This is a genomic window from Mycobacterium sp. 1482292.6 (assembly GCF_001672995.1).
Lineage (GTDB): Bacteria > Actinomycetota > Actinomycetes > Mycobacteriales > Mycobacteriaceae > Mycobacterium > Mycobacterium europaeum_A.
In genome coordinates this window covers 1-57,671 of record NZ_LZKV01000021.1, presented here as the reverse complement: position 1 = coordinate 57,671, position 57,671 = coordinate 1, and the positions used below count along the sequence as shown (strand labels likewise).

Annotated in this window: 47 protein-coding genes, 3 tRNA genes and 2 pseudogenes (1 of these 52 running past the window's edge); 38 read left to right on the top strand and 14 right to left on the bottom strand. The window is 67.4% G+C overall.

The window, feature by feature from the left end; all coding sequences use genetic code 11:
- A protein-coding gene (locus A5624_RS01375; protein ID WP_066860329.1) for an MFS transporter crosses the window boundary here: on the top strand, window positions 1-360 show its 3' portion. Its footprint begins 993 nt before the window's first position; only the last 360 of its 1,353 coding nucleotides appear in the window; the start codon falls outside the window, past its left edge; it ends in the stop codon at window positions 358-360.
- A 13-nt stretch (window positions 361-373) separates the two neighbouring features.
- Here A5624_RS01375 and A5624_RS01370 read toward each other — a convergent pair whose 3' ends face one another.
- Together A5624_RS01370 and A5624_RS01365 are read right to left on the bottom strand one after the other, a co-directional pair.
- Entirely contained in the window at window positions 374-1,153 is a 780-nt protein-coding gene (locus tag A5624_RS01370) for an MmpS family transport accessory protein (RefSeq protein ID WP_082972523.1), read from the bottom strand.
- A 64-nt stretch (window positions 1,154-1,217) separates the two neighbouring features.
- Window positions 1,218-1,874, bottom strand: coding sequence for a TetR/AcrR family transcriptional regulator (locus A5624_RS01365; protein WP_082990462.1), 657 nt, complete (start codon window positions 1,872-1,874; stop codon window positions 1,218-1,220).
- A 195-nt stretch (window positions 1,875-2,069) separates the two neighbouring features.
- On the opposite strand from A5624_RS01365, the gene A5624_RS01360 reads away from it, so the two are divergent.
- The 8 genes from A5624_RS01360 to A5624_RS01325 all read left to right on the top strand — a co-directional run bounded on the left by A5624_RS01360 (window position 2,070) and on the right by A5624_RS01325 (window position 11,652).
- Complete coding sequence (locus A5624_RS01360; RefSeq protein ID WP_066860377.1) at window positions 2,070-3,656, top strand: carboxyl transferase domain-containing protein; 1,587 nt, start codon at window positions 2,070-2,072, stop codon at window positions 3,654-3,656.
- 5 nt (window positions 3,657-3,661) lie between these two features.
- Complete coding sequence (locus A5624_RS01355; RefSeq protein WP_066860324.1) at window positions 3,662-5,677, top strand: acetyl/propionyl/methylcrotonyl-CoA carboxylase subunit alpha; 2,016 nt, start codon at window positions 3,662-3,664, stop codon at window positions 5,675-5,677.
- Entirely contained in the window at window positions 5,674-6,840 is a 1,167-nt protein-coding gene (locus A5624_RS01350; protein ID WP_066860320.1) for an acyl-CoA dehydrogenase family protein, read from the top strand. The genes A5624_RS01355 and A5624_RS01350 overlap by 4 nt, the downstream gene beginning before the upstream one ends.
- Complete coding sequence (locus A5624_RS01345) at window positions 6,837-7,337, top strand: MaoC family dehydratase (protein ID WP_066860317.1); 501 nt, start codon at window positions 6,837-6,839, stop codon at window positions 7,335-7,337. The genes A5624_RS01350 and A5624_RS01345 overlap by 4 nt, the downstream gene beginning before the upstream one ends.
- Window positions 7,334-8,155 (top strand): CoA ester lyase, encoded by an 822-nt coding sequence (locus tag A5624_RS01340; RefSeq protein WP_066860314.1) that lies wholly within the window; start codon window positions 7,334-7,336, stop codon window positions 8,153-8,155. The genes A5624_RS01345 and A5624_RS01340 overlap by 4 nt, the downstream gene beginning before the upstream one ends.
- A gap of 183 nt (window positions 8,156-8,338) precedes the next feature.
- Window positions 8,339-9,421, top strand: a complete 1,083-nt coding sequence (gene pdhA, locus A5624_RS01335; RefSeq protein WP_197497860.1) for a pyruvate dehydrogenase (acetyl-transferring) E1 component subunit alpha — start codon at window positions 8,339-8,341, stop codon at window positions 9,419-9,421.
- Between the two features lie 9 nt (window positions 9,422-9,430).
- Window positions 9,431-10,486, top strand: a complete 1,056-nt coding sequence (gene bkdB / locus A5624_RS01330) for a 3-methyl-2-oxobutanoate dehydrogenase subunit beta (protein WP_066860308.1) — start codon at window positions 9,431-9,433, stop codon at window positions 10,484-10,486.
- Window positions 10,483-11,652 carry a dihydrolipoamide acetyltransferase family protein gene (locus tag A5624_RS01325; RefSeq protein ID WP_066860303.1) on the top strand — a complete coding sequence of 390 codons (1,170 nt, stop codon included), beginning with the start codon at window positions 10,483-10,485 and terminating at the stop codon, window positions 11,650-11,652. Before bkdB ends, A5624_RS01325 begins: the two co-directional genes overlap by 4 nt.
- An 8-nt stretch (window positions 11,653-11,660) precedes the next feature.
- Here the strand turns inward: A5624_RS01325 and A5624_RS27925 are convergent, their stop codons facing one another.
- The 3 genes from A5624_RS27925 to A5624_RS01315 form a co-directional block, all read right to left on the bottom strand.
- Window positions 11,661-11,951, bottom strand: coding sequence for a hypothetical protein (locus A5624_RS27925; protein ID WP_156748724.1), 291 nt, complete (start codon window positions 11,949-11,951; stop codon window positions 11,661-11,663).
- Between the two features lie 103 nt (window positions 11,952-12,054).
- Window positions 12,055-12,825, bottom strand: coding sequence for an enoyl-CoA hydratase (locus A5624_RS01320; protein WP_066860300.1), 771 nt, complete (start codon window positions 12,823-12,825; stop codon window positions 12,055-12,057).
- A gap of 379 nt (window positions 12,826-13,204) precedes the next feature.
- The gene (locus tag A5624_RS01315) at window positions 13,205-13,615 is read right to left on the bottom strand and encodes a hypothetical protein (RefSeq protein ID WP_066860297.1); all 411 of its coding nucleotides are present in this window, start codon (window positions 13,613-13,615) and stop codon (window positions 13,205-13,207) included.
- 561 nt (window positions 13,616-14,176) lie between these two features.
- Between A5624_RS01315 and A5624_RS01310 the strand changes: the two genes are divergently transcribed.
- Entirely contained in the window at window positions 14,177-14,467 is a 291-nt protein-coding gene (locus A5624_RS01310; protein ID WP_156748723.1) for a hypothetical protein, read from the top strand.
- 168 nt (window positions 14,468-14,635) lie between these two features.
- Here A5624_RS01310 and A5624_RS01305 read toward each other — a convergent pair whose 3' ends face one another.
- Entirely contained in the window at window positions 14,636-15,319 is a 684-nt protein-coding gene (locus A5624_RS01305) for a cutinase family protein (protein WP_066860291.1), read from the bottom strand.
- A 710-nt stretch (window positions 15,320-16,029) separates the two neighbouring features.
- On the opposite strand from A5624_RS01305, the gene A5624_RS01300 reads away from it, so the two are divergent.
- On the top strand, window positions 16,030-16,338 hold the full coding sequence (locus A5624_RS01300) for a hypothetical protein (protein ID WP_066860288.1): 309 nt from the start codon (window positions 16,030-16,032) through the stop codon (window positions 16,336-16,338).
- A gap of 234 nt (window positions 16,339-16,572) precedes the next feature.
- Here A5624_RS01300 and A5624_RS01295 read toward each other — a convergent pair.
- A tRNA-Arg gene (locus tag A5624_RS01295) sits at window positions 16,573-16,646 on the bottom strand.
- 187 nt (window positions 16,647-16,833) lie between these two features.
- Here A5624_RS01295 and A5624_RS01290 point away from each other — a divergent pair.
- From A5624_RS01290 to A5624_RS01245, 10 genes are all read left to right on the top strand, one after another.
- Window positions 16,834-18,081 (top strand): alpha/beta hydrolase, encoded by a 1,248-nt coding sequence (locus tag A5624_RS01290; RefSeq protein ID WP_066860283.1) that lies wholly within the window; start codon window positions 16,834-16,836, stop codon window positions 18,079-18,081.
- Between the two features lie 159 nt (window positions 18,082-18,240).
- On the top strand, window positions 18,241-19,710 hold the full coding sequence (locus tag A5624_RS01285) for a wax ester/triacylglycerol synthase family O-acyltransferase (protein WP_156748721.1): 1,470 nt from the start codon (window positions 18,241-18,243) through the stop codon (window positions 19,708-19,710).
- Window positions 19,707-21,551, top strand: a complete 1,845-nt coding sequence (locus tag A5624_RS01280) for an HAD-IB family hydrolase/lysophospholipid acyltransferase family protein (RefSeq protein ID WP_066860275.1) — start codon at window positions 19,707-19,709, stop codon at window positions 21,549-21,551. Before A5624_RS01285 ends, A5624_RS01280 begins: the two co-directional genes overlap by 4 nt.
- Window positions 21,548-23,902, top strand: coding sequence for a glycerol-3-phosphate 1-O-acyltransferase (locus A5624_RS01275; RefSeq protein ID WP_066860272.1), 2,355 nt, complete (start codon window positions 21,548-21,550; stop codon window positions 23,900-23,902). Before A5624_RS01280 ends, A5624_RS01275 begins: the two co-directional genes overlap by 4 nt.
- A gap of 30 nt (window positions 23,903-23,932) precedes the next feature.
- Window positions 23,933-25,987: a cytochrome c oxidase assembly protein gene (locus tag A5624_RS01270; protein WP_066860269.1), complete on the top strand. Its 2,055-nt coding sequence runs from the start codon at window positions 23,933-23,935 to the stop codon at window positions 25,985-25,987.
- Window positions 25,988-26,106: 119 nt separating this feature from the next.
- Window positions 26,107-26,586, top strand: a complete 480-nt coding sequence (locus A5624_RS01265; protein ID WP_066860266.1) for a single-stranded DNA-binding protein — start codon at window positions 26,107-26,109, stop codon at window positions 26,584-26,586.
- 78 nt (window positions 26,587-26,664) lie between these two features.
- On the top strand, window positions 26,665-28,341 hold the full coding sequence (ettA, locus tag A5624_RS01260; protein WP_066860374.1) for an energy-dependent translational throttle protein EttA: 1,677 nt from the start codon (window positions 26,665-26,667) through the stop codon (window positions 28,339-28,341).
- A 78-nt stretch (window positions 28,342-28,419) separates the two neighbouring features.
- Complete coding sequence (locus A5624_RS01255) at window positions 28,420-33,270, top strand: NAD-glutamate dehydrogenase (RefSeq protein ID WP_066860262.1); 4,851 nt, start codon at window positions 28,420-28,422, stop codon at window positions 33,268-33,270.
- Window positions 33,267-33,680, top strand: coding sequence for a thioesterase family protein (locus tag A5624_RS01250; protein ID WP_066860259.1), 414 nt, complete (start codon window positions 33,267-33,269; stop codon window positions 33,678-33,680). The genes A5624_RS01255 and A5624_RS01250 overlap by 4 nt, the downstream gene beginning before the upstream one ends.
- Window positions 33,668-34,339 (top strand): hypothetical protein, encoded by a 672-nt coding sequence (locus A5624_RS01245; RefSeq protein ID WP_066860256.1) that lies wholly within the window; start codon window positions 33,668-33,670, stop codon window positions 34,337-34,339. Before A5624_RS01250 ends, A5624_RS01245 begins: the two co-directional genes overlap by 13 nt.
- Before the next feature lie 78 nt (window positions 34,340-34,417).
- On the opposite strand, the gene A5624_RS01240 is transcribed toward A5624_RS01245, so the two are convergent.
- From A5624_RS01240 to A5624_RS01230, 3 genes are all read right to left on the bottom strand, one after another.
- A complete protein-coding gene (locus A5624_RS01240; RefSeq protein ID WP_066860371.1) occupies window positions 34,418-35,434 on the bottom strand; it encodes a pyridine nucleotide-disulfide oxidoreductase in 1,017 nt (338 codons plus the stop codon).
- Between the two features lie 86 nt (window positions 35,435-35,520).
- Complete coding sequence (locus A5624_RS01235) at window positions 35,521-37,086, bottom strand: glycoside hydrolase family 13 protein (RefSeq protein ID WP_066860253.1); 1,566 nt, start codon at window positions 37,084-37,086, stop codon at window positions 35,521-35,523.
- A 38-nt stretch (window positions 37,087-37,124) separates the two neighbouring features.
- Window positions 37,125-37,514, bottom strand: coding sequence for a globin (locus A5624_RS01230; protein WP_066860250.1), 390 nt, complete (start codon window positions 37,512-37,514; stop codon window positions 37,125-37,127).
- Window positions 37,515-37,658: 144 nt separating this feature from the next.
- On the opposite strand from A5624_RS01230, the gene A5624_RS01225 reads away from it, so the two are divergent.
- The 3 genes from A5624_RS01225 (at window position 37,659) to A5624_RS01215 (ending at window position 39,064) form a co-directional block, all read left to right on the top strand.
- Window positions 37,659-38,306, top strand: coding sequence for an HNH endonuclease (locus A5624_RS01225; RefSeq protein ID WP_066860247.1), 648 nt, complete (start codon window positions 37,659-37,661; stop codon window positions 38,304-38,306).
- 67 nt (window positions 38,307-38,373) lie between these two features.
- Window positions 38,374-38,610 (top strand): hypothetical protein, encoded by a 237-nt coding sequence (locus A5624_RS01220; RefSeq protein ID WP_066860244.1) that lies wholly within the window; start codon window positions 38,374-38,376, stop codon window positions 38,608-38,610.
- Window positions 38,597-39,064: a DUF5130 domain-containing protein gene (locus A5624_RS01215; RefSeq protein ID WP_066860241.1), complete on the top strand. Its 468-nt coding sequence runs from the start codon at window positions 38,597-38,599 to the stop codon at window positions 39,062-39,064. The genes A5624_RS01220 and A5624_RS01215 overlap by 14 nt, the downstream gene beginning before the upstream one ends.
- Here the strand turns inward: A5624_RS01215 and pepN are convergent.
- Window positions 39,061-41,685 carry an aminopeptidase N gene (gene pepN, locus A5624_RS01210; protein ID WP_066860238.1) on the bottom strand — a complete coding sequence of 875 codons (2,625 nt, stop codon included), beginning with the start codon at window positions 41,683-41,685 and terminating at the stop codon, window positions 39,061-39,063. The two genes, A5624_RS01215 and pepN, sit on opposite strands and share 4 nt — an antisense overlap.
- 91 nt (window positions 41,686-41,776) lie before the next feature.
- Between pepN and A5624_RS01205 the strand changes: the two genes are divergently transcribed.
- The 4 genes from A5624_RS01205 (at window position 41,777) to A5624_RS27920 (ending at window position 44,154) form a co-directional block, all read left to right on the top strand.
- Window positions 41,777-42,400, top strand: a complete 624-nt coding sequence (locus tag A5624_RS01205; protein WP_066860235.1) for a DsbA family protein — start codon at window positions 41,777-41,779, stop codon at window positions 42,398-42,400.
- 71 nt (window positions 42,401-42,471) lie between these two features.
- Entirely contained in the window at window positions 42,472-42,951 is a 480-nt protein-coding gene (locus A5624_RS01200; RefSeq protein WP_066860232.1) for a ribose-5-phosphate isomerase, read from the top strand.
- A gap of 18 nt (window positions 42,952-42,969) precedes the next feature.
- Window positions 42,970-43,776, top strand: coding sequence for an Fpg/Nei family DNA glycosylase (locus A5624_RS01195; protein WP_066860229.1), 807 nt, complete (start codon window positions 42,970-42,972; stop codon window positions 43,774-43,776).
- Between the two features lie 99 nt (window positions 43,777-43,875).
- Entirely contained in the window at window positions 43,876-44,154 is a 279-nt protein-coding gene (locus A5624_RS27920; protein ID WP_156748715.1) for a hypothetical protein, read from the top strand.
- A 62-nt stretch (window positions 44,155-44,216) separates the two neighbouring features.
- Here A5624_RS27920 and A5624_RS01190 read toward each other — a convergent pair whose 3' ends face one another.
- Together A5624_RS01190 and A5624_RS01185 are read right to left on the bottom strand one after the other, a co-directional pair.
- Window positions 44,217-45,407 (bottom strand): serine hydrolase domain-containing protein, encoded by a 1,191-nt coding sequence (locus A5624_RS01190; RefSeq protein ID WP_066860226.1) that lies wholly within the window; start codon window positions 45,405-45,407, stop codon window positions 44,217-44,219.
- Window positions 45,408-45,439: 32 nt separating this feature from the next.
- Window positions 45,440-45,510 (bottom strand) — tRNA-Gly (locus A5624_RS01185).
- A gap of 148 nt (window positions 45,511-45,658) precedes the next feature.
- Between A5624_RS01185 and A5624_RS01180 the strand changes: the two genes are divergently transcribed.
- The 4 genes from A5624_RS01180 to clpP2 all read left to right on the top strand — a co-directional run bounded on the left by A5624_RS01180 (window position 45,659) and on the right by clpP2 (window position 48,569).
- A tRNA-Pro gene (locus A5624_RS01180) sits at window positions 45,659-45,735 on the top strand.
- A gap of 77 nt (window positions 45,736-45,812) precedes the next feature.
- Window positions 45,813-47,231, top strand: a complete 1,419-nt coding sequence (tig, locus tag A5624_RS01175; RefSeq protein WP_066860223.1) for a trigger factor — start codon at window positions 45,813-45,815, stop codon at window positions 47,229-47,231.
- Window positions 47,232-47,346: 115 nt separating this feature from the next.
- Entirely contained in the window at window positions 47,347-47,937 is a 591-nt protein-coding gene (gene clpP1, locus A5624_RS01170) for an ATP-dependent CLP protease proteolytic subunit ClpP1 (protein WP_066860220.1), read from the top strand.
- Complete coding sequence (gene clpP2, locus A5624_RS01165; RefSeq protein ID WP_066860217.1) at window positions 47,934-48,569, top strand: ATP-dependent CLP protease proteolytic subunit ClpP2; 636 nt, start codon at window positions 47,934-47,936, stop codon at window positions 48,567-48,569. Before clpP1 ends, clpP2 begins: the two co-directional genes overlap by 4 nt.
- A gap of 28 nt (window positions 48,570-48,597) precedes the next feature.
- Here the strand turns inward: clpP2 and mmuM are convergent, their stop codons facing one another.
- On the bottom strand, window positions 48,598-49,509 hold the full coding sequence (mmuM, locus tag A5624_RS01160) for a homocysteine S-methyltransferase (RefSeq protein WP_232002178.1): 912 nt from the start codon (window positions 49,507-49,509) through the stop codon (window positions 48,598-48,600).
- A 340-nt stretch (window positions 49,510-49,849) separates the two neighbouring features.
- Between mmuM and clpX the strand changes: the two genes are divergently transcribed.
- The 6 genes and pseudogenes from clpX to A5624_RS28420 all read left to right on the top strand — a co-directional run.
- Window positions 49,850-51,130 carry an ATP-dependent Clp protease ATP-binding subunit ClpX gene (gene clpX, locus A5624_RS01155; RefSeq protein ID WP_064953001.1) on the top strand — a complete coding sequence of 427 codons (1,281 nt, stop codon included), beginning with the start codon at window positions 49,850-49,852 and terminating at the stop codon, window positions 51,128-51,130.
- A 22-nt stretch (window positions 51,131-51,152) separates the two neighbouring features.
- Window positions 51,153-52,419 (top strand): annotated as a pseudogene (locus A5624_RS01150) (MFS transporter).
- 243 nt (window positions 52,420-52,662) lie between these two features.
- Window positions 52,663-54,618, top strand: coding sequence for a 2-oxoacid:acceptor oxidoreductase subunit alpha (locus A5624_RS01145; RefSeq protein WP_156748727.1), 1,956 nt, complete (start codon window positions 52,663-52,665; stop codon window positions 54,616-54,618).
- 48 nt (window positions 54,619-54,666) lie between these two features.
- On the top strand, window positions 54,667-55,767 hold the full coding sequence (locus tag A5624_RS01140; protein WP_066860208.1) for a 2-oxoacid:ferredoxin oxidoreductase subunit beta: 1,101 nt from the start codon (window positions 54,667-54,669) through the stop codon (window positions 55,765-55,767).
- Window position 55,768: 1 nt separating this feature from the next.
- On the top strand, window positions 55,769-56,383 hold the full coding sequence (mobA, locus tag A5624_RS01135; protein WP_082990459.1) for a molybdenum cofactor guanylyltransferase: 615 nt from the start codon (window positions 55,769-55,771) through the stop codon (window positions 56,381-56,383).
- Between the two features lie 1,084 nt (window positions 56,384-57,467).
- A pseudogene (locus tag A5624_RS28420) lies at window positions 57,468-57,671 on the top strand (hypothetical protein); the annotation flags it as partial.

Sequence of the window (57,671 nt, the reverse complement as noted above, 5' to 3'; positions counted from 1 at the left end):
GCGATCATCGTCCTGGGCCTGACCCTGATGGTGCTGTCCGGCCCGGTGGCCTTCTGGGTGTGCGGGCTGCTGCTGTGCATGTTCATCGGCCCGTCGCAGTCGTCGTCGCGCGCCCTGCTGCTGCACATGGCCAAGCACGGCCGGGAAGGCGTCGCGTTCGGCCTCTACACCATGACCGGGCGGGCGGTGGCGTTCGTCGCGCCCTGGCTGTTCTCGGTGTTCGTCGACGTCTTCGGCGCCGTGCGGGCCGGCCTGGGTGGGATTTCGCTGGTGCTGGTCGCCGGACTGGTGGCGATGCTGGCGGTCCGGGTCCCGCTGCGCGCCTCCGCGGTCGCCCAACCCGCGGCCGAGCCGTCGTAGCGGGCGCGGCCGGCTAGCCGCGGGCGTCGCAGATCGTCAGACCGCCGCCGACGCGCTTGCTGACCTGCACCCCGTCGACGGTCAACGTGCAGGTGACGCTGTGGCCGATGTTGACGATGGTGACGTTGGCCGGGTGATTGGCCGACTTGGACAGGCTGACCTCTTTGCTCCAGGGCAGCGCCACGTTGAATTCGGTCTGGATGAGGCCGCCGGTGTCGATGTACATGATGCTGATCGCGCGGCCCTCGCCCGAGACGGTGTAGACGACATCCTGCATTGCCGCCGGCCCGGTCGTCTCGGGGGGCAGGGCGGGAACGCTGGTCGGTGGTATCGGTGCCGGAATGAGCGACGGGGTCCGGTGCGGCGACGTCGTCGTGGTCGGCGTGCTGGGCTCGGGCATCGCCGGCAACGGCGGGACCGCGGTCTGGGTCTTGATCGCGTCGTTCGCGAGCACCAACGCGATCACCAAGGCGACGGCCAGCAACACGGCCGCGCCGGCGCCGATCCACAACCACCGCGACGATTTCGGAGCGTCGGGCGGCGGGGGAGCCATGCCGGGCGGCAGCTCGCTCGCCGGGGGCAGGTCTTGCTGCCAGTAGGCCGGCAGCCGCTTGGTCGTGTTCGCCTCGTTCGGACTGGGCGCCCACGGTGATGACGTCGTCCCGCCATAGCTCGGCCCGTACGGCGTCTGGTCGGCGTACGCGGGATCGGCGGAGGGCGAATACCTCGGCTGCTGCGGCCCCGGCTGCGACGTGCTAAACCGCTCGGTGGGACGTGAATCGTTCATGTCCACCTCATGGCTTGCAGGGTACCTGTACTGAAGTGTTAAAGCCCTGAGTCACCTTACGACGGGGAACTCAGAGGCAGCGATTTCCGGCGGCGAGCGCGGCCACCGTCATCGCCCGCATGACGGTGCGCGACCGCGCCGTGCGGACCGGCTTGCTGCGCGAGGCGTCCGAGGACTTCATGCTGTGCGGGGTCGAATTCAGCAGACCGAACACGGCGTGCGCCGCCAGCCGAGCGTCGGCCTCGGCCAGCTCGGGATTGAGCTCCCGCAGCACCCCCACCCAGACCTCGACGTACTGACGCTGGGATTTGCGCACCTGCTTTTCGGCCGCCTCGGGCAGATGCGCGAGGTCGCGATCCTGGATGCGGATCAGGTCGGGTTCGTCGAACACGAAGTCCAGATGGAAGTCGATCAACCCGTCCAGCACGGCGGTGGCATCGGCGTTGTCGGCCCGCACCCGCCGCGCACCGGCGAGCAGCCTGGTGCTGATACCCACCAGCAATTCGACGAGCAGCGACTCCTTATTCGGGAAGTGCCGGTAGATCGCCGGACCGCTGACGCCGGCCGCGGCGCCGATGTCTTCCAGCCGCACCGCGAGGAACCCGCGCTCGGCGAACAACCGCTCGGCGGCGGACAGAAGTTGTAGGCGGCGGTCAGATTTCAACTGACTCCGGCGATTTGGAGCGTCGGGGGCACCCGCCTGACCGTCGGAGGCGGACGTTGTCATGACGAACCTCCGTTGATTAACTGGCCCTAACGTAGCACGAGTTATTCGCGATTAACTCACGTTTTCCGATTGGTGCGATCGTTTCTGGACCGGCAACGACGACGATGGTATTCTCCCCTTGAGTTAATGAGCATTAACTCAAGAATTGCCTGACCGCACGACGGCAAGGAGGCTGCTGCGGCGATGGACAACGTGGTGACCTCGCCCGCGAAGGCCGAGGCGTCGTTCGCCGACGAGCACCGCCGGCTGGTCGGCGAGCTGAACGACAAGCTGGCCGCGGCGGCGCTGGGCGGTAACGAGCGCGCGCGGGAACGCCACGTCAGCCGCGGCAAGCTGTTGCCTCGCGAACGGGTGGACCGCCTGCTCGACCCGGGTAGCCCCTTCTTGGAGCTCTCCCCGCTGGCCGCCCACGGCATGTACGGCGACGAATCTCCGGGCGCCGGAATCATCACCGGCATCGGCCGGGTGTCGGAGCGCGAGTGCGTGATCGTCGCCAACGACGCGACGGTCAAGGGCGGCACCTACTACCCGATGACGGTAAAAAAACATCTGCGCGCCCAAGAGGTGGCGCTGCAGAATCGGCTCCCGTGCATCTACCTGGTGGACTCCGGGGGTGCGTTCTTGCCACGGCAGGACGAGGTGTTCCCCGACCGCGAGCATTTCGGTCGCATCTTCTACAACCAGGCGACCATGAGCGCCAAGGAGATTCCACAGGTGGCCGCGGTGCTCGGTTCATGCACGGCCGGCGGCGCCTACGTGCCCGCGATGAGCGACGAGGCCGTCATCGTCCGCGAGCAGGGCACGATCTTCTTGGGGGGTCCACCCTTGGTCAAGGCGGCGACCGGCGAGATCGTGTCGGCCGAAGACCTCGGTGGTGGTGACCTGCATTCCCGCGTTTCCGGTGTCACCGACCACCTCGCCGACGACGACGAACACGCCCTGCGGATCGTGCGTGCGATCGCGGCCACCTTCGGTCCGCGCGGGTCCAGCCCGTGGGAGGTGCGATCCCCGGTCGCACCCAGGTGCGTGCAGACCGAGCTCTACGACGTGGTGCCGCCCGACCCGCGCGTGCCCTACGACGTGCACGAGGTCATCGTGCGGCTGGTCGACGGCGGCGAATTCAGCGAATTCAAGGCCAATTACGGCAAGACCCTGGTGACCGCGTTTGCCCACATCCACGGCCACCCGGTGGGCATCGTGGCCAACAACGGCGTGCTGTTCAGCGAATCCGCCTTGAAGGGCGCGCATTTCATCGAGCTGTGCGACAAGCGCAAGATCCCGCTGCTGTTCTTGCAGAACATCGCCGGCTTCATGGTCGGTCGCGATTACGAGGCCGGCGGCATCGCCAAGCACGGCGCCAAGATGGTCACCGCCGTCGCCTGCGCGCGGGTGCCCAAGCTGACCGTCGTGATCGGTGGTTCCTATGGGGCGGGCAACTATTCGATGTGCGGCCGGGCCTATTCGCCACGCTTCCTGTGGATGTGGCCCAACGCCCGGATCTCGGTGATGGGCGGCGAACAGGCCGCGTCGGTGCTGGCCACCGTGCGCGGCGAGCAGCTCGCCGGCGCGGGCAAGCCGTGGTCGACCGACGAGGAAGAGGCGTTCAAGGCGCCCATTCGCGAACAATACGAGAGTCAGGGCAACCCCTACTACTCCACGGCCCGGCTGTGGGACGACGGGATCATCGATCCCGCCGATACCAGAACCTTTGTCGGGCTGGCCCTTTCGGTGTGCGCGCAAGCGCCGCTGGAACCCGTCTCCTACGGCGTCTTCCGGATGTGAGTGCAGTGTTCGAAACCGTTTTGGTGGCCAACCGGGGCGAGATCGCGGTTCGGGTGATCCGCACCCTGCGCCGACTGGGCATCCGCTCGGTCGCCGTTTACAGCGATCCCGACGACGGCGCGCGCCACGTGCTCGAGGCCGACGAGGCGGTGCGACTGGGCCCCGCGGCGGCGCGCGAGAGCTATCTGAACATCGACAGGGTCGTCGAGGCGGCCGTGCGTACCGGATCTCAGGCGATCCATCCGGGTTACGGATTCCTTTCGGAGAACGCCGATTTCGCCGCCGCCTGCGAGCGGGCCGGGGTGGTCTTCCTGGGCCCGCCGGCCCGGGCGATCCAGGTGATGGGCGACAAGATCACCGCCAAGAACGCGGTCGCCGCCTTCGACGTCCCGGTGGTTCCCGGGGTCGCCAAATCCGGCCTGAGCGACGACGAGTTGGTCGCGGCCGCGGACGAGGTCGGATACCCGGTGCTGATCAAACCGTCGGCGGGCGGCGGGGGTAAGGGCATGCGCCTGGTGGAAGAACCGGGCAGGCTGCGCGAGGCGCTGGTGGGCGCGCGGCGCGAGGCCGCCTCGTCCTTCGGTGACGACACCCTCTTCCTCGAACGATTCGTGTTGCGCCCCAGGCACATCGAGGTCCAGGTGCTCGCCGACACGCACGGCAACATCGTGCACCTCGGCGAGCGCGAATGCAGCCTGCAGCGCCGCCACCAGAAGGTGATCGAGGAGGCGCCGTCGCCGTTGCTTGACGAGGCGACCCGGGCGCGCATCGGGGAGGCCGCCTGCAACACCGCGCGCAGCGTCGACTACGTCGGTGCGGGCACCGTCGAATTCATCGTCTCCGCGGCCCGGCCCGACGAGTTCTTCTTCATGGAGATGAACACCCGCCTGCAGGTCGAGCACCCGGTGACCGAGGCGGTCACCGGGCTGGACCTGGTCGAGTGGCAGCTACGGGTCGCCGCCGGGGAGAAGCTGGCGTTCGCCCAGGACGACGTCGAATTGCGCGGGCACGCGATCGAGGCCCGGGTGTATGCCGAAGATCCGGCACGGGGATTCCTGCCGACGGGCGGGCGGGTGCTGCAGGTCTTCGAGCCGTCCGGTGACGGTGTGCGGGTGGATTCTTCGCTGCGGGCGGGCACGCTGGTCGGCAGTGACTACGACCCGATGCTGAGCAAGGTGATCGCCCACGGGACCGATCGCGACGAGGCGCTGACGAAACTCGACCGGGCATTGAGCCGGACCGCGATCCTGGGCGTGCAGACCAACATCGAATTCCTGCGGTTTCTGCTGGCCGACGAACGCGTGCGTGCCGGTGACCTTGATACCGCGCTGCTCGATGAGCGGCTGGCCGACTTCGCTCCGGTGCCGGCCCCCGATGACGTGCTCGCGGCGGCGGGTCTTTACCGGCAATCGGCGCTGGCGTTGCGGGCTCGCCGCTTCGCGGGCAATCCGTGGGCGGCGCCGACGGGTTGGCGGGTCGGCGGCAGGCCCGCACCGGTTCGCACCGACATGCGCACCCCGCTACGCACCGAGACGGTGTCGGTGTGGGGGCCATCCGAGGCCGCCGGTGTTCGGGTGGGTGACGGTGAAACATATTCCGCCGCAGCGCAAGTCGAGCAATCGCGAATGAGCGTTACGCTGGACGGGCTGCGCCGGGAATACCACTGGGCCGAAGCCGACCGGCACTTGTGGATCGCCGACGAGCGTGGCACCTGGCACCTGCGTGAGGCCGAGGAGAACAAGATCCATCGCGCCGCGGGCGCGCAGCGGGCCGAGATCGTCAGCCCGATGCCCGGCAGCGTGATCGCGGTTCAGGCATCCTCGGGCACCGACGTTTCCGAAGGCGACGTGGTGGTCGTCGTCGAGGCGATGAAAATGGAACATTCGCTTGCCGCACCGGTTTCCGGACAGGTGGAGGTGCTGGTCTCCGTCGGCGATCAGGTGACGGTGGACCAGGTGCTGGCCCGGCTGGTGCCCGCTGAATCCGGCGCGGCAAGCGATTCGAGTGAGGACGCGTCATGACCACATCCATTACCGCGGGGACCCTACCCAAGGAATACCAGGACCTGCGCGACACGGTCGCGGAGTTCGCGCGCACCGTCGTCGCTCCGGTATCGGCCAAACACGATGAGGAGCACAGCTTCCCGTACGAGGTCGTCGCCAAGATGGGGGAGATGGGCCTGTTCGGGTTGCCGTTCCCCGAGGAGTACGGCGGCATGGGCGGCGACTACTTCGCGCTGTCGCTGGCGCTCGAGGAACTCGGCAAGGTCGACCAGTCGGTGGCGATCACCCTGGAGGCCGGCGCCAGCCTGGGCGCGATGCCCATCTACCGGTTCGGCACCGAAGAGCAGAAGCAGAAGTGGCTGCCGGACCTGACCGCCGGCCGGGCGCTGGCCGGCTTCGGGCTCACCGAACCCGGGGCGGGCTCGGACGCCGGCGGAACGCGCACCACCGCCCGGCTCGACAACGGCGAGTGGGTGATCAACGGCAGCAAGCAATTCATCACCAACTCCGGCACCGACATCACCTCGCTGGTCACCGTCACCGCCGTCACCGGCACCAATGCGAACGGCAAGAAAGAAATCTCCTCGATCATCGTGCCCAGCGGCACACCGGGATTCACGGTCGAACCGGTGTACAGCAAGGTCGGCTGGAACGCGTCGGACACCCATCCGTTGAGCTTCGACGACGCCCGCGTCCCACAGGAGAACCTGCTGGGTGCCCGGGGCACCGGCTACTCGGGCTTCCTGTCGATCCTGGACGAGGGCCGCATCGCGATCGCCGCGCTGGCAACCGGGGCGGCGCAGGGCTGCGTGGACGAAAGCGTCAAGTATGCCAAGGAACGCCAGGCGTTCGGCCAGCCGATCGGCGCCTACCAGGCGATCAGCTTCAAGATCGCCCGGATGGAGGCGCGTGCCCACGTGGCCCGCACGGCCTACTACGATGCTGCTGCAAAGATGTTGGCGGGCAAGCCCTTCAAGAAGGAGGCGGCAATCGCGAAGATGATCGCCTCGGAAGCAGCGATGGACAACGCCCGCGATGCCACGCAGATTCACGGCGGCTACGGCTTCATGAACGAATATCCGGTCGCCCGCCACTACCGCGACAGCAAGATCCTCGAAATCGGTGAAGGGACTACCGAAGTGCAGCTGATGCTCATCGCGCGATCACTGGGACTGTCATGAGCGAACCGGCCAAATCAGTTGTCCAGCGGGGCTTGTGGTTTGACGAGTTCGAGATCGGCACCACCTACCTGCACCGGCCCGGCCGCACGATCACCGAGGCCGACAACGTCTTGTTCACCACGCTCACCATGAACACCCAGTCGCTGCACCTGGACGCGGCCTGGGCGGCCGAGCAACCCGGCTTTCGCGGCGAGCGGCTGGTGAACTCCATGTTCACCCTGTCCACCCTGGTGGGGCTGTCGGTGTCGCAACTTACGCTTGGCACCATCGTGGCCAACCTCGGCTTCTCCGAGGTGTCCTTCCCCAAGCCCGTCTTCCACGGCGACACCCTCTACGCGGAAACCGTCTGCACGGCCAAGCGGGAATCCAAGAGCCGGCCCGGCGAAGGCATCGTCACCCTCGAGCACACCGGACGCAACCAGGACGGCGAGGTCGTCGCGCGGGCGGTGCGCACCACCTTGGTGCAGAAACGCCCTGCCGGCCAGGAGGTCAAGTGAACCTGCAAGCCGCCGGCCCCGGCTGGTTGTTCTGCCCGGCCGACCGTCCCGAGCGTTTCGCCAAGGCCGCCGCTGCCGCCGACGTGGTGATCCTCGACCTTGAGGACGGCGTGGCCGAAGCGGATAAACCCGCGGCGCGCAAGGCGTTGCAGGAGACGCCGCTGGATCCCGAGCGCACCGTCGTGCGGGTCAACGCCGCCGACACCCCGGAATACCCGCTGGATCTCGAAGCCCTGGCCGGCACCGCCTACACCACCGTGATGCTGTCCAAGACGGAATCGGCCGCGCAGGTGACGGCGCTGGCGCCCCGCGATGTGATCGCGCTGCTGGAGACGCCGCGCGGTGCGGTGTTCGCCACCGAAATCGCGGCGGCACCGGGCACCGTCGCGCTGATGTGGGGCGCCGAGGATCTGGTCGCCACGCTCGGCGGTAGCTCCAGCCGCAAGGCCGACGGCACCTACCGCGACGTCGCGCACCACGTGCGGTCGACGGCCCTGCTCACGGCGTCCACCTTCGGTCGGGTCGCGCTCGACGCCGTGCACCTGGACATCCGTGACCTCGATGGCCTGCGGGCCGAGGCCGAGGACGCCGTCGCGCTGGGTTTCGCCGGAACGGTGTGCATCCACCCGAGCCAGATTCCGGTGGTGCGCGAGGCGTACCGCCCCAGCGAGGAGCGGCTGGACTGGGCGCGGCGGGTGCTGACCGCGGCGCGGTCCGAACGCGGCGTCTTCGCGTTCGAGGGACAGATGGTCGACTCGCCGGTGCTCAAGCACGCGCACATGACGTTGCGCAGGGCGGGCGAGTCCGCCCCCGACTGACGGCTCCCCGAACGCGGCGTGGGCGAGGCGCGACACGTTGTGCCGTCGTCGCAATCAACGCGGTCTCTTCTCGTTCGAGCGCATAATGGTGGGTACGTCAGTGTCGCGGCGAGCGAAGCCTTTCGTGTAGCTGGCGATCGACTCCCGCTCGCGGCACCCGGCGAGGGAGGCGGTGTGGCGTAAATGTCTTCGGTGCCGATGGCTGTCGAGCTGGAACCGGTGCAACTCGTCGCTCCCGATGGCACACCGACGCCCGAACACCGCTATAGCCGTGAGCTTCCCGCGGAGACGCTGAGCTGGCTCTACGAGATGATGGTGGTCACCCGCGAGCTGGACGGCGAATTCGTCAACCTCAAGCGGCAGGGGGAGCTGGGGCTGTTCGCGTCCTGCCGCGGTCAGGAAGCCGCTCAGGTTGGCGCCACGGCGTGCCTGCGCAAGACGGATTGGTTGTTCCCCCAATATCGGGAGCTCGGCGCGTTTTTGGTGCGCGGCATCCCGCCGGGGCATGTCGGGGCGGCGTGGCGCGGAACGTGGCACGGCGGCCTCGAGTTCACCAAGAAATGCTGTGCCCCCCTGTCGATTCCGATCGGCACCCAGACCCTGCACGCCGTGGGCGCGGCCATGGCCGCCCAACGCCTCGGCGAGGATTCGGTGACGGTGGCCTTCCTCGGCGACGGCGCCACCAGCGTGGGAGACGTGCACGAGGCGTTGAACTTCGCGGCGGTGTTCGGCACGCCTTGCCTGTTCTTCGTGCAGAACAATCAGTGGGCGATCTCGATGCCGATATCCCGACAGACCGCCGCACCCTCGCTGGCGCACAAGGCGATTGGTTACGGAATGCCCGGAATACGGGTGGACGGCAACGACGTTTTGGCCTGCTACGCGGTGACGGCCGAGGCCGCCGCCCGAGCCCGGGCCGGCGGTGGGCCGACGTTGATCGAGGCGGTCACCTACCGCCTGGCCCCGCACACCACATCCGACGATCCGAGTCGATACCGGACGCAAGAGGAAGTGGATCGCTGGGCGGCGCTGGAACCGATCGCGCGGTACCGCAGCTACCTGCAGGGCCAAGGTCTGTGGTCGGACCGGTTGGAGGAACGCGTCGCGGCCCGAGCCAAGCGGATGCGGGCCGAATTGCGCGACGCGGTGTTCGACGCGCCCGACTTCGACATCGACGAGGTGTTCACCTCGGTGTACGCCGAGATCACACCGGGGCTAGAGGCACAGCGCCAGCAGCTGCGGGCCGAACTCGACCGAAGCGATTGAGAGGCATCCATGACTCAGCTCGCTGATCGCCCGGCCGGCCACGACGAGACGCTCGCCGCGGCAGTAGAACACGTCGTGCTGGGCGCGCAGTCGCTGACCATGGTGCAGGCGCTCAACCGGGCCCTGCACGACGCCATGGCCGCCGACGATCGGGTGCTGGTGTTCGGCGAAGACGTATCGGTCGAGGGCGGGGTGTTTCGGGTCACCGAGGGGCTGGCCGCGGCGTTCGGCGAAGCACGCTGCTTCGACACGCCCCTCGCCGAATCGGCCATCATCGGGATCGCGGTGGGGCTGGCGTTGCGCGGCTTCGTGCCGGTACCCGAGATCCAGTTCGACGGGTTCTCCTACCCGGCCTTCGATCAGGTGGTCAGCCACCTCGCCAAGTACCGCACCCGCACCCGCGGCGAAATCAACATGTCGGTGACGGTGCGCATCCCCTCGTTCGGGGGAATCGGTGCCGCCGAACATCATTCGGACTCGACCGAGTCGTATTGGGCCCATACCGCCGGCCTGAAGGTGGTAGTACCGTCCAGCCCCGCCGACGCCTATTGGCTACTGCGGCATGCGATCACCTGCCCGGACCCGGTCATGTACTTGGAGCCCAAGCGCCGCTACCAGCGTCGCGGGCTGGTTGACGTCACCCGGCCCGAACCACCGATCGGACGGGCGATGGTGCGCCGGCCGGGTACCGACGTGACCGTCGTGACGTACGGCAGCCTGGTCGGCACGGCCGTCGGAGCAGCCGAAGAGGCTCAGCGGCAACGCGGTTGGAGCCTGGATGTCATCGATCTGCGCTCGCTGGTGCCACTGGACTTCGATACCGTCGCCGCGTCGATCTACCGGACCGGACGCTGCGTGGTGATGCACGAGGGCCCCCGGAGCCTGGGGTACGGGGCCGGCCTGGCCGCCCGAATCCAGGAGGAGTTGTTCTACGAGCTGGAGGCCCCGGTGTTGCGCGCGTGCGGGTTTGACACCCCGTACCCGCCGGCGCGGCTGGAGAAGTGGTGGCTGCCCGGACCCGACCGGCTGCTTGATTGCGTCGAGCGCGTGCTGGGGCAGCCATGAACGACGAGCGGGTCAAGTCGTTTCGGGTCCCCGACCTCGGCGAGGGGTTGGAAGAAATCACCGTGACGCAGTGGCACGTGGCGGTGGGCGAGGACGTCGAGCTCAACCAGGTGCTGTGCACGGTGGAGACGGCCAAGGCCGAAGTGGAGATCCCCAGCCCGTACGCGGGTCGCATCGTCGAACGCAACGGCGCCGAAGGCGATGTCCTCAACGTCGGGGCGGTGCTGCTGCGGATCGACACAGCGCCGCTGGGCGGCGATTCGCCGGCCGCCGAGACGGCGCCACCGACGCTGGTCGGTTATGGCGCCGACTCCGGCATCGACATCAGCCGGCGCACCACCCGCCCGCTGGCCGCGCCTCCGGTGCGCAAGCTGGCCAAAGAGCTGATGGTGGATCTCAACTCGGTGCAGGGTGGCGCGGGCGCCATCATCACTCGGGAGGACGTGCTGGCGGCGGCCGGCGGGAACGGCCATGGCGCCGACGTGCGGCCGGTCCAGGGTGTGCAGGCCCGGATGGCGGAGAAAATGACGCTGTCGCACAAGGAGATTCCACCGGCGAAAGTCGGTGTCGAGGTCGACTGCGCGGAGCTGCTGCGGCTGTCCGACCGGTTCCGCGCGGAGCAGGAGACCATCACACCCTTCGTCCTGACGTTGCGCTTGCTGGTCATCGCGTTGCGCCACAACGAGATGTTGAATGCGACCTGGGTGGACTCGCCGCAGGGACCGCGGGTGCGCGTCGAGCACCGTGTGCACCTGGGCATCGCCGCGGCCACCGAGCGTGGATTGCTGGTCCCGGTGATCGCCGATGCCCACACGATGACGACCCGCGAACTGGCAAGCAGGGCAGCCCAATTGATTGCCGGCGCGCGTGCCGGCAGCCTGGGACCGGGGGAGCTGCGCGGCTCGACGTTCACCGTGACGAACTTCGGGGCGCTGGGTGTGGACGACGGGGTGCCGGTGATCAACCATCCCGAAGCCGCCATCCTCGGCATGGGAGCGATCAAGCCGCGGCCCGTCGTCCGGGGCGGCGAGATCGTGGTGCGCCCGACGATGTCGTTGACATGTGTGTTCGACCATCGCATCGCCGACGGGGCGCAAGCCGCCCAATGTGTCTGCGAACTAAGGGATCTGATCGAGGCACCGGAGACCGCGTTGCTCGACTTGTGAGCGCCGGGTCACGAGTGCGGCGGCACGGGGCACCAGAACAGGCCACAGTTGAAGTTCGGCTGATGAAACGGCGGCGGGGGCGGGTACGGCGGAGGGTTGTCGGTGTCCCAACATTGGTTCCAGTACTTGTTCTCGCCCCAGGCCGGGTTCCACGGCTGGTTCGGGCACCAATGCGCTTGCGGCGGCGGCGCCGGCCGGGCCTGCGCGGTACCCGCCGTCAGCGCGAGTCCCGCCGTGGCGAGCCCACTAGTTAGCAGGGCCCCGGCGACAAGCCGGGTGAAGGTGTGGTGGATGTGCACGCTGCATTCCTTTGCTCAGGCGCCACTTCGGTCGGCGTCGTCGCAGCAAGTGCAGCCGGTCCGCCGCGCTACCGATCCCAATCTGCGCGCGTGCGGGGGAGGCCTACCGGCGTTGCGCGGCGGCCAATCGCTTTGCGAATTCCGGTGATTGGATGGAATACGACTGCGGGCCGAGCTCGGCGCGCATGGCCAGCTGGTGTTGCTCGTTGTCCAGCGATCCCGGGCTGACGGTGGCGCGCATGGTGGCCTTGGTCGCCAGCACCACGTCGCGCGGTGCCGCCGCCGGGCCGGCGGCCAGCTCAAGCGCCGCGGCTACCGGATCGTCGGCGACGCTCAGCGCCAAGCCGTGCTGTACGGCGGCGTCGGCGTCGAAGCGCATGCCGAACAGCAGCGCGGCCCGCGCCACCTGGGGGCCGACGGCTCGCTGGAACATCCACGTCGCGCCCCCGCCCGGGTGTAGACCGAGCTTCTGGAATCGCGCGTCGAACACCGCGGCGGGTCCGGCGATGCGCACGTCGGCGGCCAGGGCCAGATTGAGACCCGCGCCCACCGCGGCGCCGTTGACGGCGGCAATGGTGGGCAGCCGGCAACCGCCGACGGCCATGAAGCCGTCGTAAAGCTGCTGCAGGCCCGCCTCGGCGGCGCCGCCGCCCGCCGCGCCCAGGGCGCTGAGGTCCGCGCCCGCGCAGAACGCCTTGCCGGCCCCGGTGACCACCACGGCATGCACCTCGGGATCGGCTTCGGCCCGCTCGACCGCCTCTCGCAGCAGGCCCGACGACTCGGCGGTGATCGCGTTGCGCCGATCGGGATCGTTGACGGTGATGAGCGCGACCCGGTTGGTGACGTTGAACAGGATCGGTTCGGACTGGGCCATCGGGCACCTCCGGCTTCGGGTCTTGGTGGCGGATCCGCCTGGGCACACCGGTTTAACGGCGGCAGCGTCTTGGGCGAGGTAAGACTACTTCGCGCCCCGCACCCCGAGTCGGCCGGTGCGAGCGTGAATATCGAGAACCGGTAGGAAAAGGCGGGCATTCGACCGCTGGCGCAAAGGCGGAAACGTTTGCGGGGCCCGCAACGGATATCGGAATCTACAAGCAATGCTGTGTTTATCAAAACATTATCTGCTGCTTTTCGCCCGCGCCGGTCGAACGCCCGGGTCGACCTGGTGAAACAAGGGGTGGGCGCCCGCTCACGGGCCGGATGTCGGAGCTGGGCGCCGCCCTTGCCGCGCCACGGACGTTGCTCGGGCCGCGTTACAGCTCGGGTTTCGCTAACTTCTTCGCCAGCTCATCGAGTTCGGCTTGGCGCTCCCGCACCGCACACCCGCGCCGTTCCGTGCGCGCTCCGCGCATAACGGCCACCGGCAGCGCATCACTACGCAACTTGGTGTTGGCGTAATGTATTGCGGCATCGATCATTTCGATGTATCGCTCGGCATCGTGCTCGGCGCACGAACCCTCGATCCGCTGGATTTCATCCCAGCAAGGATAGGAGGAATACCGGGCATCAAGTTGTTGCTGCGAGACTTGCGTTCCGAAGTAACAGCGCCAGTCGCGGCTTAGCCAACCCCGAGTTTTGACTTCGACTTTGATTCGATTGCCAACGCCGGCTATGAACCTCGGCTCCCCGACGCGCACTACCGGCTGCCAGTCATTCGACGCCATATTTCGCCAACCCCTCGAAGAGAAGACGCTGTAAGTAATGATCTCCCCGTAAGCGCCATCTGCTCGTTTTGACACGCTGTTCCCAGTTCGATTAAAGCGCAAACTTTTGACAGCGACTTCGAGTTTTGTGGGTCCGCGGACGCTATGGGACCCTCACCCGATTGCCATTTGCCGCGGTTGCGCGTGCGGGTTCGTGGCCATCAACGCGATCGCCAAAATGCGCCGTGACCTGCGCCAGCGCGCCAATCGCAAAAGTAATTAGATCTTGCTTCGTGCGGCTTGCGTCGGGGTGCCCCCACCAATTCATCTGCGTCCCGGCGGTCACTTCGGCCCCGGAGGCACCATCCGGTGACCATAAGGTGATTCCCGAATCCGATAGCGCATGCGCTATCGCTTTCGGCGATCGCGACCAATGATCGAGCCCGGCGGCGGTTGACCGGCTGGACTCGCCACGCGCACTCCGCGGCCAAGGATGCGTAGAGGATCCGCCAAGCGCCGGCGCCCAAGCTCATGTCAGCTCGAACGAGCAATCCCCATCGGCATCGACGCAAGGAGCACCTCATGCGGACCGCGAGCTCCAGGACCATGCGCTACAGGGCGCCTGCCTACCGGGCGTACGCGAGGACGCGCGATCGCCGACTCGGGTACGTGCGGCTGATGCTGGTCTCCGTCGCGACGGCCGGATTGATCGGCCTGGGGGTCGGTGTTGCCAGCCTCGATCGACCGCTGGCCGGCCGGCCCTGTCCGGTTCCGAATGTCACCACGCATGACGCCGCCGGCCTCACCTGGTCGTGCGACCCGGCGTCGCCCGGACATCACGAGGCGGTGTGGCAGTATGCGCCCACGTCGTAGCCTCGATAGCACCTGGGGCGCAACGGATTTCGTTGCCAGCGCCCGCCGGTTGGAGATGCGCCTCGGCAAAGACCAACGAGCGCCACCATTAGCGCAGCTCTCACGTCCGGCAAGTCGCTCGCGACCGTGCGGCACGCGCCGGTCACCATGGTGACCAGTTGGGCGACCTCAGAGCTTTCCGGCCACGAAAGTGGCTGCCTGGGTTGGCATTCCGGATCCTTGGTAGGACAGATCCGCCGCCGAGAACAACTCGTCGTGTGACGGCAGTGCCAGCGGGCCGCCCGGAGTGCATACCGGATCGCCGGGCGCGCACAAGTCAATGGCCTTCGCCCCGTACCACGGGCTGACCACGCTCACCGGCGCCCCCAGATACCTGGCCGACGGATTTCCGAAGAGGGCCAGGGCGGCAACATGGTCGGCCTCGTCGGCCGTCAATATCTGAGGGATCAAGCCCGCGATCGGCGCCTGGGCGATGGTGATCAGATCTATCACCATCGCGCCCTGCGAATAGCCTCCGAGCACCAGTTTGGTGTTAGGACAGTTCGCCACCATGGACTGAACGTGGGCGTGCGCGTCGCCGGCGCCCGCCGACGCCGACGGTGCGAAATCCCCATCCGCGGGGTAGTTGACGGGATACACCCCGAGCGACCGGCCCCGGACCTGGGAGCGCAGCGAGTCCATGAACGCCTGTCCGACCCCGCCGACACCGGGTGGCTCGGCGGTGCCGCGGGCGAACGTGACCTCGATGTCCGGACAGGGCGAGGCGGACGCGGAGATCGGCGGACACAACGGCGACGAGCAAGCCGTCAGCACCGTGGCGGCCAGTACACGCGCTGATCGGCGTGCGTTCACGCACCAATGCTGACATATCGGGGCCGGAAAGGCACGGTCCGATCAGGGCCCAGCTAACGCGGGACATATGCCCGGACCGGCGTGCCGGCCGGCAAACTCGCGTGCCCCAGGCAATTCTTGGCCGACGGCTTAAGCGCTCACCGATTGGTCTATGCCGCAATGTTTCTCACGCTGCAAACGATCAGCGGCGATGTCCGCAATCCTCGCGATGATTCGGAGAGCTTCCTCGACAGTCGGGGAGCGTGCCGACCGCCCAACGGACCTGGCCTGAGGTCCGGCCGAGTTATTTCTCCGCCATTGCCGGCATTGCGCCGTTGCGTTTGCAACCAGCGCAATACTCCTCATCCTGGTTCTGCGTTTCGTGTATGGAATTGCATTCAGGACATTCTTGAATGTATTTATGATTCGGATTCAAGCAAGCAGCCATAAGCTGTTGTTTTTGCCTGAATATGCTTGCTGAACTCTTATTGACCCTAGCCAACATCCTCGATAATTTCCCTGCTCAACGATGCAAATGGCCGACTCTTGTGGTCAGCTATCCGCGTTTGCCAATATCAATCACTGTTCCCAGCCGCGGCCGGTTGAAACCCCGGGTGAGGGTGCAACCTGCGCGCACCCGCGGAAATGGAGTAGCCGCCTACTCTAGACGGCTCACTTCGACGCGCCGGAGACTATTAACGTTCTCTTCCCATCTAGCGAAAGGTCCAGCCATGGCCATCGTCGCTACTACGATCGTCCATCCGAACCCTGGGGTCTCCTGGGACGACATTCAGAAGCAGCTGAAGCGAGCGACCGGGCTTGCCCGCAAACATGGCGCGGAGAACGTCACCGCGCTGGTCAACATGATCGGAGGTCAGGGCACCAACGCCATCGGCTTGATGTCGACTACCCAGGACTGGGCCACATATGGCCAGGTCCAGCAGAGCCTCAATGCTGACCCGGACTTCCAAAGCCTCCTCGTCGACGCGGCCCAAATGGCCACGTGGGAGAACTACGTCAGTCAGACGATCGAGGTCTAGCACCACGACCAGTTGATTTAGGTGATCGATCACCGTCGGTGGGGCGTTCGGTGTCTCACTTGCCGGCCCGCCGCCAATCGGTTAGGTAGTCAGCAGGACTGATTTCCCAGCCGGTAGGCGCCCGGTCTGCGACTGGACATCGTCGCCCCACCGACCGGGCGGCGCGCGGACCCAGCCGTCGGTGGACCTGCGGCGCCGCGGCGGGCAATAACCGAAGTCACACACGAATCTCGGTGCCCCCGGCACGACTCGAACGTGCGACCTAGGGATTAGAAGGCCCTTGCTCTATCCACCTGAGCTACGGAGGCAATGTGCAGGTCAGTCTATCCAACCGCACCTGCCGACCCGATTCCCCGCCGCCACGCGCGCGAAAACCCTTACCGCGCCGCGTTTATCGGTTATCGTTGGGACCCTCGACACACGGACAACATCGGCCGGTCATGGGCCGTTAACCGCAACGAGGCGTGTGCATAACGTTCCAGAGGTGACGTTGCAATGAGCGTGGCCAGCAAGCAGACCTCGCCCTGTTCGTGGGCGGGGGCCCAGGTGGCACGGCTGGCAGCCGAAGCCCGGGATGTCTACCAACTCGGTAACCTGGTGCTGCGCGGTGGGCCGTTCGCGCTGGGCTGCTTCGCCGGCTGGCTTTTGACGGAGTTTCCTCCGCACGTGGTGACCGGCCACGCGCTGTCCCGCGTCTCGCATCCGTCCGTCGGCCGGGTAGGCACGACGCTGGCCGCCCAGCGGGCTGATCGAACCCTCACCGCCGCGCTCGACGAGTCCTTCGGCCCCGAGTTTCGCGAACAGGTATGTCATCCCGCCGCCGTCGGCGCGTTGTGCGCCCCGCGCGGTCGACTGCTCGGCAGGCCCGGGCCGCACCGCCGGTATGCGTCGCAGACGTCCGACATCTCCTACGGTCCGAGCCCGCGCGACAACCTGCTGGACATCTGGCGGCGCGACGACTTGGCGCCAGGCTGCCGCGCACCCGTGCTGATCCAGGTGCCGGGCGGGGCATGGGCGCTCAACGGCCGGCGTCCGCAGGCCTACACGCTGATGAGCCGAATGGTCCAACTCGGCTGGATCTGCGTCTCGATCGACTACAGCAAGAGCCCGCGCGCCACCTTCCCCGCACACCTCATCGACGTCAAAAGGGCGATCGCGTGGGTCCGGGAGAACATCGCCGACTACGGCGGCGACCCCGATTTCATCGCGATCACCGGCGGCTCGGCGGGCGGGCACCTGGCCTCCCTCGCGGCGCTGACGCCGAACGACCCCGCCTTCCAGCCCGGTTTCGAAGAGGCCGACACCAGCGTGCAAGCGGTAGCGCCCTACTACGGCGTCTACGACTTCACCGACTTCGACAACATGCACCCACTGATGCTGCCGTTCCTCGAACAGTTCGTGATGAAGGCCCGCTACGCCGAGGCGCCCGAGCGCTTCACGGCGGCATCACCCGTCTCCTACGTGCACGCCGACGCGCCGCCCTTCTTCGTGTTGCACGGCCAGAAGGACGAGTTGGTGCCCAGCGGCCAGGCTCGCGCTTTCTGCGCGGCGTTGCGCGCGGCCGGGGCTGCCACGGTGGCGCACGCCGAACTCGGCAACGCCCACCACGCTTTCGACATCACGCCGACGGTCCGATCGCGGCTGGCCGCTGACGCCGTCGCCGATTTCCTCGGTGTCGTGTACGGACGGCGCGTCAGCTCCCTGCTGGATTCGCTGCCGCTGTCGGCCACTTCGGCCAGCTGAGGGTCGGCCGGAGGCCAGCTGAATCGGCGGCCCGGTGCTCGCCGCTCCTTTCACCAGCGTGGTAACCCGACTAGCGTTGGGTAGACCATTCGGGTCGGTGGTCCTAAAGGCAGGAGGCTTGAGCGACGGTGACAACGTTGGCGCGTCGAGCTGATGACCATGACTGAATCCGTCGAGGCGATCAAGTTGTCCGACGAACTCGGGCCGGTCGACTACCTACTGCACAGGGGAGAGGCAAACCCCCGCACCCGGTCCGGGATCATGGCCTTGGAGCTGCTGGACACCACGCCGGAATGGGAACAGTTCCGGAACCGATTCGAAAGCGCGTCCCGACGGGTGCTGCGGTTGCGCCAAAAGGTCGTCGTGCCGACCCTGCCGACGGCGTCGCCGCGCTGGGTGGTCGATCCCGACTTCAACCTGGATTTTCACGTGCGCCGGGTGCGTGTTTCCGAACCGGGCACGCTGCGTGAGGTATTCGATCTGGCCGACCTCATCCTGCAGTCGCCGATGGACATTTCGCGACCGTTGTGGACGGCCACCCTCGTCGAGGGCCTGGCCGACGGCAAGGCCGCAACGCTGCTGCATGTCAGCCACGCCGTCACCGACGGCGTGGGCGGTGTGCAGATGTTCGCCGAAATCTATGACCTCGAGCGCGATCCGCCGGCCAAGCCGACGCTGCCGCTGCCCGTGCCGCAGGACCTGACGTCCAATGACCTGATGCGCCAGGGCATTAACCACCTGCCGTTCGCCGTGGTCGGCGGCGTCATGAGCGCGCTGTCCGGGGCGGTGTCGGCGGCCGGGCGGGCGGTCCTGGAACCGACGGCGACCGTCTCGGGGATCGTCGGGTACGCCATGTCGGGCATGCGGGTGCTCAACCGGGCCGCCGAGCCGTCGCCGCTGCTGCGGCGGCGCAGCCTGGCCACCCGCAGCGAGGCGATCGACATCCCGCTCGCGGACCTGCACAAGGCCGCGAAAGCCGGCGGCGGGTCGATCAACGATGCCTACCTTGCCGGGTTGTGCGGTGCCCTGCGCCGCTACCACGAGGCGTTCGGCGTGCCGATCAGCACGCTGCCGATGGCGGTGCCGGTCAACCTGCGGGCCGAAGCGGATACGGCCGGCGGTAACCGGTTCACGGGCGTCAACCTGGCGGCGCCGATCGGCACCGTGGACCCCGTCTCCCGGATGAAAAAGATTCGCGCCCAGATGACGCAGCGCCGCGACGAGCCCGCCATGAACATCATCGGCTCGCTGGCGCCGGTGCTCAGCGTCCTGCCGACCGCGGTGCTCGAAGGCATCACCGGGTCGGTGATCGGCTCCGACGTGCAGGCCAGCAACGTCCCGGTCTATCCCGGCGACACCTACATCGCCGGAGCAAAAGTGTTGCGGCAGTACGGTATCGGTCCGCTGCCCGGGGTGGCGATGATGGTGGTGCTGATCTCGCGGGGCGGGTGGTGCACCATCACCGTGCGCTACGACCGGGCCGCGGTGCGAAACGAGGCGTTGTTCGCCCAATGCCTGCTGGAGGGTTTCGACGAGATCCTGGCGCTGGGAGGCGACCCGCCACCGCAGGCGGTGCCCGCCTCGTTCACCGAGTCGGCGGTGTCCACTCGATCGGTGGCCGGCTCATGAGCAACTCAAAGCAGCAGGGGGACAAGGACGAAACGGCCGGAGCGGACCTGCGGCTGCCCGGCTCGGTGGCCGAGATCATGGCCAGCCCCGAAGGACCGAAGATCGGCGCGTTCTTCGACTTGGACGGCACGCTGGTCGCCGGATTCACCGCGGTCATCCTGACCCAGGAGCGGCTGCTGCGCCGCGACATGGGAGTGAGTGAACTGCTCGGTATGGTGCAGGCCGGCTTGAGCCACACCCTCGGTCGTATCGAGTTCGAGGACCTCATCGGCAAGGCCGCCAAGGCGCTCACCGGGCGACTGCTCGACGACCTGGAAGAGATCGGCGAGCGAATGTTCGTCCAGCGCATCGAATCCCGGATCTACCCGGAGATGCGTGAGCTGGTCCGCGCCCACATGGCCCGCGGCCACACCGTGGTGCTCAGTTCGTCGGCGCTGACCATCCAGGTCAATCCCGTCGCGCGGTTCCTCGGCATCCCCAACATGCTCACCAACAAGTTCGAGACCACCGAGGACGGCTTGCTCACCGGGTCCGTCCAGAAGCCGATCCTCTGGGGTCCCGGCAAAGCCGCTGCGGTACAACGCTTTGCCGCCGAGCACGGCATCGATCTCAAGGACAGTTACTTCTACGCCGACGGTGACGAGGACGTCGCCCTGATGTATCTGGTCGGCAATCCCCGGCCGACGAATCCCGAAGGGAAAATGGCGGCGGTGGCCAAGCGCCGCGGTTGGCCCATCCTGAGATTCAGCAGCCGAGGTCCGGTGGGTCTGCGCCGGCAGGTGCGTACCCTTGCCGGACTGGGCTCGATTGTCCCCGTCGGCGCGGGCGCAGTGGCAATGGGCGTACTGACCGGTAGCCGGCGGCGGGGCGCCAATTTCTTTACTTCCATTTTTTCCCAAACCGTGCTGGCGACCACGGGAGTGCACCTCAATGTCGTCGGGAGAGAGAATCTGACCGCGCAACGTCCGGCCGTTTTCATCTACAACCACCGCAATCAGGTGGATCCGGTGATCGCGGGTGCGCTGGTCAACGACAACTGGGTTGCCGTGGCCAAGAAGGAACTACAGAAGAATCCGATCATGGCCCTGCTCGGCAAAGCGTTGGACGGGGTTTTCATCGACCGAGACGATTCGGCCTCCGCGCTGGAGACGATGCGCATTGTCGAGGAGCGGGCCAAGAACGGACTTTCCATTGTGATGGCGCCGGAGGGCACCCGGCTGGACACCAACGAGGTCGGCCCCTTCAAAAAGGGTCCATTTCGTCTCGCGATGGCCGCCGGCATCCCGATCGTTCCGATCGTGATTCGCAACGCCGAGCTGGTCGCCGCCCGGAACTCGACCGTCATCAACCCGGGCACCGTCGACGTCGCGGTCTTCCCGCCGATCTCGGTGCAGGACTGGACGCTTGACACGCTGCCGGCCCGCATCGCCGAAGTGCGCCAGCTCTACCTGGATACGCTCGCCAACTGGCCCGTCGACGAACTGCCCGAGGTCGACCTGTACGCAGAGAAGAAGGCGGCCGAGAAGGCACAGAGCCGGACCGCCAAGGCACCCGCGAGGAAGGCACCCGCCAAGAAGGCACCCGCCGAGAACGCGCCGGCGAAGAAGGCACCTGCCAAGAAGGCACCCGTCAAGAAGGCGCCGGCCAAGAAGGCACCCGCCAAGAAAGCACCCGCAAAGAAGGCGCCGGCGAAGAAGGCCGCGTCGAAAGCCAAGGCACCCAAGGCGACTCCGCATGAATCCGAGGCCGCCCTCAAAGACGGCGAGGCGCAACGGCCCGCGACCAAGGCGGCGCCCGGCAACGCCGAGTCACCGGAATCGCCGCACCGAGGGCATCCGTGACCGAACCGGCCGCGGATACCAGCGCCATCCTTGCCGGGACTGACTCGCTGATATTGGCGTCAATGACCTCGCTGGTCGAGATGGATCTGGTGACGGCGTGGATGGAGCAGCAACGCGCCGGGCACCCGGGCGCGAATTTCGACCTGGTCAAGCTGCCGGCGCTCGATGCCCCACCGGACGTGATGACGGCGCTGGCCGAACAGCTCGAATCCAGGGAAGACCGTTGCATCGTGCCGGTGCGGGTGTTCTGGCTGCCGGAGCCGGATCGCGGTCGGGTCGCCAAGCTGGCCGGTCTGCTGCCCGGCCGGGATCCCTATCACCCCAGCCAGCGCCAGCAAGAACGGATCGTGCGCACCGCGCCCCAGCGGGCACGGGTGGTGGCCGGCGAAGCCGCGACGGTCGCCGAGCTGCGCCGCCAATGGCGCGACACCACTGTCGGAGACGACCGGTACGACTTCGCCCAATTCGTGATCCGCCGTGCCATCTTGGCGATGGAACGCGTCGAGTACCGGATACTCGGACCGCAGTACAAGTCGCCGCGGCTGGTGAAACCGGAAATCCTGGCCTCCAACCGGTTTCGCGGCGGCCTGGCGAAGATTCCCGGCGCCACCGTCGAGGAAGCCGGAAAGATGCTCGACGAACTCGCTACCGGCTGGAGCCGGGCATCGGTCGACCTCGTCGGGGTTCTCGGCAGGATGATCAGCCGCGGGTTCGACCCCGAGATCGACTACGACGAGTATCAGGTCGCGGCGATGCGGGTCGGCCTGGAAGCCCACCCGGCGGTGTTGTTGTTTTCGCACCGGTCCTACATCGACGGCGCGGTGGTGCCGGTCGCCATGCAGGACAACCGATTACCGCCGGTGCACGTGTTCGCCGGTATCAACTTGTCGTTCGGTGCCATGGGCCCGCTGCTGCGACGTTCCGGGGTCATCTTCATCCGCCGCAACATCGGTAACGACCAGCTCTACAAGTACGTGCTGCGCGAATACGTCGGCTACATCGTCGAAAAGCGGTTCAACCTGAGCTGGTCCATCGAGGGCACCCGCTCGCGCACCGGCAAGATGTTGCCGCCCAAGCTGGGGTTGCTGGCCTATGTCGCCGACGCCTACCTCGATGGCCGCAGCGAAGACATTCTGCTGCAACCGGTCTCGATCAGCTTCGACCAGCTGCACGAGACCGCGGAGTACGCCGCCTACGCCCGCGGCGGCGAGAAGACACCCGAAGGTGTGGGCTGGCTGTACAACTTCATCCGGGCGCAGGGTGAACGCAACTACGGCAAGATCTACGTCCGTTTCCCGGAAGCCGTGTCGATGCGCCACTACCTGGGCGCGCCGCACGGCCCGCTGGCCCAGGATCCGGACGCCAAACGCCTTGCGCTGCAGAAGATGTCATTCGAGGTCGCCTGGCGGATACTGCAGGCGACGCCGGTGACGGCGACGGGTCTGGTATGCGCGCTGCTGCTGACCACGCGCGGGGCGGCGCTGACCCTCGGCCAGTTGCACCACACCCTGCAGGATTCGCTGGATTACCTGGAACGCAAACACAATCCGATGTCCACCAGCGCGTTGCGGCTGCGCACGCAAGACGGGGTACGCGCGGCGGTCGACGCGCTGTCCAACGGACACCCCATCACCCGGGTCGACGGCGGCCGGGAACCGGTGTGGCGCATCGCGCCCGAAGAACAGCACGCCGCGGCCTTCTACCGCAACTCGGTGATCCACGCCTTTTTAGAGACCTCGATCGTCGAGCTCGCCCTGGCGCACGCCCGCCACGCCGACGGCGACCGCATGGCCGCGTTCTGGGCCCAGGCGATGCGGCTGCGCGATCTACTGAAGTTCGACTTCTATTTCGCCGACTCGGCGACGTTCCGGGACAACATCGCCGAAGAGATGGCCTGGCACGACAATTGGGAAGCCCACGTCGCGGCCGGGGGCGACGAGATCGACGCGCTGTTGTTCGCCAAGCGTCCGTTGATGGCGGACGCGATGTTGCGGGTGTTCTTCGAGGCCTACGAGATCGTCGCCGATGTGTTGCGGGACGCGCCTGCGGACATCGGGCACAAGGAACTGACCGACTTGGCGTTGGGCGTCGGGCGACAGTACGTGGCGCAGACCCGGATCCGCAGCAGCGAATCGGTCTCGACGCTGCTGTTCGCCACCGCGCGCCAGGTCGTCGAGGATCAGGACCTGATCGCGGCCGCGCCCGACCTGGCCGAAAGGCGTCGTGCCTTCCTGCATGAGCTGCGCGCCATCCTGCACGACCTCGACTACGCCGGGCGGATCGCGCGCGATCAGTTCGTGGCCCGCGAGGCCAAGGCCCGCCAGGACCTTCTGGCCAGCCAGCCTCGGTAGCCGGTCGGGGCCGCCCCATACCCTGGACGTATGACCGTCGCCCCGCTGGCTGGCAGGGCCTCGACCGAGGCCTTCGCCCAGCGCCGCACGCTGGTGTGGCCGGTGCTGGCCGGGGTGGCCGTGCTGGCGGGCTGCACCGCCGCCGGCATCGGGGCCCTCTCGCTGGCCAGCTCGCTGACGGTGACGGGCCTGCCCGACCCGGGTCCGGTGACCACGCTGGGGTTGCCGTTCGTGCGGGCGGCGGGCGAGATCGGCGCGGTGCTCGCGGTCGGCTCGTTCCTGTTCGCCGCGTTCCTGGTACCGCCGCAGCGGAACGGCGTCCTCGACGCCGACGGCTACCGGGCGCTGCGGCTGGGGACGGTGGCGTCGGGGGTGTGGGCGGTATGCGCCGCCCTGCTGGTCCCGTTGACCATCTCCGATGTGTCCGGCCATGCCGTCGCCGACATTCCCGCGGCGCGGATGTGGTCGCTGGCGGGCCTGATCACCAACGCCTCGGCCTGGCGCTGGACCGCGATCCTGGCCGCGGTGATCACGGTGGCGAGCCTCTCGGTGCTGCGCTGGTCGTGGACGCCGGTGCTGGTCGCCGCGTCGGTGGCGACGCTGATTCCCCTTGGCCTGACCGGTCATTCGTCCGCCGGGGGTTCGCACGACCTGGCCACCAACGGCCTGCTGATCCACCTGGTCGCCGCCAGCCTGTGGGCCGGTGGCCTGCTCGCCCTGCTTGCGCATGCCCTGCGGGGCGGTGGTCACCTCGGGCTGGCCGCCAGGCGTTTCTCGATGATCGCGTTGTGGTGTTGGGTGGCGATGGCGGTGAGCGGTCTGGTCAACGCGCTGGTCCGCGTGCAGCCCTCGGACCTGCTGAGCACCGACTATGGGCGGTTGGTCACCGCGAAGTTCATCGCGCTGTGCTTCCTGGGGGTGCTGGGGTGGCGTCAGCGACGCGTGAGTGTGGCTGCGCTGCAAGCGGATCCGAGCCACGGGCGTGGCGCGCTGCTGCGGCTGACGTTGATCGAGGCCGCCATTTTCGGCCTGACCTTCGGCATCGCCGTCGGGCTGGGCCGCACCCCGCCGCCGCCACCCCCGGCCCGGTTGCCGTCGATCCCCGAAGCCGAGATCGGCTACGACTTCGACGGACCGCCCACCGTGGCGCGCATCCTGTTCGACTGGCGCTTCGACCTGATCTTCGGTTCGGCGGCAGTCGTCTTCGCCGCACTCTACGTGGCCGCGCTGTTGCGGCTGCGCCGCCGCGGCGACAAGTGGCCGCCGGGCCGGACCTTTTCCTGGCTGCTCGGTTGCGCGGTGTTGCTGTTCGCGACGTCGTCAGGCGTCGGCCGCTACATGCCGGCGATGTTCAGCATGCACATGGTGGTCCACATGTGCCTGTCGATGCTGATCCCGATCCTGCTGGTGCTCGGCGCGCCGGTCACCCTGGCGTTGCGGGCGCTGCCCGCCGCCGGCCGTGACGATCCGCCTGGCATGCGGGAATGGCTGCTGGCCGCGCTGCACAGCCGCTTCTCCCGGTTCCTCACCAATCCCGTGGTGGCCACCGTGCTGTTCGTCGCCGGGTTTTACGGGCTGTACCTGTCGAACCTCTTCGACGTCACCGCGAGCAGCCACGCCGGGCACCTGGCGATGAACGTGCACTTCCTGGTGAGCGGCTACCTGTTCTACTGGGTGGTGATCGGGGTGGACCCGACGCCGCGACCGATCCCGCCGCTGGCCAAGGTGGCGGTGGTCTTCGCCTCCCTGCCGCTGCACGCCTTCTTCGGGGTGGTGCTGATGGGCACCAAGAAGGTCCTCGGCGCCGACTACTACCGCTCGCTCGATCTGAGCTGGCACACCGACCTGCTGGGCGATCAGCGGCTGGGTGGGGGCATCGCCTGGGCGGCGGGGGAGTTTCCCCTGGTGATCGTGATGCTCGCGCTGCTCATTCAGTGGGCGCGCAGTGATCGTCGCACCGCCAAGCGGTTGGACCGGGCCGCCGAACGCGACGACGACGCCGAGCTGATGGCCTACAACGCGATGCTGGCCCAACTGGCGCGGGGCGAGCGGGCCCAGCGGTCCGGCCCGGCCGATCCCGACTGATCCACAGTCCCGGTTTCTTCCACAGCGGCGGCCCGTCTCCGGGTCGTTCCGGCGGCGTTCGTCGGTGGCGCCGCGCCTACTGGCAGCCATAGCCAATGCAAACGAGAAGGGATCAGCCCATGTTCGAAACGTCGCTCACCGTCGTCGGTCACATCGTCAACAACCCCGAACGCCGTCAGGTCGGCAACCAGGAGGTCATCAAGTTTCGCGTCGCCAGCAATTCCCGGCGGCGCACCGCCGACGGCGGCTGGGAGCCCGGCAACTCGCTCTTCATCAACGTCAACTGCTGGGGCAAGTTGGTCACCGGCGTGGGTGCCGCGTTGGGCAAGGGTGCGCCGGTGATCGTGGTGGGCCACGTGTACACCAGCGAGTACGAGGACCGTGACGGCAACCGTCGGTCGTCGCTGGAGATGCGCGCGACCGCGGTCGGGCCCGATGTGTCCCGCGCGATTGTGCGCATCGAGCGCCCGGGCTACACCGGTCCGACCGCCACCGAGGCCGCCGCACCGCCTGCGGATGCGTCCGACGCCGCTGGTGAGGACGCCGGCACCGAGGACACCGAGTCCGCCGACACCGGTCCGCTGCCGCTGACCGCTTAGCGGCGGCGGTCGCGCCGCCGGACGATGCCTAGGATGGTCCGCGAGATCACTTCGCAACCAGAAAGGCACAACCGCGGCATGGCTGAGTTCATCTACACGATGAAAAAGGTCCGCAAGGCGCACGGCGACAAGGTGATCCTGGACGACGTCACACTGAGCTTCTATCCAGGCGCCAAGATCGGTGTCGTCGGGCCCAACGGCGCCGGCAAGTCGAGCGTCTTGCGGATCATGGCGGGCCTGGACAAGCCGAACAACGGCGACGCCTTCCTGGCCAACGACGCAACCGTCGGCATCCTGCTGCAGGAGCCGCCGCTGAACGAGGACAAGACCGTCCGCGGCAACGTCGAAGAAGGCCTGGGCGAGATCAAGGTCAAGCTCGACCGTTTCAACGAGGTCGCCGAGCTGATGGCCACCGACTACTCCGATGAGTTGATGGAAGAGATGGGCCGGCTGCAGGAGGAGCTCGACCACGCCGACGCGTGGGACCTCGACTCGCAGCTGGAGCAGGCCATGGACGCGCTGCGCTGCCCGCCGCCGGACGAGCCGGTGACCAACCTGTCCGGTGGCGAGCGGCGCCGCGTCGCGCTGTGCAAGCTGCTGCTGTCCAAGCCCGACCTGCTGCTTCTCGACGAGCCGACCAACCACCTGGACGCCGAAAGCGTGCAGTGGCTCGAGCAGCACCTCGCGTCCTACGCGGGGGCGATCCTGGCGGTGACCCACGACCGGTACTTCCTGGACAACGTCGCCGAATGGATCCTCGAACTCGACCGCGGCCGCGCCTACCCCTACGAGGGCAACTACTCCACCTACCTGGAGAAGAAGGCCGAGCGGATCGCCGTGCAGGGCCGCAAGGACGCCAAGCTGCAAAAGCGGTTGGCCGAGGAGCTGGCGTGGGTGCGCTCCGGGGCCAAGGCGCGCCAGGCCAAGAGCAAGGCCCGGCTGCAGCGCTACGAGGAGATGGCCGCCGAGGCCGAGAAGACGCGCAAGCTCGACTTCGAGGAGATCCAGATCCCGGTCGGTCCGCGGCTGGGCAACGTGGTGGTCGAGGTCGACCACCTCGACAAGGGCTACGACGGCCGCACCCTCATCAAGGACCTGTCCTTCACCCTGCCGCGCAACGGCATCGTCGGCGTCATCGGCCCGAACGGGGTCGGGAAGACCACGTTGTTCAAGACCATCGTCGGCCTCGAGCAGCCGGACAGCGGCACGGTCAAGGTCGGCGAGACCGTCAAGCTCAGCTACGTCGACCAGACCCGCGCCGGAATCGATCCCAAAAAGAACGTGTGGGAAGTCGTCTCCGACGGGCTGGACCACATCGTGGTCGGCCAGACCGAGGTGCCGTCGCGGGCCTACGTGTCGGCGTTCGGATTCAAGGGACCGGATCAGCAGAAGCCGGCGGGGGTGCTCTCCGGTGGCGAGCGCAACCGGCTCAACCTGGCGCTGACGCTCAAGCAGGGCGGGAACCTGATCCTGCTCGACGAGCCCACCAACGACCTCGACGTCGAAACCCTGAGCTCGCTGGAGAACGCCCTCGAGCAGTTCCCCGGCTGCGCCGTGGTGATCTCGCACGACCGGTGGTTCCTGGACCGCACCTGCACACACATCCTGGCCTGGGAGGGCGACGACGACAACGAGGCCAAGTGGTTCTGGTTCGAGGGCAACTTCGGGGCATACGAGGAGAACAAGATCGAACGCCTCGGCGCCGATGCGGCACGGCCGCACAGAGTGACCCACCGCAAGCTGACGCGCGACTAGTGTCAGCTCTGCCCCGCACCGCCACCCAGCGGGGCGACCGAGCGCACTGACCACCGTCGCCAGTTGGGAGCTATCGGCATGACGATCGATCCCGAAGCCAGACACGATCTCGAGCCGTGGACGACCTTCACCCAGCAGCGAGACATTCCCGAGTGGATCTCGAGGGCCTACGTAGAGAGCTATCGCGGTCCGCATAGCGACGAGTCGGGCGGCGCGGAAACCAGGCCCATCGACCTGACCGTGCCGGCGGCGATCGTGACCCCGGCCATGCTGAGCGCCCACTATCGCCTCGGCCTGCACCGGCCCGCCGGCGAAAGCCGCGTCGCGGTGTACCCGGCCGACGACCCCGCCGGGTTCGGGCCCGCGCTGCAGGTGGTCACCGACCACGGCGGCATGCTGATGGATTCGGTCACCGTGTTGCTGCACCGGCTCGGCGTCCCGTACACGGCGATCATGACGCCGGTGTTCGACGTGCTGCGCAGCCCGGAGGGCGAGCTGCTGCGTGTGCAGGCGAAAGCCGAGGGCGCATCGCAATACGAGGGTGAGGCGTGGATCCACGTGCAGCTGTTGCCGTCGGTCGACAGCAAGGGGCTCACCGAGGTCGAGCGGCTGCTGCCCAAGGTGCTCGCCGACGTGCAACAGGTCGCCAGCGACGCCTCGACCCTGATCGCCGCCCTGGACGACCTGGCCGCGCAGGTGGAAACCAATGCCGACGGCCACTTCTCGGCCCCCGACCGCGACGACGTCGCGGCGCTGTTGCGCTGGCTGGGCAACGGCAACTTCCTCCTGCTCGGCTACCAGCGCTGCCACGTGCACGACGGCCAGGTCTCCGGCGACGGGTCACCCGGCCTGGGCGTCCTGCGGACCCGCACCGGCTCGCGCCCCCGGCTGACCGACGAGGACCGGCTGCTGGTCCTGGCGCAATCCGTGGTGGGCAGCTACCTGCGCTACGGCGCCTACCCGTATGCCATCGCGGTCCGCGAATACGTCGATGGCGCCGTGATCGAGCATCGCTTCGTCGGGTTGTTCACGGTGGCCGCCATGAACGCCGACGTCCTGGAGATCCCGACGATTTCGCGCCGGGTCCGTGAGGCGCTGGCCATGGCCGACAACGACCCGATCCACCCGGGCCAGCTACTGCTCGACGTCATCCAGACCGTTCCCCGTTCGGAGCTGTTCACGCTGAGCGCCGAACGGCTGCTGGCGATGGCCAAAGCGGTGGTGGACCTGGGCCCGCAACGAAACGCGTTGCTGTTCCTGCGTGCCGACCGGCTGCAGTACTTCGTTTCCTGCCTGGTGTATCTGCCGCGTGACCGCTACACCACGGCGGTGCGCCTGCAGATCGAGGACATCCTGGTGCATGAATTCGGCGGCACCAGGCTGGAATTCACCGCCCGGGTCAGCGAATCACCTTGGGCCCTCATGCATTTCATGGTCCGGCTGCCGTCCGAAGGCCCCGACGCCACGCCGGTCGACGTCTCCGAAGACAACCGGATCCGCATCCAGGCGCTGCTGAGCGAAGCCGCGCGGACCTGGGCCGACCGGCTCATCACCGCCGCCGCCGAAGGTTCGGTGGGCCATGCCGACGCCGAGTACTACGCGGCCGCCTTCTCCGAGGTCTACAAGCAGGCCGTCACCCCGGCCGACGCGATCGATCACATCGCCATCATCAATGCGCTGCAAGACAACTCGGTCAAGCTGGTCTTCACCGAGAACGAGGACGGGTCCGCCCAGCTCACCTGGTTCCTGGGCGGACGCACCGCCTCGCTGAGCCAGCTACTGCCCATGCTGCAGAGCATGGGCGTGGTGGTGCTCGAGGAGCGGCCGTTCACCGTCGAGCGGTCCGACGGGCTGCCGGTGTGGATCTATCAGTTCAAGATCTCACCGCACCCAACCGTCCGGCTGGCCTCGACGCAAGCCGAGCGCGACGCGATGGCCGAGCGGTTCGCCGACGCGGTCACCGCGATCTGGCAGGGCCGCCTCGAGATCGACCGGTTCAACGAGCTGGTGATGCGTGCCGGCCTTCGCTGGCAGCAGGTCGTCTTATTGCGGGCCTACGCAAAGTACCTGCGGCAGGCCAACTTCCCCTACAGCCAGTCCTACATCGAGTCGGTGCTCAACGAGCACCCCTCGACCGCGCGATCGCTGGTAGCGCTGTTCGAGGCGTTGTTCGACCCCAGCCCCGAGCCGTCGTCGTCCCGCGATGCGCAGGCGGCCGCCGCGGCGGTCGCCGCCGACATCGACGCGCTGGTAAGCCTGGACACCGACCGCATCCTGCGTGCCTTCGCGTCGCTGGTGCAGGCCACGTTGCGCACGAATTACTTTGTTACACGCGAAGGTTCGGCCCGGGCGCGCAATGTGTTAGCGATCAAGCTGGACGCCCAGCTGGTCGACGAGCTGCCGCTGCCCCGCCCGAAATACGAGATCTTCGTCTACTCGCCCCGGGTCGAGGGCGTGCACCTGCGGTTCGGCCCGGTGGCCCGCGGCGGCCTGCGCTGGTCGGACCGTCGAGACGACTTCCGCACCGAGATCCTGGGCCTGGTCAAGGCGCAGGCGGTCAAGAACGCCGTCATCGTGCCCGTCGGCGCCAAGGGCGGATTCGTCCTCAAGCGGCCACCGCTGCCCACCGGCGACGCCGCCGCCGACCGCGACGCCAACCGCGCCGAGGGCGTCGCCTGCTATCAGCTGTTCATCTCCGGCCTGCTCGACGTCACCGACAACGTCGACCATGCGACCGGAAAGGTGAACCCGCCACCCGAAGTCATCCGGCGCGACGGCGATGACGCGTACCTGGTGGTCGCGGCCGACAAGGGCACCGCGACCTTCTCCGACATCGCCAACGATGTCGCCAAGTCCTACGGGTTCTGGTTGGGCGACGCGTTCGCGTCCGGTGGATCGGTCGGTTACGACCACAAGGCCATGGGCATCACCGCCAAGGGCGCGTGGGAGGCCGTCAAACGGCACTTCCGGGAGATGGACATCGACACGCAGGCGCAGGATTTCACCGTGGTGGGAATCGGCGACATGAGCGGCGACGTCTTCGGCAACGGCATGCTGCTGAGCAAGCACATCCGGCTGCTCGCCGCCTTCGACCACCGGCACATCTTCTTGGATCCCGATCCCGATGCCGCGGCTTCCTGGGAGGAACGCCAGCGGATGTTCGACCTGCCGCGCTCCAGCTGGGAGGATTACGACACGTCGTTGATCAGCGAGGGCGGCGGGGTGTACAGCCGTGAGCAGAAGGCGATTCCGGTCAGCCCCCAGGTTCGCGAGGCGTTGGGCATCGACGGCTCGGAGGATGGGGTCACCGAGATGACACCACCCAATCTGATCAAGGCGATCCTGCAGGCGCCGGTCGATCTGCTGTTCAACGGCGGGATCGGTACCTACATCAAGGCGGAGTCCGAGTCCGACGCCGACGTCGGCGATCGCGCCAACGATCCGGTGCGGGTCAACGGAAACCAGGTGCGCGCCAAAGTGATCGGCGAAGGCGGCAACCTCGGGGTGACGGCGTTGGGCCGGGTGGAGTTCGATCTGGCGGGTGGCCGGATCAACACCGATGCCATGGACAACTCGGCCGGCGTGGACTGCTCGGACCACGAGGTCAACATCAAGATCCTGATCGATGCCCTGGTGACCGCGGGCAAGGTCAAGCCGGAAGAGCGCAAGCCGCTGCTGGAATCGATGACCGACGAGGTCGCGCAGCTGGTGCTCACCGACAACGAGGAACAGAACGACCTGATCGGCACCAGCCGCGCCAACGCGGCCAGCCTGCTTCCCGTGCACGCCAGGCTGATCCAGTACCTGGTGGACGAGCGCGGCATCCACCGCGAGCTGGAAGCGCTGCCCACGGAGAAGGAGATCGGGCGCCGCGCCGAGGCCGGCATCGGGCTCACCTCACCGGAGCTGTGCACCTTGATGGCGCACGTGAAGCTGGGCCTCAAGGAGGAGATGCTCCAAACCGAGCTGACCGAACAGGACGTCTTCGCGTCCCGGCTGCCGCTGTACTTCCCAAAGCCGTTGCGGGAACGGTTCACTGCGGAGATTCGCACGCATCAGCTGCGCCGCGAGATCGTCACCACCATGCTGATCAACGACCTGGTGGACGCCGCGGGGATCAGCTACGCGTTCCGGATCACCGAAGACGTCGGCGTCGGGTCGGTCGACGCGGTGCGCACCTACGTCGCCACCGACGCGATCTTCGGCGTGGGGGAGATCTGGCGGCGCATCCGCGCGGCGAATTTGCCGGTCGCACTGTCGGATCGGCTCACGCTGGACACCAGGCGGCTGATCGACCGTGCCGGGCGGTGGCTGCTCAACTACCGTCCGCAGCCGCTGGCGGTCGGGGCCGAGATCAACCGGTTCGCCGCCAAGGTCCAGGCGCTGACGCCGCGCATGTCGGAGTGGCTGCGCGGTGACGACAAGGCGATCGTGGAGTCCGAAGCCGCCGAATTCGCCTCGCAGGGCGCGCCGGAAGACCTGGCCTACATGGTGGCCGCCGGCCTCTACCGCTTCAGCCTGCTCGACATCATCGACATCGGTGACATCAACGACATCGACGCCGCCGAGGTCGCGGACACCTATTTCGCGCTCATGGACCGGCTGGGCACCGACAGGCTGTTGACGGCGGTATCCGAACTGCCGCGGCGAGACCGCTGGCACTCCTTGGCGCGGTTGGCGATTCGTGACGACATCTATGCTTCGTTGCGGTCGCTGTGCTTCGATGTGCTCGCCGTGGGCGAGCCGGACGAAAGTGGTGAAGAGAAGATCGCCGAGTGGGAACACCTGAGTGCCTCCCGGGTCGAGCGGGCCCGCCGAACACTCATCGAGATCCAGGAAAGCGGAAACAAGGATCTCGCGACGCTGTCCGTCGCCGCCCGACAAATACGTCGCATGACCCGCACCAGTGGAAGAGGATCATCAAGTTGAGCTTCGGCTTCGTCGCGCCCGTGCCAGTGCGCTGGTCGGACATCGACATGTATCAGCACATCAACCACGCCACCATGGTCACCATCCTCGAAGAGGCGCGCGTCCAGTTCCTGCGCGAAGCGTTCGAGGTGGACATCATGACCATCGGTTTGCTCATCGCCGAGGTCAAGGTGACCTACAAAGGCCAGCTGCGGCTGATCGATTCACCGCTGCAGGTGACGATGTGGACCAAGCGGCTGCGGGCCGTCGACTTCACGCTGGGCTATGAGGTGCGATCGGTCTCCGCGGACCCGGGGTCGAAGCCCGCCGTCATCGCCGAGACACAACTGGCCGCCGTCCACATCGAGGAGGAGCGCCTGGTGCGACTCTCGCCACAGCATCGGGAGTATCTACAACGGTGGATCAGGTAGCCGACCGCGGACTTTGGCTGGGTGCCGATGCCAGGGCCGCACACCGCAAGGATCTGGCCGCGTTCGTCGACCGCGCCCTGCGACTCGATGACGCCGCGATCATCCGATTCCGGACCCGGTCGCCGGGTCTGCTGACCGCCTGGGTCGCAACGGGTTTCGACGTGCTGGCGAGCCGGGTAGTGGTCGGCGAGGTGCGGCCCGCCGATCTGTCGGTGGGCGCCGACGCGCTGGCGCGTGGCCTGTCCGCGATGGACGACTCGGGGCATGTCGATCCGGGCTTCGCGATGGATTCGGCGTGGCGGGGTGCGTTGCCGCCGGAATCCGGCTTCACCCACCTCGAGGACATCCCGGCCCGGGTGATGCTCGACCTCGCGCAACGCGGAGCCCAACTTGCCAAGGAGCACAGCAGTTCTCACGGGCCGCCGGTGTCGCTGCTCGACCAGGAGGTCATTCAGGTCAGCTCGGCCGACGTTCAGGTCGGGCTGCCGATGCGCTGCGTGTTCGCGCTGACCGCGATGGGTTTTCTGCCGCAGTCGCCTGATGCGGTGGGCGCCGACGAATTGATCCGGGTCCGGATACTGCCGACGTGGTTGCGCCTCGACGCCCGGTTCGGTTCGGTGTATCGCCGCCGCGGCGATCCCGCGCTGCTGCTGGGCTGACGCGCCCGGTCGCGGGCGACGTCGCAAACGGATCAGGCTGAGTTTAAAGCCGCCGCGGGCCGGGACCGTCCGCGAAGATCAGGGGCCGTAGAGCAGCCACAGCGGCAGGACGGCGTCGAGATAGTCCATGAATTTCTTCAGGCCCACCCGAAACTGCCCGTACCCGTAGGGGTCTTCGGCGTACTGGGGGAACGCGATGCCAACCCCGAACAGTCCGGGGGCAAGGATCCCGTTGGTCCGGTGGTAATCCAGCTGGCCCCATTGCGGGGTCTCGGGCAACTTCCTGCGTTCGAAGCCGACGGTGTAGACGACCCGGTCGCATTGCGCCAGTTTCTCCGCGAATTGCGGGCTGGACACCCAGCACCTCTCCAGGCGGTCCGGAAGCACCCCGTCGATGTTCTCCCGCGCCCAAACAGCCGCCCGGCCCTTCAGCCCCGTGTCGTCGAACAGTATCCAATCGTCAAGATAGACAGCGTATTTCAGCGGGCTCCGGTAAAAATTGATGATCCGCTTGACGGGATGGCGCAGCAGGTTGGGCAGGACGATCATCGACGTGTGTGACGAGCCGAACACGGCGACCGTCGCCCCCTCGAGCGGCTCCTGGGCGAGCTTCTCGGGATCCAGGGCGACCTGGACTTCGATCTCCTCGAGATCGGCGTGGCGAAGTTTTTTGGGGTCCGCGCCCACGGCCAGGATCACGTTCCTGGAAAAGATCCCCCGTTGTTCGGTCTGGACCCGCCACTGGCGGTCCTGCAAAGACAACTCGGTGGCGGTCGTGGTGAAGTCGTCGACCTGCTCACGCAGCTGCTCGGTGACCCACACCAAGGGTTCGGCGAGCAGGCCGAGCGCACAGGTCTCCTGGAGATCGACCTCCTTGAGCGGCATCGGTGGCGCTTCTGAGAACCGAAACGCCTTGGAGCCGTTGAAGTATTCGAGAAAGAGCGCGACGTGGGTGTTGCTCGACACCGACCGCCACTTCTGGCCGATGTCTCCGGCAGCGAAGGCCGGATCGACCCAGGCGATCCGTTCGGCCGCGACCCCGTGATCCAGCAACCTTCCCACCGCGGCGATGCCCGCCGGGCCGGCGCCGATCACTGTCCACTCGTAGGAAGCCATCCACCACATATAGAGCAGTCAGCCGGGAAATGCTCACCGTGGCTGCAGCGGGGCGGCCGGGCCGGCTACGCCAGCCAGGCCGCGGCATCCGGCGGGAGTTTGCCCTCCAGCAGCGGCGCGCTCGCCAGGATCAGCTCGCCCGCCGGCAGCGGCACCGGCGAGTCGCCGCTGTTGAGCACGCAGACCAGCCCACCGGGCCGCCGGAAGATCACCGCATCGCCGGCCGCGTCCAGCCATTCGACGCCCACGCCGTCGAATTCCACACGGCGCTTTCGCAATTCGATCGCCCGCTGGAAAAACGACAAGGTGGAGTCGGGATCACCGCTCTGCTTTTCGACGGTCAGCGTCGCCCATTCCGCCGGCATCGGCAACCACGTCTCGGACGAGAAGGAGAACCCGAACGGCGGCTCCTGACCCGACCAGGGGATCGGCACCCGGCACCTGTCCCGGCCGCGCTCGGTGTGGCCGGAGCGCTCCCACGTCGGGTCCTGCAGCACCTCGTCGGGCAGGTCCACGTCGGGCAGCCCCAGCTCCTCGCCGTTGTAGATGAACACCGCACCCGGCAGGGCGAGCATCACCAGGGCCATCGCGCGGGCGCGGCGCAGCCCGACCTCGCCGTCGCCGTAGCGGGTGACCTCCCGGCCGACGTCGTGGTTGGACAGCGTCCAGGTCGGGACTGCGTCCTGCAGGGCGGTGGCGGCCAGCGAGTTCTGGATCGCGTCGCGAATCTCGGCGGCGTCGAAGTCGATCTTGGTCAACCGGAAATTGAAGCCCAGGTGCAGTTCGTCGGGACGCAGATACTCGGCCCAGCGGACGTTGTCGGTGACCCAGACCTCGCCGACGGTCACCGCCCCGGGATAGTCGTTGACCACCCTGCGGATGTCGCGGTGGATGTCATGCACGCTCGGGTTATTGAAGCGCGGGTCGTCGTCGGTGTGGCTGAGCACCCTGGACTCGACGTCGGGGGAGTCGGGCAGGCCGGCCGGCTTGGCCATGCCGTGCGCCACGTCGATGCGGAAACCGTCCACGCCGCGCTCCAGCCAGAACCGCAGCGTTTTCTCGAAGTCGTCGAAGACGTCCGGGTGCTCCCAGTTCAGGTCGGGCTGCTCGGCATCGAAGAGGTGCAGGTACCACTGGCCGGGGTTGCCGTCGGGTTCGACCACGCGCGTCCACGCCGAGCCGCCGAACACCGAGGCCCAGTTGTTCGGCGGCAGCTCGCCGAGCTCGCCGCGGCCGTCGCGAAAGAAGTAGCGTTCCCGCGCGTCGGTGCCGGGCCCGGCGGCCAGCGCCGCGGCGAACCACGGATGCGCCGAACTGGTGTGGTTGGGCACCACGTCCATGGTGATCTTCATGCCCCGCTCGTGCGCGGCGGCGATCAGCCGTTCGATGGCGGCCATCCCGCCGAACAGCGGGTCGATGTCACGCGGATCGGCGACGTCATAGCCGTGGTCGGCCATCGGGGACACGGTGACCGGATTGAGCCAGATCGCGTCCACACCCAGTCGCTCCAGGTGGTCCAGGTGCGCCGTCACCCCGTCCAGATCGCCGACGCCGTCGCCGTCACTGTCGGCGAAGGACCTCGGGTACACCTGATAGAACACCGCGCTTGACCACCACGGCTTGGACTCCATTCCACCCCGCTTCGTTTCGTGGGCCGACAGTTTCGCCCTCACAGGGGCGCGTTGACGAGTGAGTGCGCAGCCATTTCCAGATAGTCGAGCAACGCGCGACGGTGTTCGTCGTCGAGTGTCTGCGAATCGATGGACGCGACGGCGGTGTGCATGCACCGCAGCCACGCGTCACGTGCCAGGGGAGTGATCCGGAACGGCACGTGACGCATCCGCAGCCGGGGATGTCCGCGCCGGTCGGAGTAGGTGCGCGGGCCGCCCCAGTACTGCTCGAGGAACATCCGCAACCGTTCTTCGGCACCCTCCAGGTCGTCCAGCGGATACAGCTCACGCAGGATCTCGTCCTCCGGGACCTGGGCGTAAAAGCGCGACACGATCGCGTGGAACGTCTCGGCGCCGCCGATCGCGTCGTAAAAGCTGACCTGATCCATCGCCGTCCATTGTGGTGCATCGCGGCGGCGCCGAGCCCAGCCGGCCCGACCCCATGCCCGCTGTTCACCGGCTGGACACGGCGTTTCACCTGCAATAGGGGTGCGATTGTCGGCGAATCATGGTGGACTGTTCGCGGAGGATCTATGGCGCAGGGCAAGAGACGCCGCAGCCACCGCAGTCCGGTAGCCGCGGCAGGGTTAACCGGGCCCACAACCGCGTCGTCCCTGCACAGTGTTGAAATCCATCCACCCGCCCGCTCGGAGAGCGCGTCCATCTGGAGTCGCCGGCGGGTCCTGCTGCTGAACTCCACCTACGAGCCGCTGACCGCGCTGCCGATGCGCCGCGCGATCGTCATGGTGATCTGCGGCAAGGCCGACGTGGTGCACCACGATCCGGCCGGCCCGGTCATCCACTCGGCGACCAGCTCCATCGTGGTGCCCTCGGTGATCCAGCTGCGGTCCTACGTCCGCGTTCCCTATCGCGCGCGCGTCCCGATGACCCGGGCCGCGCTGATGCACCGCGACCGGTTCTGCTGCGCCTACTGCGGGGCGAAGGCGGACACCGTCGACCACGTGCTGCCGCGCAGCCGCGGCGGCGACCATTCCTGGGAGAACTGCGTCGCGTGCTGCTCGACCTGCAACCACCGCAAGGGTGACAAGCTGCTCAGCGAGCTCGGCTGGGCGCTGCGCCGGCCGCCGCAGCCGCCGACGGGGCAACACTGGCGGCTGCTGTCGACGGTCAAGGAACTGGATCCCGCCTGGGCCCGCTATCTCGGCGAAGGCGCGGCCTGACCGCCAATCCGGTGTCCGGTCGCGCCGGTAGATCGGTTCGTGGGATACGGTTTGGCTCGTGAGTCAGATGCATCTCCACCTGTTCATCGTCGGAATACCGCTGTTGCTGGTAGTCGCGCTGTCGGTGCTCATCTGGTCCCGCAAGGGTCCGCACCCAGCGTCCTACAAGCTGGGCGAGAAGTGGACGCACCCGCCCATCCTGTGGGCTGCCACCGGCGAAGACGTCGGCCACGCGCACGGCGGACATGGTGGGCACGGCACGTCGGAGTTCTCAGTTGGAGGTGGCGCCAGTGGCACGTGGTGAAGTAGCGACGCGAGAACCCGCCGAGCTGCCCCGCGGCTGGGTCATCACCACCAGCGGACGGATCTCCGGGGTCACCGAGCCCGGCGAGCTCTCGGTGCAGTTCCCGTTCTCGACCAAAGATCTCGTCGCGGTGGATGACGCGCTGAAGTTCGGCTCGCGGGCGTCCAAGACGCGGTTCGCGATCTATCTGGGCGACCTGGGCAGCGACACCGCCGCGCGGGCCCGCGAACTCCTGGCCCACGTTCCGACGCCGGACAACGCGGTGCTGCTGGCCGTCTCGCCCGACCAGAGGGTCATCGAGGTGGTCTACGGCACCCAGGTCCGTGGCCGTGGTGCCGAGTCGGCCGCGCCGCTGGGGGTGGCGGCGGCGTCCTCGGCGTTCGAGCGGGGCGACCTGGTCGACGGCCTGGTCAGCGCGATCCGCGTGCTCAGCGCCGGCATTTCGCCGGCCTAGGCTCCGACTTCGTCGGTGGGGGCCGAGCCCTCGCCGGCGTCGAAACGGCGCGCCCGCAACGAACGCTTCACTCCGGCCTGGCCCTCGAGTACCAGGCGGCGCAACGCCGCGGGCACCTCGGGGTCGGACAGGAACCTGTCCGCGGCGGCGATGCCGTCGTCGCTGATATCCCAGTGCGGGTACAGGCCGATCACCACCGTCTGGGCCACTTCGCTGGACCGGCGCGCCCAGACACCGGAGATCGCCTCGAAATAGCGCTCGGTGAACGGCTTGAGCAACTCGGCCTGCCCGGCGGGGGCGATGCCCGCGATGATCGAGCGGGCGGTGATGTTGGCCAGGGTGTCGTCCTCGACCACCGTCGTCCAGGCATCCTCCTTGACCTGCAACTGGGGTCGGGCCGTCGCGGCCTGGGCGCCGTGCCGCTTGCCGGCGGCGGTCGGGTCGCGTTCGACCTCGGCGTCGATGAACGGCGTGGCGGGCCCGTCGGCGTCGATCTTGCCGGCGGTCGCCAGCGCCGTGACGATCCGCCACCGCAGGTCGGTGTCGACCACGAGGCCGGCCAGGTCCAACTCGGCGGGGTCGCGGTCGAGCAGGTCGGCCAGCGTCGCCACATGGTCGGCCGACAGCACCGACGAGCACAGCGTGTTGACGAAGGCGAGCTGGTGATCCGAGCCGGGTTGCGCGGCCCGCGCCAACTCCAGCAGCCGGTCGGCGAATTGCGGCCAGCCCTGCTTGCGCGCCCAGCCCTGCTCGGCGTAGGACGTCAGCGCCGTCTGCGCCTGCAGCAACAACCGCTGGGCCACCCCGACCTCGGATTCGGCGTGCACGCCGCCAGTGACCAGGGCCACGAAGTCGCGGGCGCGCAGCTCGGCCTCGCGCGTCATCTCCCAGGCGGCCGACCAGACCAGCGAGCGCGGCAGCGGCTCGGCGATGTCGGCGATGCGCTGCAGCGCGGTGCGCAGCGACTCGGCGTCCAGCCGCAACGAGCAATATGTCAGGTCGTCGTCATTGACCAGAATCAACTGGCCCCGCGAAACACCAACCAGTGCAGGGACTTCCGTGACCGGGCCCTCAACGTCGAGTTCCTCGCGGTGTACCCGCACCAGCTTTCCGGTTCCGCTGGAATCGCTGTCGTCGTAGATCCCGACCGCGAGCCGGTGCACCCGGGTCTCACCGGCGCCCGGGGCGGCGCCGCTCTGGGTCACCGCGAACCTGGTGAACTTACCGTCAGCGTCGACGTCGAACTCCGGTCGAAGCGTATTCAGCCCGGTCGTTTTCAGCCACTGCTGACCCCAGTCGGACAGGTCACGACCCGACGCCTGCTCCAGCGCGGCGACCAGGTCGTCGAACGTGGCGTTGCCGAAGGCGTGCGCGCGGAAGTAATCCCGCAGTCCCGCCAGGAAGTGCTCCAACCCGACGTAGGCGACGAGTTGCTTGAGCACCGAAGCGCCCTTGGCGTAGGTGATGCCGTCGAAGTTGACCTCGACCGCTTCCAGGTCGGGGATGTCGGCGGCGATCGGATGCGTCGAGGGCAATTGGTCCTGCCGATAGGCCCACGACTTCTCGACCGTGGCGAACGTCGTCCACGCCTCGGTGAATTCCGTTGCCTCGCTTTGGCACAGCACCGATGCGAAGGTCGCGAACGACTCGTTGAGCCACAGGTCGTCCCACCACGCCATGGTGACCAGGTCGCCGAACCACATGTGCGCCATCTCGTGCAGCACGGTCTCGGCGCGCCGCTCGTAGGAGGCCCGGGTGACCTTGCTGCGGAAGACGTAGTCCTCCAGGAAGGTCACCGCGCCCGCGTTTTCCATTGCGCCGGCATTGAATTCGGGGACGAACAGCTGGTCGTACTTCCCGAACGCGTAGGGCAGGCCAAAGTGCTTGTGGTAGAAGCCGAATCCCTGCTTGGTCTGGGTGAACAGCCGCTCGGCGTCCATGTATTGGGCCAGCGAGGATCGGCAATAGATCCCCAGCGGGATCTCGCCGTGCTCGTCGGTGTAGGAGTCGTTCCACTCGGCGTACGGGCCAGCGATCAACGCGACCAGATAGGTGCTCATCCGTGGTGTGGTGGCGAAGGTGTGCAGGCCGTCGGTCACCGACACCGCCGCGCCGTTGGAGATCACCTTCCAATGCGTAGGCGCGGCCACCCGCACGTCGAAGGTCGCCTTCATGTCGGGTTGGTCGAAACAGGCGAACATGCGCTTGGCATCGGCGGTTTCGAACTGCGAGTACAGGTAGGTCTCGTTGTCGACCGGGTCGACGAACCGATGCAGGCCCTCTCCGGTGTTGGAGTAGCGGCAGTCCGCGTCTACCACGACGACGTTGCGGTCGGTCAGCCCGCGCAGCGGGATGCCGGTCGACTCGTCGTATTCGGAGACATCCAGGTCCCGCCCGTTGAGGGTGGCGCTGCGGATGGTGTCGGCGGCAATGTCGATGAACGAGTCGGCGCCGGCGAGCGCGTCGAACACCACGGTGGTGATCGAGCGGAAAGTCCGTTCGCCGGGTGGGCCACCAGGCCCGGAACCGTCGGTGAGATCGAGGTCGATCTGATAGCTGGCGACGGTGATCAGCGAAGCGCGCTCGACGGCTTGTTCACGGGTGAGGTTCGGAAGTGCCACGTGTCCAACTTACGGGTCGGGCAAACCGGGAACAGGACGCAGAGGCCTACGGTTGTGCAGATCGGACTTTCAACCAACGAGAGGATCAGCCATGCCTGACACCGCCGCCGCGAAGAACAAAGCAGACTTCTGGTTCGATCCGCTGTGTCCGTGGGCGTGGATCACCTCGCGCTGGATCCTCGAGGTGGAAAAGGTTCGCGACATCGAGGTGAACTTTCACGTGATGAGCCTGGCGGTGCTCAACGAAAACCGCGAGGGCCTGCCCGACGAATACCGCGAACGCTTGTCGAAGGCCTTCGGTCCGGTGCGGGTGGCGATCGCCGCCGAACAGGCTCACGGCGCCGAGGTGCTCGCGCCGCTGTACACCGCGATGGGCACCCAGATCCACAACAAGGGCAACAAAGATCTCGACGACGTGATCAAGCAGTCGCTGGCGGAGGTGGGGTTGCCCTCGGAGCTGGCGGACGCCGCGAACAGCGACGCCTACGACGAGGCGCTGCGCAAGAGCCACCACGCCGGCATGGACGCGGTGGGCGACGACGTCGGCACACCGACCATCCACGTCAACAATGTGGCGTTCTTCGGGCCGGTGCTGTCCAAGATCCCGCGCGGCGAGGAGGCGGGCAAGCTGTGGGACGCCTCGGTGGCCTTCGCGTCCTACCCGCACTTCTTCGAGCTCAAGCGCAGCCGCACGGAGAAGCCCGAATTCGACTAGACCGGTAGGGCGCTGCCCGCCTTGCCATCGCCGCCGCCAACGCCGCGGGTGGCTGTGTAAGGATTGCGGGCATGCGCGTCTACCTCGGCTCTGACCACGCCGGATTCGAGCTCAAGCAGCAGATCATCGATCACCTCACCAAATCCGGGCACGAGCCGATCGATTGCGGCGCCTTCAGTTACGACGCCGAAGACGATTACCCGGCGTTTTGCATCGCCGCCGCGACGCGTACGGTGGCCGACCCGGACAGCCTGGGCATCGTGTTGGGCGGGTCGGGCAACGGCGAGCAGATCGCGGCGAACAAGGTGCCCGGCGCCCGCTGCGCCCTGGCCTGGAGCGTCGAGACCGCGGCGCTGGCCCGCGAGCACAACAACGCCCAACTGATCGGCATCGGCGGTCGCATGCACACCGTGGCCGAGGCGCTGGCCATCGTCGACGCCTTCTTGACTACGCCCTGGTCGAAAGCCGAACGCCACCAACGGCGTATCGACATACTCGCCGAATACGAACGCACCCACCAGGCCCCGCCGGTACCCGGCGCGGCCAGCTGACGCCGGAAAGGTCTGCGCGTGCCCGAAGGGCATACCCTGCACCGATTGGCCCGGCTGCACCAACGCCGATACGCCGGTGCCCCCGTCGCGGTGTCGAGCCCGCAGGGCCGCTTCGCCGATTCGGCCGCGGTGGTCGACGGCCGGGTGTTGCGGCGCACCAGCGCGTGGGGCAAGCACCTGTTTCATCACTACGCCGGCGGGCCGATCGTGCACGTGCACCTCGGCCTGTACGGCGCCTTCACCGAATGGGAACGGCCCGGCGACGGACTGTTTCCCGAAGCGGGCGGGCAGGTGCGGATGCGCATGATCGGCGCCGGCTACGGCACCGACCTGCGCGGGCCGACGGTGTGCGAAGTCATCGACGAAGGCCAAGTCAGCGACGTCCTGGCCAGGCTGGGCCCCGACCCGTTGCGCAGCGACGCCGACCCGTCCTGGGCGTGGAAGCGAATTGCCAAGTCGCGCAGGCCCATTGGCGCGCTGCTGATGGACCAGACCGTGATGGCCGGGGTGGGCAACGTCTACCGCAGCGAGCTGCTGTTCCGCCACCGCATCAACCCGTTCCGGCCCGGCCGCGACGTCGGCGAGGATGAGTTCGACGCGGCCTGGACCGATCTGGTCGCGTTGATGAAGGTCGGATTGCGCCGCGGCAAGATCATCGTGGTGCGGCCCGAGCACGACCACGGCGCGCCGTCCTACCGCCCCGATCGACCCCGGACCTACGTCTACCGGCGGGCCGGCGAGCCCTGCCGGGTGTCCGGTGATCCGATCCGCACGACGGTGCTGGAGGGCCGAAACGTGTTCTGGTGCCCGACATGCCAGAAGTGACCGCATTGGCAGGAAACTTTCAGCCCATAACACTGGCGCCACTTGTTTAGCCAAAGCATCTATGCGGGTATCACATAGCCCGTGAAAACTCTTCCACGTTTGGCCGCAACGGCTCTCGCAATCGGCGGGCTGGGTCTGGCGGGCTTGGGCGTCGCAACTGAGGCGCAGGCCCATCCCGGCCCCTTCCCGCAATGGTGCCCGGGTGAGTGGTGGGACCCGGGCTGGGGCAACAACTGGGACTGGAACAACTGCCACGACTGGCGCGGAGGGCCTCCTGGACCGCCGGGCTGGGGGCCGGGGGGACCGCCGCACCCCGGCGGCCCGTGGGGACCGGGCGGCCCGGGTGGACCGCCGCCGCCTCCCGGCTGGCACCCCTGATCCGACCAGTCACGCAACCAAATGCGCCCCGCCGAATCGGCGGGGCGCATCTGCGTTGAGCGTCAGATGACTCCCAGCACGGAGTAGACCTCGTTGGACAGCACCAGGCTGCGTGGGTCCGCATTGGCCTTGGTCGGGTCGAAGTGATTGGCCACATACGCGTAACCGATGCGGTGCTCCAGGTCGACGAACCCGAACGAGCCGCCCAGCCCGCCGTGGCCGAAGATGCGGGGGTTCGGCCCGTTGACGCAACGCTGGTTGAGCATGTAACCCAAACCCCAGCCGTGGTCCGCGACCCGCGGCCCCAGCACCAGGTCGGTCTCCAGGCCGCCCTGGCAGACCCGCACCAGGTCCATGTGCTCGCGGCTGAGCACCTTCTCCTGGGCGAGCGCGTTGTAGAACGTCGCCAGTCCCAGCGCCGAGACCTGCCCGTTGGTGCCCGGGAACTCGAGTTCGCGCCACAGGTTCAGGTCGTGCGAGCCGAGTTCGTCGTCGGGGGCGAACCCCATCGAGATCGACAGCCCCGCCTTGGGGTGCTCGGCCAGGCTCCTCGGGTAGCCCGGCGCCTTCGCGTCGGCCAGCAGATCGCGGGCATGCGGCTTGTTGACCCGCTCGGCGCACCGGTGTTGCTCGCTCAGCGGCAACCCGATGTGCACGTCGGCGCCCAACGGTTCGGCGATCTCGGTGCGCAGGTACTGGCCGATGGTCCGGCCCGTCACCCGGCGGAACACCTCGCCGGTGATGAAACCGAAGGTGGTCATGTGGTAGCCCTGCGCGGTGCCCGGCTCCCACCACGGCTCGGCGGCGGCCAGCTGTTCGCAGACGTAGTCCCAGTCGGCGACCTGCTCCCACCGCATCCGGGTGCGCGGGCCGATCACCCCGGAGCGGTGGCTCATCACCATCGCCAGCGTGATGTCTTGCTTGCCCGCCTGGGCGAACTCGGGCCAGTAGTGCGCGACGGGGGCGTGCAGGTCCAGTTCGCCGCGGTCGGCGAGCTGGTGCACGCAGGTGGCCGACAGGCCCTTCGTGCCGGACAAGACGGTGGTCAGGGTGTTTTGCTGCCACGGTCGGGTGCGGGCCGCGTCGGCCCAGCCACCCCACAGATTGACCACTAGAGACCCGTCGACCCACACCGCGACGGCCGCGCCGACTTCGTTGCCCAGCGTGAAATTGCGCTCGAACGCGTCGCGAACCCCGACGAAGTCCGACGCGCATGAGCCGTGGATCAACGCGTCGGTCAACAGGTCGCTCATGGCGCCTCTCTATCGAGCAGATAGTTAGCCCGAGCGGGCGACGGGAATCGAACCCGCGTAGCTAGTTTGGAAGACTAGGGCTCTACCATTGAGCTACGCCCGCATGTAGTTAGTCGAGCGTGACTGTAGCTGGCGACGAAGATCAAATCTAATCGACTCGGTTTTGTGATCGCTCCGTGAGGTCTGCGACGTCGCTGCGAAGCCCGTGGCCAACCCGGTGTTGAGGGGCCTTAGGATCATCGAGGTCAGCGCGGGGTGTAGCGCAGCTTGGTAGCGCATCCGCTTTGGGAGCGGAAGGCCGCAGGTTCAAATCCTGTCACCCCGACCAGCACCACCGGCCGCGCCCTGCGCGCGGCCCACCGACCACCGAGAACGAGCCAAGAACGAGCACTGAGGAGCACACCCGTGAAGAGCACCGTTGAGCAGTTGAGCCCCACCCGGGTGCGCATCAACGTGGAGGTCCCCTTCTCAGAACTCGAACCCGACTTCCAGCGCGCCTACAAGGAGCTGGCCCGCCAGGTGCGACTGCCTGGATTCCGGCCGGGCAAGGCGCCGGCGAAGTTGCTGGAGGCCCGGTTCGGTCGCGAGGCCATGCTGGATCAGGTGGTCAGCGAGGCGCTGCCGGCGCGGTACGGGCAGGCCGTCGCCGAATCAGAGGTGCACCCGCTGGGTCAGCCCGAGATCGAGGTCACCAAGAAGGAGTACGGCGAGGAGCTGGCGTTCACCGCCGAGGTCGACGTGCGACCCAAGCTCGCCCTGCCGGACCCCGGTGCGCTCAAGGTGTCGGTGGACCCGATCGAGGTCAGCGACGAGGACGTGGACGCCGAACTGCAGTCTCTGCGTGCCCGATTCGGCACGCTGACCGGGGTGGACCGCCCGGTCGCCGACGGCGACTTCGTCTCGATCGACCTGTCGGCCACCATCGACGGTGAAGAGGTTCCGGGCGCCGCCGCGCAGGGCCTGTCCCACGAGGTCGGCTCGGGCCGGCTGATCGCGGGCCTCGACGAAGCCCTGATCGGGTTGTCCGTCGACGAGTCCAAGGAATTCACCGCGCAGCTGGCGACCGGCGAGCACGCAGGCAAGGACGCGCAGGTCACCGTCACCGTCAAGTCGATCAAGGAACGCGAGCTGCCCGAGGCCGACGACGAGTTCGCCCAACTGGCCAGCGAGTTCGACACCATCGAGGAGCTCAAGGCCAACCTGCGCGACCAGGTCGGCCGGACCAAGCGCGCCCAGCAGGCCGAGAACATCCGGGAGGCCGCGCTCGACACGCTGCTCGAGCAGGTCGAAGTGCCGCTGCCGGAAGCGATCGTCAAGGCCCAGGTCGACAGCGCCCTGCACAACGCCTTGCACAGCCTCAACCACGACGAATCCAAGCTCGAGGAAGTGCTGGCCCAGCAGGGCAAGTCCCGCGAGGAGTTCGAGACCGAGACGCGCACCGCCGCCGAGACGGACGTGAAACGGCAGCTGCTGCTGGACGCCCTGGCCGACGAGCTGGAGGTTCAGGTCGGCCAGGAGGACCTGACCGAGCGGCTGGTCGCGACGTCGCGCCAATACGGCATCGAGCCCCAGCAGCTGTTGGCCTACCTGCAGGAGAACAACCAGCTGCCGGCCATGTTCGCCGATGTGCGCCGGGCGCTGGCCATCGCCGAGGTGATCCGGGCGGCGACCGTCACCGACACCGCCGGAAACGCCATCGACACGAGTGAGTTCTTCGGCAAGCGTTCGGAGGCCGACGATGCCGAGCCGACGGGGGAGGCTGATGCCGAGCCGACGGGCGAGGCTGATGCCGGCGAATCCGACGAGGCCGACGCCGGGGAGTGACCGCGCCGTGACGCTGTGAGCGAACGCGGGGTGCGTGCCGCGAAACGGCGGCCTTGGTTGGTTAGTGTCGTGAATACAGGTCTGAAAGAAAGCAGGTAACCCAGTCGTGACTGACATGCGTTCGCCCTCGCAGGGTCTCAACCTCACGGACTCGGTCTATGAGCGCTTGCTCTCCGAGCGCATCATCTTCCTGGGTTCGGAGGTCAACGACGAGGTCGCCAATCGGCTGTGCGCGCAGATCCTGCTGCTCGCCGCCGAGGACGCGGACAAGGACATTTCGCTCTACATCAATTCGCCCGGCGGATCGATCAGCGCCGGGATGGCGATTTACGACACCATGGTGCTGGCGCCGTGCGACATCGCCACCTACGCGATGGGCATGGCCGCCTCGATGGGCGAGTTCCTGCTGGCGGCGGGAACCAAAGGTAAGCGCTTCGCCCTGCCGCACGCCCGCATCCTGATGCACCAGCCGCTGGGCGGCGTGACCGGTAGCGCGGCCGACATCGCCATCCAGGCCGAGCAATTCACGGTCATCAAGAAGGAGATGTTCCGCCTCAACGCGGAATTCACCGGCCAGTCGATCGAGCGCATCGAGGCGGATTCCGATCGCGACCGCTGGTTCACCGCGCAGGAAGCCCTCGAATACGGCTTCGTCGACCACATCATCACCCGCGCCGCCCACATCACCAATGGAGAAGCCCAGTGAACCCCGAAACCCAGCCCCAGGCGCGCTACATCCTGCCGTCGTTCATCGAGCACTCCAGCTTTGGGATCAAGGAGTCCAATCCCTACAACAAGCTGTTCGAGGAGCGCATCATCTTCCTCGGCGTCCAGGTCGACGACGCGTCGGCGAACGACATCATGGCCCAGCTGCTGGTGCTCGAGTCGCTGGACCCCGACCGTGACATCACCATGTACATCAACTCGCCCGGTGGCGGATTCACCTCGCTGATGGCGATTTACGACACCATGCAGTACGTGCGTGCCGACATCCAGACGGTGTGCCTGGGCCAGGCCGCGTCGGCCGCGGCGGTGCTGCTGGCCGCCGGGACACCGGGCAAGCGGATGGCGCTGCCCAACGCCCGGGTGCTCATCCATCAGCCCTCGCTGCAGGGCGTGATCCAGGGGCAATTCTCCGATCTGGAGATCCAGGCCGCCGAGATCGAGCGGATGCGTACGCTGATGGAAACCACCCTGGCCCGCCACACCGGCAAGGACGCCGCGACGGTCCGCAAGGACACCGACCGGGACAAGATTCTGACTGCCGAAGAGGCCAAGGATTACGGGATCATCGACACCGTGCTCGAGTACCGGAAGCTCTCGGCGCAGACCGCCTAGCGTTCCGGGCCCGTCGCCGAGCGTGCACTCACGGCGAATCTTCGCCCTGACTGCACGCTCGGTGAATCGCCGCGATATCGGCGGGCCCCACCCGGCAGCATCCGCCGACGATGCGGGCGCCGGCCGCGATCCACTGCGCGGCCAGGTCCGCGCCGAACCGTGACGGCCCGATCCACTTGCGCCGCAGAGCATCCCAGCGTTCTCCGCTGTTCGGGTAGACGATGACGGGTTTCCCGACGGGCGCGGCGTGCGCGATCGCGGGCAACACGTCCGCGGGCGCGCAGCAGTTCACCCCGAGCGCGACGATCTCGTCGACGCCGGCCGCCACCGCGAACGCCTCGGCCAGTGGTTGCCCGGCGCGGGTGCGGTCCCCGTCGATGGTGTAGCTCAGCCAGGCCGGTACGCCGACCGCGCGCACCAACTCGACCAACGCCCGCGCCTCGTCGACGTCGGGCACCGTTTCACACGCGAGCACGTCGGCGCCGGCGGCGGCCAGGACCTCCAGCCGCGGCCGATGCCAGCGCGCCAACGCCGCAACCGACAGGCCGTAGCGGCCGCGGTATTCGGACCCGTCGGCCAGCGCCGCGCCGTACGGGCCGACCGAGGCGGCGACCAACAGGCCGTCGGCGCCGGTGCCATCGCGCGCCGCCCGGGCAAGCGCGACGCTGCGGCGCAACAACCCGGCAGTCTCCCCGCGATCGAACCCGCGGGCCGCAAAGCCCTCGAACGATGCCTGGTAGCTCGCCGTCGTCGCGATCGCCGCCCCGGCACGAAAGTAGGCGGCGTGCACGGCGACGATGTCCTGCGGGGCGTCCGCGAGCAGCCGGGCCGACCACAGGGAATCGGAAAGGTCATGGCCGCGGGCTTCGAGCTCGGTGGCCAACCCGCCGTCGAGCAGCACGGATCCGCCGGGCCAGTCGAAGCCCGCAGCCAATCCCACCTCGCCACTGTAGGGTGATTTCCTGGGGGTCCGCCCAGGCCTCGCGCGATCGTCGGCGTCGGGTTGGCACCTCCACCGGTGGTGGGATCGGGGGACAGCCAGCCTCGGTCGCATCACGACCGCGACACGCCAAAGACACGCAAAGCGCGTCTTTCGCGAGTGACGGGCACCGTGTGGCTATATGTTTCATCCATACGGAACAGGCACGAACTCCTGCAAATACCATCGGCGCGATTCGGCGCTTATGGTCGCGGCGGGCCCGATCAAGCGGGTAGCGTCGGTGAATACATGCGGGGACAGGCAACAGCAACGGCGAACAGGAAGTAGGCGCTGACGCACCATGGCACGGATCGGAGACGGCGGTGACCTGCTGAAGTGCTCGTTCTGCGGGAAGAGCCAGAAGCAGGTCAAGAAACTCATTGCGGGCCCCGGTGTGTACATCTGCGATGAATGCATCGACCTCTGCAACGAGATCATCGAAGAGGAGCTCGCCGACGCCGACGACGTCAAGCTCGATGAACTCCCCAAGCCGATCGAGATCCGGGAGTTCCTCGAGGGATATGTGATCGGGCAGGACACCGCGAAGCGGACCCTGGCCGTCGCCGTCTACAACCACTACAAGCGGATCCAGGCCGGTGAAAAAGGCCGGGACTCGCGGCACGAGCCGGTCGAGCTGACCAAGTCCAACATCCTGATGCTCGGGCCGACCGGTTGCGGAAAGACCTACCTGGCCCAGACGCTCGCCAAGATGCTCAATGTCCCGTTCGCCATCGCCGACGCCACCGCCCTGACCGAAGCCGGATATGTCGGTGAGGACGTCGAGAACATCTTGCTCAAGCTGATCCAAGCCGCCGACTACGACGTCAAGCGCGCCGAGACCGGCATCATCTACATCGACGAGGTCGACAAGATCGCCCGCAAGAGCGAAAACCCGTCGATCACCCGCGACGTCTCCGGAGAGGGCGTCCAACAGGCCCTGCTGAAGATCCTGGAAGGCACTCAGGCCTCGGTCCCCCCGCAGGGTGGCCGCAAGCACCCGCACCAAGAGTTCATCCAGATCGACACCACCAACGTGCTGTTCATCGTCGCGGGTGCCTTCGCGGGCCTGGAGAAGATCATCTACGAGCGCGTCGGCAAGCGCGGCCTGGGCTTCGGCGCGGAGGTGCGCTCCAAGGCTGAGATCGACACCACCGACCACTTCGCCGAAGTGATGCCCGAAGACCTGATCAAGTTCGGCCTGATCCCCGAGTTCATCGGCCGGCTGCCGGTGGTCGCCTCGGTCACCAACCTGGATCGCGAGTCGCTGGTCAAGATCCTCTCCGAGCCCAAGAACGCGTTGGTCAAGCAGTACACCCGGCTCTTCGAGATGGACAACGTCGAGCTCGAATTCACCGACGACGCCCTGGAAGCGATCGCCGACCAGGCGATCCACCGCGGCACCGGGGCTCGCGGCCTGCGGGCCATCATGGAAGAGGTCCTGCTGCCGGTGATGTACGACATCCCGAGCCGCGACGACGTCGCCAAGGTTGTGGTGACCAAGGAGACCGTCCAGGACAACGTGCTGCCGACCATCGTGCCCCGCAAGCCGTCGCGCTCCGAGCGCCGGGACAAGAGCGCCTAACTAGCTCCTGGAGCGCACGGCCATCCCCGGCGACGCCGTTCCCCGGCGTCTTGGGCGTGGCCTGGACCTGCTGAACTTCCTCCTGGCCGACGTTCGTGACGGCTTGGGCCCGTACCTGTCGATCTATCTGCTACTGACCCATCACTGGGACCAGGAGTCGATCGGGTTCGTGATGGCGGTCGGGGGCATCGGGGCGATCGTCGCGCAGGCCCCGGCCGGCGCCCTGGTGGACAGAAGCACGGGCAAGCGGGCGCTGATCATCGGTGGCGTTGACGATCGCCACCGCGTCGCTGGCGATGCCGCTGTTTCCCGGCTTCTATTCGATCTCCGTGCTGCAAGCGCTTACTGGGATCGCCGGATCCGTCTTCGCCCCGGCGTTGGCCGCGATCACCCTGGGTGTCGTCGGGCCCCGCCGCTTCTCTCGGCGGATCGGACGCAACGAATCGTTCAACCACGCAGGGAACGCCTGCGCCGCGGCGATCACCGGCGGGCTGGCCTACTTCTTCGGACCGGTGGTCATGTTCTGGGTGCTGGCCACGATGGCGACCGCCAGCGTGGCTGCCGCGCTGTGGATTCCGGGTAACGCCATCGACCACGAGGTGGCCCGGGGCATGGACCATCTCGCCGGAGCGCCGCACCAGACGCCGTCCCGGCTGGCGGTGCTGCTGGGCAACCGCCGCCTGCTGATCTTCGCCGCGACGGTGATCGCTTTTCACTTCGCCAACGCGGCGATGCTGCCGCTGGTCGGCCAGCTGCTCGCGCTGCACAACAGGGACGTGGGCACCGCCCTGATGGCGGGCTGTGTGGTGGCCGCGCAGGTCGTCATGGTGCCGGTGGCCTATGTGGCCGGGGCCAAGGCCGATTCCTGGGGAAGAAAGCCGATCTTCCTGGCCGGTTTCGCGGTGCTGGCCGCCCGTGGATTCCTCTACACGTGCTCCGGCAACCCGTACTGGCTGGTGGGCGTGCAGCTGCTGGACGGGGTCGGGGCCGGTGTGTTCGGCGCTCTGTTTCCCCTGGTCGTGCAGGACGTGACGCACGGAAGCGGACGGTTCAACGTCAGCCTCGGGGCGGTGACGGCCGCGACGGGCGCCGGCGCCGCGGTGTCGAACCTCGTCGCGGGCGCGATCGTGGTGGCGGCCGGCTACGACGCCGCATTCGTCTTCCTGGGTGCCCTCGCCGCGGCCGGCTTCGGTTTGTATCTGTTCGCGATGCCGGAAACGGCCGCTACCAAAATCGGCGCTGAAAACGTGACACCCGGTGCTCGACACGGTATGGACGACGGTTGCTAACGCGCAAGACGTGACCAACGCCACAGTTTGCCGTGCTACTCATCAGTAGACGACGCTGACGTCGCCTTTTGGCCGCGAAGGCTTGCGAGGGGGCGGCGGGGAGACGGCGATGGTGACCGAAAATCAGTGCCATAATTGATACTTCCAGTGACATCAAACCGACACGGCCGGAAAGTCACTTTCACGGGCGTAATCTAGTTTGCGCGTGGTGTCCGCGCGGTGAACAAAGTGGAGGGCAAAGAGGTGGATCCGAACGGCAGCGGAGCCGGATCAGACTCACAGAATGGGGCTCCCCCCAACGGATCTGCCCGTCAGCGCCTCGAGCAAGTCGTCATTCGCTTTGCCGGTGACTCCGGCGACGGCATGCAGCTCACCGGTGACCGGTTCACCTCCGAGGCAGCGCTTTTCGGCAACGACCTGGCGACCCAGCCCAACTACCCGGCCGAGATCCGCGCCCCCGCAGGCACGCTGCCCGGCGTCTCGTCCTTCCAGATCCAGATCGCCGACTACGACATCCTGACCGCCGGTGACCGGCCCGACGTCCTCGTCGCGATGAATCCCGCCGCGCTCAAGGCCAATATCGGTGACTTGCCCCGTGGCGGCATGGTGATCGCGAATTCCGACGAGTTCACCAAGCGCAACCTGACCAAGGTCGGCTACGTCACCAACCCGCTGGAGACCGACGAGTTGTCGGACTACGTCGTGCATTCCGTCGCGATGACCACCCTGACGCTCGGTGCGGTCGAGACGATCGGCGCCACCAAGAAGGACGGCCAGCGCGCCAAGAACATGTTCGCGCTGGGCCTGCTGTCGTGGATGTACGGGCGGCCGATCGAGACCAGCGAGAAGTTCATCCGGGAGAAGTTTGCCCGCAAGCCCGAGGTCGCCGAGACCAACGTGCTGGCGCTCAAGGCCGGCTGGAACTACGGCGAGACGACCGAGGCCTTCGGCACCACCTACGAGGTGTCCCGGGCGACCCTGCCCTCGGGCGAATACCGCCAGATCTCGGGCAACACCGCCCTGGCGTATGGCATCGTGGCGGCCGGCCAGCTGGCCGACATCCCGGTCGTGCTCGGCAGCTACCCGATCACCCCGGCCTCCGACATCCTGCACGAGCTGTCCAAGCACAAGAACTTCAACGTCATGACCTTCCAGGCCGAGGACGAGATCGGTGGCATCTGCGCCGCCATCGGCGCCTCGTACGGCGGCGCGCTGGGCGTCACCACCACGTCGGGTCCGGGCATCTCGCTGAAGTCCGAAGCCCTCGGGCTGGCCGTGATGACGGAGCTGCCGTTGCTCGTCGTCGACGTCCAGCGCGGCGGCCCTTCGACCGGCCTGCCCACCAAGACCGAGCAGGCCGACCTGCTGCAGGCGTTGTTCGGCCGCAACGGGGAGTCGCCGGTCGCGGTGCTGGCCCCGCGCTCACCCTCGGACTGCTTCGAAACCGCGCTCGAGGCGGCGCGCATCGCGGTGTCGTACCACACCCCGGTGATCGTGCTGTCCGACGGCGCCATCGCCAACGGGTCGGAGCCGTGGCGCATTCCGGACGTCAGCACGCTGCCACGCATCACGCACACCTTCGCCAAGCCCGACGAGCCTTTCCAGCCCTACGCCCGCGACCCCGAGACGCTGGCGCGGCAGTTCGCCGTGCCCGGCACCCCGGGTCTCGAGCACCGCATCGGCGGCCTGGAAGCGGCCAACGGCTCGGGCAACATCTCCTACGAGCCGGTCAACCACGACCTCATGGTCCGGTTGCGCCAGGCCAAGATCGACGGGATCTCGGTCCCCGATCTGGAGGTCGACGACCCGACCGGCGACGCCGAGCTGCTGCTGATCGGCTGGGGCAGCTCGTACGGTCCGATCGGTGAAGCGTGCCGGCGCGCGCGGCGCAAGGGCATCAAGGTGGCCCACGCCCACCTGCGCTACCTGAACCCCTTCCCGGCCAACCTGGGTGAGGTGCTGCGGCGCTACCCGCAGGTGGTCGCGCCGGAAATGAACCTGGGCCAACTGGCGTTCCTGCTGCGGGGCAAGTACCTGGTGGACGTGCAATCGGTCAGCAAGGTGCAAGGCGTCGCGTTCCTGGCCGACGAGATCGGCCGGGTCATCCGCGCCGCGCTGGGCGGGACGCTGGCCGAAGTCGAGAACGACAAGACGATGGTCGCCAGAATGGCGGCAGCAACGGTTGGGGCCGGCGCATGATGGTGCCGGCGTCAATGCAGAGCGAAGCGATGAGGAGGAGCGACGCTCGTGACTGACCTGATCGGCAACCTGGCGGGCAAAGACCTCGGTGTGACCGCGAAGTTGACCAAAAACGACGGGGTCCCCAGGTTGTCTGCGCAGGACCAGCCGCAGAAGTCGAAGGACTTCACCAGTGACCAAGAGGTCCGTTGGTGCCCGGGCTGCGGTGACTACGTCATCCTCAACACCATCCGCAACTTCCTGCCCGACCTCGGGTTGCGCCGCGAGAACATCGTGTTCATCAGCGGCATCGGCTGCTCGAGCCGGTTCCCGTACTACCTGGAGACCTACGGCTTCCACTCGATCCACGGCCGCGCACCGGCCATCGCGACCGGCCTGGCGCTGGCCCGCGAGGACCTGTCGGTGTGGGTGGTCACCGGCGACGGCGACGCCCTGTCGATCGGCGGCAACCACCTGATCCACGCGCTGCGCCGCAACGTCAACATCACCATCCTGCTGTTCAACAACCGGATCTACGGCCTGACCAAGGGGCAGTATTCGCCGACGTCGGAGGTCGGCAAGGTCACCAAGTCGACCCCGATGGGATCGCTGGATCACCCGTTCAACCCGGTCTCGTTGGCCCTGGGCGCCGAGGCGACCTTCGTCGGCCGCGCGCTGGACTCCGACCGCAACGGACTGACCGAGGTGCTGCGCGCCGCCGCCGGGCATCGCGGCGCCGCCGTCGTCGAGATCCTGCAGGACTGCCCGATCTTCAACGACGGCTCGTTCGACGCGCTGCGCAAGGAAGGTTCCGAGGAGCGGGTCATCAACGTCCGCCACGGCGAGCCGATTGTGTTCGGCGCCAACGGCGAATACTGCGTGGTGAAGTCCGGGTTCGGGCTGGAGGTGGCCAAGACCGCCGACGTGTCGGTCGACGAGATCGTGGTGCACGACGCGCACAGCGACAACTCGGCCTACGCCTTCGCCCTGTCCCGGTTGTCGGACCAGAACCTCGAACACACCGTGCTGGGCATCTTCCGCGACATCAGCCGGCCGACCTATGACGACGCGGCGCGTTCGCAGGTCCAGGCGGCCCAGTCGGCAAAGCCGTTCGACACCGCCGCGCTGCAATCGCTGTTGCGCGGGCGCGACACCTGGACCGTCGACTGACGTGGGCGACCAGGTGCCCGACACAGAAAAGGCCGGGTCGTTAGCCGGCATCGTGCTGGCCGGCGGCGAATCGCGGCGGATGGGCCGTGACAAGGCCACCTTGCCCGGCCCGGGCGGTGCCGCCACGCTGCTCGAATACGTCGCCGGGGTTCTCGCGCAGCGTTGCGAACCGGTATTCGTGATGGCCGCGCCGGGGCAACCGCTGCCCGCCGTGCAGGCGCAAGTCATCCGCGACGAGGTGCGCGGCCAGGGGCCGCTGCCGGCGACCGGACGCGGGCTGCGGGCGGCCGCCGAGGCGGGCGCCCGGTACGCCTTCGTCTGCGCCGTCGACATGCCGCTGCTGTCCGCGGAGTTGATCGACGACCTGGTGCAGTTGGCCGGCGAGACCAACGCCGAGATCGTGCTGCCGTGGGACGGTCGCAGCCACTACCTCGCCGCGGTGTATCGCACCGACCTGGCCGAGCGGATCAGCGGCCTGGTGGCCGGCGGCGCCCGCTCCATGCGTGCCCTGATCGACGCCTCCGACGCCCAGCAGCTCGTGCTGCCGGAATCGCGCTTCCTGGCCAACGTCAACACCGAGAGCGACCTGCTGGCCCTGGCGCAGTCCCGGGGCTGAGCCGAGCGCATCGCCGGCCGGCCGCGAATTTCGCTTTTTTTTTCGATCAATTCGGCGCGGACAATTCGGTTTTCCGAAATGCCAAATTGTAAACGCGCATTGCCGTGGGGCGAGACACCTCGGCGATCGATTGCCGCGCCAATGCCGTGTGCGGCGGGGTGCCGTGATCTGTTGGGGCGGCAGCGATTTGAGGATATTCTGCGAGCGCCCTTCGGCGGTGACGACGCCAGGCGCTGGGGCCTGCCATATTTGTGACGCGGTATTTCTGGCAAATTGACGCTGTCCGTATCGCCCCGCTCTTTCCGTCGATGGCGCCGCCGCTAGGCGACGCACAGCCCGGTATCTATGACGCCAGCACTCCTCGGTTTTGTGCCAAGAGTTGTTGTCGTCATGCGTATTTGAATGAAAAGCGTTGCCAGACAAGGCAATACTTAGCATCTCCATCCGGGCCACCACCAAGCCCGCCCCCTGTCGTTCTGAGCATCGTATTGCGCTGGTGCGCATCGTAATTGAGTCATGCACGTGATTCCATCGACGCCCTTGGCGTGGGAACGCAGCATCGGGCGAACGTTGCGGTACCCTGCTCGGCTTGCCGCGGGGGCCGGGATCCGTTGAAAGCGCTGACGAATCGGCGGAACCCCCGCAAATAAACGTGCGCCAGCTCACAAAACGCAGGTGATTCGGCTCACGATTTGTTTGTCCATGCCGTTCAAGTGGCGATCGCCGAAACGCACTGGTGACCTGCATAAATGACCCCGGTACCGCGGCGTGATCGGCCCGTTACCGAAATGAGATATCCGATTTCTGAAGATGACGAACGCGCCGAGGTCTTCTACGGTCCCTGTTAGCCCACAACGGGTTACGGAAAAGTAATCAGATAATTGAATCTACGGATCCGCGTGTTGAGCGGCGCTACGGACGGCGAAAGCCCGACCGTGGTCGGTGGGTAAGACCCGCCGGGCAGACTTGGCCCGCCGCTGCCGTGCCTGACCAAGACGGCACGTTTCAAAGCAGGCATCAACCAATAGCTTCGGCCCACCTCCGTGGGCTTGCTTTGGCGCGCGCGCAGTGAAAGGAAGACGACTTGAAGAACGTCCGAAAGACGCTCATTCTTGCCGCGGTCACGGGCACGCTCGTGACCATCCCATCCGCCACCGCTCACGCGGACCCGGAAGCGGTGGGTTTCGACCCGAACGCGCCGGTCGCCGGGCCCGCGCCGGACGCCCCGCCGCCCCCCGTCAACGATGTTGAGCGGCACGGCGCCGATCCCCGAGACCGGTTCTGCTGC

What these genes read in the sequence shown, in the direction of transcription:
- A5624_RS01365 (WP_082990462.1), bottom strand. Translation starts at nt 1,874, where the DNA reads ATGACAACGTCCGCCTCCGACGGTCAGGCGGGTGCCCCCGACGCTCCA.
- A5624_RS01350 (WP_066860320.1), top strand. Translation starts at nt 5,674, where the DNA reads ATGACCACATCCATTACCGCGGGGACCCTACCCAAGGAATACCAGGAC.
- A5624_RS01345 (WP_066860317.1), top strand. Translation starts at nt 6,837, where the DNA reads ATGAGCGAACCGGCCAAATCAGTTGTCCAGCGGGGCTTGTGGTTTGAC.
- pdhA (WP_197497860.1), top strand. Translation starts at nt 8,339, where the DNA reads ATGTCTTCGGTGCCGATGGCTGTCGAGCTGGAACCGGTGCAACTCGTC.
- bkdB (WP_066860308.1), top strand. Translation starts at nt 9,431, where the DNA reads ATGACTCAGCTCGCTGATCGCCCGGCCGGCCACGACGAGACGCTCGCC.
- A5624_RS01325 (WP_066860303.1), top strand. Translation starts at nt 10,483, where the DNA reads ATGAACGACGAGCGGGTCAAGTCGTTTCGGGTCCCCGACCTCGGCGAG.
- A5624_RS01320 (WP_066860300.1), bottom strand. Translation starts at nt 12,825, where the DNA reads ATGGCCCAGTCCGAACCGATCCTGTTCAACGTCACCAACCGGGTCGCG.
- A5624_RS01315 (WP_066860297.1), bottom strand. Translation starts at nt 13,615, where the DNA reads ATGGCGTCGAATGACTGGCAGCCGGTAGTGCGCGTCGGGGAGCCGAGG.
- A5624_RS01310 (WP_156748723.1), top strand. Translation starts at nt 14,177, where the DNA reads ATGCGGACCGCGAGCTCCAGGACCATGCGCTACAGGGCGCCTGCCTAC.
- A5624_RS01300 (WP_066860288.1), top strand. Translation starts at nt 16,030, where the DNA reads ATGGCCATCGTCGCTACTACGATCGTCCATCCGAACCCTGGGGTCTCC.
- A5624_RS01290 (WP_066860283.1), top strand. Translation starts at nt 16,834, where the DNA reads ATGAGCGTGGCCAGCAAGCAGACCTCGCCCTGTTCGTGGGCGGGGGCC.
- A5624_RS01285 (WP_156748721.1), top strand. Translation starts at nt 18,241, where the DNA reads ATGACTGAATCCGTCGAGGCGATCAAGTTGTCCGACGAACTCGGGCCG.
- A5624_RS01280 (WP_066860275.1), top strand. Translation starts at nt 19,707, where the DNA reads ATGAGCAACTCAAAGCAGCAGGGGGACAAGGACGAAACGGCCGGAGCG.
- A5624_RS01270 (WP_066860269.1), top strand. Translation starts at nt 23,933, where the DNA reads ATGACCGTCGCCCCGCTGGCTGGCAGGGCCTCGACCGAGGCCTTCGCC.
- A5624_RS01265 (WP_066860266.1), top strand. Translation starts at nt 26,107, where the DNA reads ATGTTCGAAACGTCGCTCACCGTCGTCGGTCACATCGTCAACAACCCC.
- ettA (WP_066860374.1), top strand. Translation starts at nt 26,665, where the DNA reads ATGGCTGAGTTCATCTACACGATGAAAAAGGTCCGCAAGGCGCACGGC.
- A5624_RS01255 (WP_066860262.1), top strand. Translation starts at nt 28,420, where the DNA reads ATGACGATCGATCCCGAAGCCAGACACGATCTCGAGCCGTGGACGACC.
- A5624_RS01235 (WP_066860253.1), bottom strand. Translation starts at nt 37,086, where the DNA reads ATGGAGTCCAAGCCGTGGTGGTCAAGCGCGGTGTTCTATCAGGTGTAC.
- A5624_RS01230 (WP_066860250.1), bottom strand. Translation starts at nt 37,514, where the DNA reads ATGGATCAGGTCAGCTTTTACGACGCGATCGGCGGCGCCGAGACGTTC.
- A5624_RS01225 (WP_066860247.1), top strand. Translation starts at nt 37,659, where the DNA reads ATGGCGCAGGGCAAGAGACGCCGCAGCCACCGCAGTCCGGTAGCCGCG.
- A5624_RS01220 (WP_066860244.1), top strand. Translation starts at nt 38,374, where the DNA reads ATGCATCTCCACCTGTTCATCGTCGGAATACCGCTGTTGCTGGTAGTC.
- A5624_RS01205 (WP_066860235.1), top strand. Translation starts at nt 41,777, where the DNA reads ATGCCTGACACCGCCGCCGCGAAGAACAAAGCAGACTTCTGGTTCGAT.
- A5624_RS01200 (WP_066860232.1), top strand. Translation starts at nt 42,472, where the DNA reads ATGCGCGTCTACCTCGGCTCTGACCACGCCGGATTCGAGCTCAAGCAG.
- A5624_RS01190 (WP_066860226.1), bottom strand. Translation starts at nt 45,407, where the DNA reads ATGAGCGACCTGTTGACCGACGCGTTGATCCACGGCTCATGCGCGTCG.
- clpP1 (WP_066860220.1), top strand. Translation starts at nt 47,347, where the DNA reads ATGCGTTCGCCCTCGCAGGGTCTCAACCTCACGGACTCGGTCTATGAG.
- clpX (WP_064953001.1), top strand. Translation starts at nt 49,850, where the DNA reads ATGGCACGGATCGGAGACGGCGGTGACCTGCTGAAGTGCTCGTTCTGC.